Below are 56,147 nucleotides of genomic sequence, written 5' to 3'. Positions count from 1 at the left end.
ACTGGACACCGATCCGCTACATGACGCGCGGCTTTACCCGGCGCGCGCTTGCCGGCATCTATCGCGCCAGCCGCATCGCTCTGATCACCCCCTTGCGCGACGGCATGAACCTTGTCGCCAAGGAATATGTGGCCGCCCAACGGGCGGAAGATCCGGGCGTGGTGGTGCTGTCGCGCTTCGCCGGGGCGGCGGAAGGCATGCCGGAGGCGGTGATCGTCAATCCCTATTCCGCGGAAGGCGTGGCCGGCGCATTGCAGACCGCGCTCAACATGCCGCTCGATGAACGTCGTGACCGTTGGCAGGCGATCTTCGACCGCATCCAGCAAAACGATGCGGCCGCCTGGGCGAAATCCTTCCTCGACACGCTGAAGGCCTTTGGGCGTTCAAACGGCTGAACGCGTTCGCAATCGAGTTCAAACGACAAAGGGCGCAGCTATGGCCGCGCCGTGGGGATGATGGCAAGGCCCCGGAAGAGGCGTCCTCCCGGACGCAGCGTGAGCTGCGATCCGGGATCGGGGAGGCACGGTGTCGCGGCTGGCAACTTCTTAAAACGGATAGGTTTTTGGCTCTCCGATACCGGGTCGCCCCCTGTCACCAGTCTGCGGGCGCGGCGATGGCCGCGCCCTTTTTTGTTCGAGACGGCGGAGAGGGCCGGTTATTCGGCCGCGTCCGCGCCGATCACGCCACGGCGGATCTGGTCTTCCTCGATGGACTCGAACAGGGCGCGGAAGTTGCCCTCGCCAAAGCCCTCGTCGCCCTTGCGCTGGATGAATTCGAAGAAGATCGGCCCGATGACGGTCTTGGAAAAGATCTGCAACAGGATCTTGGTCGTGCCGCCGTCGACCACGCCCTCGCCGTCGATGAGGATGCCGTGGGTCTTCATGCGGTCGATCGGTTCGTCGTGGCCCTGCACGCGCTCGTGCGAGCGCTCGTAGTAGGTTTCGGGCGGGCCGGGCATGAACTTCAGCTCATTGTCCGCAAGCCGGTCGGTGGAACCGTAGATGTCGTCCGTGCCGACGGCGATGTGCTGGATGCCCTCGCCCTTGTACTTCTTCAGGTATTCCTCGATCTGGCTGGTGTCGTCCTTGGACTCGTTCAGCGGGATGCGGATTTTGCCGCAGGGCGAGGTGATCGCGCGGCTGACGAGGCCGGTGATGCGCCCGTCGATGTCGAAGAAGTGGATCTGGCTGAAGTTGAACAGGTCGCGGTAGAAGTCCCACCACTTGTCCATGTTGCCGCGGTAGACGTTGTGCGTCAGGTGGTCGAGGTAATAGAAGCCGACGCCTTCCGGCTTGGGATCGCGTTCGCCCAGCCACTCGAAATCCGCGTCATAGGCGCTGCCGCTCGTGCCGTAGGTGTCGACGAAATACAAGAGCGACCCGCCAATGCCGACGATCGCCGGGACGTCGAGCGTCTTGTCGTCGCCCTCATAGGGCGTCGCGCCTTTCGCCACCGCGTGGTCGAAGGCGTGTTTCGCATCGACCGTGCGCCAGGCCATCGCCGGAGCGCAGGGGCCGTGCTCGTCGACGAAGCGCATGCCGAAGGAGCCGGGTTCGGCGTTCAGCACATAGGTGATGTCGCCCTGGCGGTAGAGCGTGATCGCCTTTGTCTTGTGCCGGGCGACCGGGACATAGCCCATGCGGCGGAACAGCGCGTCGAGCTTTTCCGGCTCGGGGTGCGCGAATTCGACGAACTCGAAGCCGTCGGTGCCGGCCGGGTTGTCGTCGGTGATCTTCGCCGGGGGCGCGTCGTGCGGAAAGGGTCCCATGGTGTCCTCCTCAGTCTCGTTCGCAATCTCGAACTGCCTAAAGGGAAGTCTGACAGATCAAGGGCGCAAGATGTGTGCAAAGGGGCTTGCGTCATGAGGTGTGATGCACAGAATGTGCATGGATACCAATAAGGGTGCACTAAATGATCGATATTGACGGGTTCGATACGAGGATCCTCGCGTTTCTTCAGGACGATGCGGCCGTGACGAACCAGCAGCTCGGCGAGCGCATCGGCCTGTCGGCCTCGCAGGTTTCGCGTCGCCGACAGCGGCTGGAGGAGACCGGCGTGCTGCGCCGCTACCGGGCCGACATCGACCCCGCGTCGGTGGGCTTCACGGTGGTGGCTTTCGTCGGCGTGGCGCTCGATGCGCACAGCCGGCAGAATGCGCGGCGGTTCAAGGATCTGGTGCGGGGCTTGCCGGAGGTGCAGGAAGCGCATGTGATGACGGGCGACATGGACTATCTGCTCAAGGTTGTCGTGCGCGATCTCGCGGCGCTCGCCGATTTCATCAACGAGGATCTGTTGCCGCATGATTCGGTGCGCAATGTGCGCTCCTCCATCGCCATGGAAACGCTGAAGGACGACAATCTCCTGCCTTTCGCAGCGGGACTGTGAGCCATCCGCTTGCGCCTTGCGCGATGCGTCCCCATTTGTTGTGCGGTGAAACCCGCTAGACCGGAGAGACGCGGATATGTTCGACGCGAAACGTTTGCTGGATGAGTTCCTTGGTTCAGGCGCAGGCGCAGGCGGAGGCCAGCAAGGCGGTGGCCAGCAAGGCGGAAGCGGTGGCGGCGACTATCTGGCGCGCGGGCAGGACTATGTGCGTGGAAACGCCGGCGGGCTTGCCGGCGGCGCGCTCGCTGGCGGTCTCGCGGGACTTTTGCTCGGTACGAAGAGCGGGCGCAAGATCGGCAAGAAGGCCGTGACCTATGGCGGCATGGCGCTGGTCGCGGGCCTTGCCTACAAGGCCTATCAGGGCTACCGCGCCAACCAGCAGGGCACCCAGCCGCCGCCGCGCGACGAACCGATCCCGCTGGAAGCACCGCGCGGCACCGCATTCGATCCGGCGCAACAGCCGGGCGGCGAGAACGCCTTTGCCGTCACGCTCCTCACCGCGATGATTTCGGCCGCCAAGGCGGACGGACATATCGACCGCGAGGAGCAGGACCGGATCTTCGACAAGATCGACGAAGCCGGTCTCGACAGCGAGGCCAAGGCCTTCCTGATGGATGAGTTGCGGTCCCCGCTCGATCTCGACAAGGTCGTCGCCGGGGCGAGCAGCCCGGAGACGGCCGCGGAGATCTATGCCGCGTCGCGGCTTGCCATCGACCCCGATCACGCAGCGGAAAAAGCCTATCTGCAGATGCTGGCCGCGCGGCTCGGTCTCGAGGCGGGTCTGGTCGACGAGATCGAACACGCCGTGCGTGACGCCGAGCGTCTGGAGGCGCGGGCGTAGCCGTTCCCGGGGCGGGGCGCCCGCCGCCGGAGCGTTTGCGCGTCGGCCTTGACCGGACCGGCGCGGCCGTGCCTCCTATAGCCGACTGTCTGGCGGGAGGCATGATGCAGGATCTTGGACACTGGGACTATGTGATCGTCGGCGCGGGGTCGGCCGGCTGTGTGCTGGCCAATCGCCTCTCCGCCGATCCGGGCGTGCGCGTGCTCCTTCTGGAGGCGGGCGGCAAGGACGATTACATCTGGATCCATATTCCCGTCGGCTATCTCTACTGCATGGGCAATCCCCGCACCGACTGGGGTTACAAGACCGCGCCCGATCCGGGGCTGAACGGGCGCACGCTCTCCTATCCGCGCGGGCGGGTGCTTGGCGGATGTTCCTCGATCAACGGCATGATCTACATGCGCGGGCAGGCGCGGGACTATGACGGCTGGCGCCAGATGGGCCTGACCGGCTGGGGCTGGGACGACCTGCTGCCGCTGTTCCGGCGCGGCGAAGATCATTACGAATGCGCCGACGACATCCACGGCCAGGGCGGGGAAACCCGCATCGAGCAGCAGCGGCTGTCGTGGGAGATCCTCGATGCGGTGCGCGACGCCTGCGAGGAAACCGGAATTCCCAAGGTCGACGACTTTAACCGGGGCGACAATTTCGGCTCGTCCTATTTTCAGGTCACGCAGCGCGGCGGCGTGCGCTGGACGGCGGCCAAGGGATTTCTGCGCCCCGCTGCCGCGCGCCCCAATCTGCGGGTTCTCAGCAAGGCGCAGGTCGCCCGGCTCGAGGTCGAGCAGGGGCGCGTCACGGGCGTTGCGCTGTCGCTCGACGGCGCGCCGGCGCGCGCGCGGGTCGACGGAGAGCTCGTCCTGTCCGCCGGCGCGATCGGCTCGCCGCAGCTCCTGGAGCTTTCCGGCATCGGCGATCCCGCGATCCTCGCCCGGCACGGCATCGCGCCGGTATGCGCGCGCCCGGCCGTTGGCGCCAATCTTCAGGACCACCTGCAGATCCGCACGATCTTCAAGGTCCGTAACGCAACGACGCTCAACCAGCTTGCCGCCACCTGGGCCGGCAAGGCGAGGATCGCCGCCGAATACGCGCTGAAGCGCTCCGGCCCGATGTCGATGGCGCCGAGCCAGCTCGGCGTCTTCGCCAGGTCCGACCCGGCCTTCGAGACCGCCAACATCGAGTATCACGTGCAGCCCCTGTCGCTCGACCGGTTCGGCGAGCCACTGCACTCCTTCCCGGCGATTACCGCGAGCGTGTGCAACCTGCGCCCGGAAAGCCGGGGCCATGTGCATATCACCTCGCCCGATCCGCACGCACATCCGGAAATCCGCCCGAACTATCTCGCGACGGAGGGCGACCGGAAGGTCGCTGCCGACAGCATCCGCCTGACCCGCAAGATCATGCAGGCCAGCGCGCTGGAGCGCTATCAGCCGGTGGAGCATCTGCCGGGGTCTGCGGTCAACAGCGACGCGGATCTGGCGCGCGCGGCGGGCGATATCGGGACCACGATCTTTCATCCCGTCGGAACCTGCCGGATGGGCGCGGACGAAGGGGCCGTCGTCGACGAGCGGCTGCGGCTGCGCGGGCTCGACGGCCTGCGCGTCGCCGATGCCTCGGTGATGCCGGCCATCACCTCCGGAAACACGGCCGCTCCCACCATGGTGATTGCCGAAAAGGCCGCCGACATGATCCGCGCGGATCGGCGTGGCTAACCCGGGTGCGCCTCGCCGCCAGGCGAGGCGGCGCGACCCCGCAGCTTGGAGGGTATCGATGAAAAGCTTGGCCGGGGCCATTGTGACGGCCGCCTGTTTCGCCTTTGCCGCGCCGGCGATTGCCGAGGAGTGCCAGAGCGGCGAGACGGTCATCAAGTTCAGCCATGTGGTTTCCGCAAGCGGACATCCCAAGGGGGATGCCGCCGCGCATCTCGCCAGGCGGGTCAATGCGGAAATGGACGGCAAGGCCTGCATGCAGGTGTTCGCGAATTCCGAGCTCTTCGACGACGACCAGGTGATGGAGGCCCTGTTGCTCGGCGACGTCCATCTCGCCGCGCCGTCGCTGTCGAAGTTCGAGCCCTATACGCTCAAGTTCCGCCTCTTCGATCTGCCGTTCCTGTTTCAGGATCTGGCGGCCGTCGACCGCTTCACCGCAAGTTCGGCCGGCCAGGAGCTGCTCTCGGTCATGACCGATGTCGGCTTTCTGGGGCTTGGCTACTGGACGTCCGGCCTGAAGCAGTTTTCCGCGAACAAGCCGCTGCTGCTGCCGAGTGACGCCAAGGGGCTGACGTTTCGCGTGCAGACCTCCAGCGTCGCGATGGCGATGATCGAGGCGCTCGGTGCGACCGGCCGCCAGCTTGCCTTCAAGGATGTCTACGGTGCACTTGAGAGCGGCGATGTCGACGGGCAGGAAAACACCTGGTCGAACATCTATACTCAGAAGTTCTACGAGGTGCAGGACGGCGTGACGGCGACCAATCACCAGCTTCTCGCTTATCTTGTGGTGACGTCCGCCGAATGGCTGAAGAGCCTCGACCCGGATGTGCGCGACCAGCTGCTGCAAATCGTGCGGGAGGTGAGCGCGCGCTCCAATGCCGCCGTGGCGCGCAAGGAGGCGGAAAACCGCCAACGCCTCCTCGAGGCGGGGGCGGAAATCCGCGTCCTCACCGCAGATCAGCGCGAGGTCTGGATCGGTGCGATGAAACCGGTCTGGGAGATGTTCGAGGAGGTCGTGGGCGCCGATCTCATCGAAGCCGCCCAGGCCGCGAACAGCGCGGACTGAGGACAAGGCCTGCCACAGCCCTTCAGCGGCGAAGCCCTTCCAGGATCAGGATGACCAGATCCTCCGCCTCCTCGCCGGACGGCGGGGGCGCCGCCGCATGGACAAGTCCGGGATGGCGCAGGCACAGCGTTGCGTTGTCGATGGCACGTGCGACTGCCGTCGCATCGCCATGAGCGAAGACGCCCTGTGTCATCCCGTCGGCGAGGATCGCGGCGATCCTGCTCCGGCACGCGGCCGCATGCGCGGTCATCGCCGCCTGCGCGCGTTCCGACAGGACGGCATAGGCGGCAAAGCCCGGCGGATCGGCGCTGGCGCGCTCGCGCAAGGCATCGCTCAGCGTCAGGACGTAGGCGGCAAGCCGGTCGTCCGGCGCGGACACCGCGGCGATGGCGTCGTCAAGCGACGTCTCGAGGTCGCCGAGCCATCGGGCCATGACGGCGTCGAGCAGGGCGGCCTTGCTGGGGTAGAAGCGGTAGATGTTGGAATGCGACATGCCGAGACGCCGGGCGATTTCCGTCACCGTCACATGGTCCGGCCCGCTGGCGCGCAACAGTTCGCCGGCTGTCGCCAACGCCCGTTCCGGCGTGTCCGACGCCCCGCCCGGTTGCGGTCGCGCGGAAGGCTCCTGCGTGTCGTGTCTCATGGCACCATATTGCGCGGCCCGGTGCCATGCGATCAATGCCCAAAGGGCAGGTTGGCCGCTGTTAAACGCCCGACGGTGCCGTCACGACCGAATCCGAGCCGATTCCGGCGTCTTCCATATAGGCGCGCACCACCGTGTCGAAATCGGGATCGCGCTGAAAACCGAGCGCCTCGGCCCGGCTGGCATCGAAGCTGCGCGGCCATCCGGCGACGATGCGCGCAATCACCGGGTCCGGTTCGCGCCGGATCAGTTCCGTGCGGGTCGGACCGGCGATGCGGGCCAGGGTCTCGATCTCCTTGGCAACCGTGATGCGCAGGCCCGGCATCGTCAGGCTGCGCTGGGCGCCGAGGGCCTTTGTGTCGAGGGCGGCGGAATGCATGAGATAACCGATTGCCGCGCGGGGACTGGCGACCCAGTGAGCGGTGTCGTCGTCGACGGGCAGGATTGCTTCCTCGCCGTTCAGCGGTTCGCGAATGATGCCTGAGAAGAAACCTGAAGCGGCCTTGTTTGGTCGCCCCGGGCGCACCACGATGGTCGGCAGGCGAATGCCGATGCCGTCGACCAGGCCGCGGCGGCTGTAGTCGGCGAGAAGCAGCTCGCAGATCGCCTTTTGCGTGCCGTAGGAGGTCAGCGGTGTCAGGTGGTGGGTGTCGGGAATGGGATCGGGCAGCGGTGCGCCGAAGACCGCCAGCGACGAGGCGAAGACGAAGCGCGGACAATAGCCGCCGCCGATCTCGCGCACCGCGTCGAGCAGGCGACGGGTGCCGTCGAGGTTGATCTCGTAGCCTTTCTCCATCTCGGCTTCCGCTTCGCCGGAGACGACGGCCGCCAGATGAAAGATCACGTCCGGCTTGTGTGCGACGAGGGTCTCGGCGGCTCCCGGGCGGGAGAAATCGCCGGCGATGCTGGTCACCGGCATGGCGAGCGTGTCGGGCGGCTGCGGTGCCACCCTGTCCGACAGCGTCATGCGGGTGACCTCGCGACCGCCGAGCAGGCCGCCGCGGGCGAGGGTCTCGACGAGCTTGCGGCCGAGCATGCCGGCCGCGCCCGTCACCAGCACATGTACCATTCGCGTTTCTCCTGCCAGTCTTGTCCGCCCATACGAAGGGCACCCGTTGCGTGCCGTCAAGGGGAGATGGCAGGGCAAAGGCCGGCGCGCTCGATCCGCGCGGGCGCCGGCTTGCACATTACACGATGCTGCCGAGCTTCATCGCGACGCTCATGTCGCCGTCGACCTTGATCTTGCCGGTCATGAAGGCGGTGGTCGGGTTGAGATCGCCGGCCAGCAGGCTTTCCAGATTGTCTTCCGAAATCCGGACGGTGCAATCGGCTTCCTTGTCTTCGTTGGAAACCTCCGATCCCTCGACGAAGATCACGCCGGCCTCGCCGCAGTCGAATTTCACCCTGTCGGAGATGCCGCCGTTCGCGACCTTGCCCCGGATCGTTTCGGTGAGTTGGTTCAATGCCATGTCTGGTCTCCCGGTTGATGGCCGCTGCGGCCTGTATGAGTGTGGCAACCAAGCATGACGCTTACGTAATCGTCAACAAAAATGCGCCGTCACCGGCCTCTTGTTGCAGGCGGCGGCGCGGGGCTCAATGGTTGTGGCGCGGAATGCCCCTGGTGTGGGCGATGTCGCGGTAGTCGGTCGCTCCCTTCAGCACCATTCCCTTGTCGAACTGCTCGACGAGGGCGCGCTGGATTTCCTGCCAGGGCGTCTGGTGATCCGGATATTCGAACCCGCCGGCGGCGGCGAGCGCCTTGCGGCGGTCTCCCAGCTCCGCGTCCGAAATCAGGATGTCCGCGGATCCCTTGCGCAGGTCGATGCGCACGCGGTCTCCGCTCTTCAGCAGCGCCAGGCCGCCGCCGGCGGCGGCCTCGGGAGCGGCGTTCAGGATCGAGGCGGAGCCGGAGGTGCCCGACTGGCGCCCGTCTCCGATACAGGGCATGGCGTGGATGCCGCGTTTGATCAGGGCGGCGGGGGGCTGCATGTTCACCACCTCCGCGCCGCCTGGATAGCCGATCGGACCGGAGCCGCGAATGAACAAGAGGCAGTATTCGTCGATCTCGAGCGCGGGGTCCTCGATGCGGGCGTGATAGTCCTCCGGTCCCTCGAAAACGACGGCGCGGCCCTCGAAGGCGTCCGGATCGTCCGGGTTCGACAGGTAGCGGTCGCGGAACTCCTTCGAGATCACGCTGGTCTTCATGATCGCGCTGTCGAAGAGGTTGCCCTTGAGGTTCAGGAAGCCGGCCTTGTCGACCAGCGGGTCCGACATCGGGTGGATCACGCGCGGGTCGAGGTTTTCCGCCGGGCGGCAATTGTCGCCGAGGCTCGCACCATTGACGGTCACCGCGTCCGGATGGGGCAGGGCGTTCGCCTTCATCAGCTCCGCGATCACCGCCGGCACGCCGCCGGCGTGGTGGTAGTCCTCGCCGAGGTATTCGCCAGCCGGTTGCATGTTCACCAGAAGCGGAACGTCGTGGCCGAGCGCCTGCCAGTCGTCGTTGTCGAGCGGCACGCCCAGATGGCTGGCGATGGCATTGAGGTGGATCGGCGCATTGGTCGAGCCGCCGATCGCGGAGTTGACCACGATGGCGTTTTCGAAGGCTTCGCGGGTCATGATGTCGGAGGGTTTGAGGTCCTCCCAGACCATGTCGACGATGCGCTTGCCGCTCTCGTAGGAGACTTGCGCGCGCTCGCGGTAGGTCGCGGGAATGGCGGCGGCGCCGGGCAACTGCATGCCGAGCGCCTCGGCGAGCGAGTTCATCGTCGTCGCCGTGCCCATCGTGTTGCAATAACCGACCGAGGGGGCGGCCGACGCCACCCGGTCCATGAAGCCGGCGTAGTCGATCTCGCCGGCGGCGAGCATTTCGCGTGCTTTCCACACGATGGTGCCCGAGCCGGTGCGCTCGCCCCGATGCCAGCCGTTCAGCATCGGCCCGACGGAGAGCGCGATGGCGGGGATGTTCACCGTCGCCGCCGCCATCAGGCAGGCCGGCGTGGTCTTGTCGCAACCGATGGTCAGCACCACGCCGTCGATCGGGTAGCCGTGCAGCAGTTCCACCAGTCCCAGATAGGCGAGATTGCGGTCGAGCGAGGCGGTCGGGCGCTTGCCGGTTTCCTGGATCGGATGGACGGGAAACTCGAAACAGATGCCGCCGGCCTCGCGAATGCCTTCGCGCACGCGTTTGGCAAGTTCGATGTGATGGCGGTTGCAGGGCGAGAGATCCGAGCCGGTCTGGGCGATGCCGATGATCGGCTTGCCCGACTGCAGCTCCTCGCGGGTCAGCCCGTAGTTCAGATAGCGCTCGATGTAGAGCGCGGTCATGCCGGGGTCGGCCGGGTCGTCGAACCAGGCACGCGAACGCAAGTGTTTGGGATCTTTCGCGGACATTGAAGGGTCTCCGGCAGGAAAAGGAAAATGCGGCTCCCCATTTGTATGACAAAAAGGAAGCCGCACTGGCAAGGGCGAAGACCACTACTCCGCGCGCAAAAGCGTTGCGCTTACACGCTGCGCGGCTTCCAGCGCCGCAAGAGCGCGGCATTGGTGACGACGGAGACCGACGAGAGCGCCATCGCCGCCCCGGCGAAGGCTGGCGTCAGCAGGCCGAAGGCGGCCAGCGGCAGGCCGACGACGTTGTAGATGAAGGCCCAGAACAGGTTCTGGCGGATCTTGCGCACGGTGGCGCGCGAGACCAGAAGCGCATCCGCGACCAGGTCGAGCCGCGCGCGCATCAAGGTGATGCCGGCGGTTTCCATGGCGACCTGCGCGCCCGAGCCCATGGCGATGCCGATATTGGCGGCGGCAAGCGCCGGGGCATCGTTGATGCCGTCGCCGATCATGGCGACGGTCTTTCCCTCCGCGACAAGGGCCGCCACCGTTTCCGCCTTGCCGTCCGGCGCAACGCCGGCGATCACCCGGTCGATGCCGAGCTGGGCGGCGACGGCGCGCGCCACCGTCTCCGTGTCTCCGGTCAGCATGACGGTTTCCACGCCGGCGTTCGCCAGCCGCTCCAGTGTGCGCGGGGTTTCCTCGCGCACGGTGTCGGCCATGGCGATGACGCCGATGGCGCGACCGGCGACCGCGATCGTCGCGCAGGTCTTGCCCTGCGCCTCGAACTCGCGCGACATTTGCTGTGTCAGGAAGGGGTCTATTCCCTGCGCTTCCATCAGCCGCCGATTGCCGATGGCGACCGTCTCGCCGGCGATCTCCGCGACGATGCCCTGCCCGGGCACGGCACGAAACTGCGCCGGCTGGGTGAGCGACAGGCCGCGCGCCTCCGCCGCATCGATCATCGCCCGGGCGAGCGGGTGCTCGCTCGGCACCTGCGCGCTGGCGGCGATCAGCAGCAGCCGGTCCTCGTTGCGGTCGAAGGAGCGGATGTCGGTGACCTGCGGCTCGCCGCGCGTCAGCGTGCCCGTCTTGTCGAAAATGGCGGTGTCGACATTATGCGCCACTTCCAGCGCTTCGATATCGCGGATGAGGATACCGGCGCGGGCCGCCGCGCCCGTTCCCGCGACAAGCGCCGTCGGGGTTGCCAGTCCGAGCGCGCAAGGGCAGGCGATGACGAGCACGGCGACCGCCGCGCCGATGGTTGCATCGAGGCTCGCGCCGGCAAACCACCAGGCGGCGAAGGTGACAAGGGCAATCCCCACAACGACGGGCACGAAGACGGCCGACACACGGTCGACCAGCTTCTGCACCGGAGCCTTGGCACTTTGCGCGTGTTCCACCAGGCGTATGATCGCGGACAGCTTGCTGTCGGCGCCAAGCGCGGTCGCTTCCACGGTGAGCGCGCCGGAGCCGTTGATCGTGCCGCCGATCACCTCGTCGCCGGGCGCCTTGGCCACGGGAAGGCTTTCGCCGGTGACCAGCGATTCGTCGAGCTCGCTCTCGCCATTGACGACGCGTCCGTCGACCGGCATGCGCTCGCCCGGCTTGACCATCACATGGTCGCCATGGAACAGCGCCTCGACGGACACGGTCTCGAGTTGGCCGTCGCGCAGGCGATGCGCGGTCGCCGGTCGAAGCTGCGTCAAGGCGCGCACGGCCGCCGTCGTCGTGCGCTTGGCGCGCGTTTCCAGAAGCTTGCCGAAGAGGATGAGCGTCAGGATGACGGCAGAGGCCTCGAAATAGAGGTGCCCCGGGTCGCCCGGCCAGGCCTGCACCGTCAGCACCAGACTGTAGGCCCAGGCGGCGGTCGTCCCGAGCACGACCAGCACGTCCATGTTGGCGCCGCCGCTCCTGAGCGCCTTGAAGGCGCCGACATAGAAGCGTTTGCCCACCAGAACCTGGACGAAGGTCGCAAGAATTGCCTGTGCCCAGGCCGGCGGCATGATCGCCAGGTCGAAGGTTGCGCCGACCATGCCGGCGACCATCGGTGCGGTCGCGATCGCGGAAACGACAAGCAGGGCAAGCGTCGCTCTTTCCTCGCGTCGGGTCCGGGCATCCTTCTCGTCCTGTCGGCGGCTTTCTTCCTCGAAGCTGCTTGCACGCCGTTCGGCGGAAAACCCGGTCGCCTCCACCGCGGCGATCAGGGACTGCGGATCGAGGGCGGCGTCCGCCTCCACCTGCGCCGTTTCCAGCGGCAGGTTGACCGCGGCACGGACGACGCCGGGCGTCCGGGTCAGGACCTTTTCGATGCGCGCGGCGCAGGCCGCACAGGTCATGCCGCCGATGGCGAGCTGCACGGTGGCGGTCGGTGCGGGGTCCGCGGGCTGCGGAACGGCGGCGGTGGCATGGGCCATGGGGGTCTCCGGCCCCGTCGCGAGGCGGGGCGTCTGTCATCTGGGGCGGTTCCCGGCCGGGCTCGCGCGCGGGCCCACCGAAACGCCGGTGTCAATCACACATGAGGCTTCCAGTCACGGTAAGGTCAAGGGGCAGAACGGCCCGATCTCAGACCGTGGTTCTGCCTTCCTCCACCGCATGACAGGCAACGCCGGTGTCGCCGACCTGGCGGAATTGGGGAAATTCGCGCGAACAGCGGTCGTTGGCAAGCGGGCAGCGCGGATGAAACGCGCAACCGGATGGCGGATTGATCGGATTGGGGATCTCGCCTTCCACCGGACGGCGGGGCTTGCCGGTCATCTCCAGGTCCGGGATCGCCTCCAGCAGCATGCGCGTATAGGGATGTTTGGGGGTCTTGAAGAGCGTGCGGCTTTCCGCCACCTCCACCAGACGGCCAAGATACATCACGCCGATGCGTTTGGCCATGTGGCGCACGACCGCGAGATCGTGGCTGATGAAAAGATAGGTCAGGCCGAACTCGTCCTGCAGGTCGCGCATCAGGTTCAGGATCTGCGCCTGCACCGAGACGTCGAGCGCGGAGGTCGGCTCGTCGCACACCAGGAACTCCGGCTTGGAGGCAAGCGCGCGGGCGATGCAGATGCGCTGGCGCTGGCCGCCGGAAAATTCGTGCGGGTACTTGCCGCCGTCGCGCGGATGCAGGCGCACCAGCTCCAGCAGTTCGCCGACGCGTTTGGAGATCGCCGCCTCGGAGCTTTCCATCCTGAAGGCGCGGATCGGCTCGGAAATGATCCGGTCGACACGCCAGCGTGGATTGAGGCTGGCATAGGGGTCCTGGAAGATCATCTGGATGCGGCGGCGCAACTCGCGCATCTCGACGCCCGCCTGCTGGCGCGAACGCATGTCGACGCCGTCGATGCGGATTTCGCCGGCGCTGGCTTCCAAAAGACCGACGACCATCTTGGCGACCGTCGACTTGCCCGATCCGGATTCGCCGACGAGCGCAAACGTCTCGCCCTTGGAAATCGAGAAGGAAATGTCCTTGGCGGCGCGAAGCAGCGCACGCGGCGAGCGTTCCAGCACCCGGTTGAGCCAGGGCTTGGAGACGTCGAAGGTGCGCGACAGGCCGGTCACCTCGACGACGGGCTCTGTCGCGGGTTGATGAGTGGGTGTCGTCATCCGGCGGCCTCTTCTGTTTCGGACACTTTCCAGCAGGCGGCCCGGCTTTCGCCCGCCGTTACCAGATCGGGGCGTTCCCGGTAGCATTTGTCCATCACCAGCGAACAACGCGGATTGAAGGCGCAGCCCTGGGGGATCGAATCGAGCCGCGGCATCGTTCCGGGAATTTGCGTCAGCCGGTCGTGGTCGCCGGTCAGCGAGGGGATCGCCCCCATCAGGCCGACGGTATAGGGATGGCGCGGCGCCTTGATCACGTTGCGCACCGGGCCGATCTCCGCGATCCGCCCCGAATACATCACCGCGACGCGGTCGGCGGTTTCGGCGATTACGCCCATGTCGTGGGTGATCAGCATTACCGCCGTGCCATGGTCGCGGCACACACGCTGCAGCAGGCGGATGATCTGGGCCTGCACCGACACGTCGAGCGCGGTGGTCGGCTCGTCGGCGATCACCAGTTCCGGCTCGGCGCAGAGCGCGAGCGCGATCACCACGCGCTGGCGCATGCCGCCGGAAAACTGATGCGGATAGGCGTTGAGCCGGTCGGCTGCGGCCGGGATGCCGACCTCCTCCAGAAGCGCCACGGCGCGCTCGCGCGCCTCGCGTTCCGACACCGGTAGGTGGGTCAGGATCGTCTCGATGATCTGCTCGCCGATGGTGAAAAGCGGATTGAGGCTCGTCAGCGGGTCCTGAAAGATCATGCCGATCCGCTTGCCGCGGATCTTGCGCATGGCCTGTTGCGACAGGTTGTCGATGCGCTCGCCCTTGAGCAGGACCTCGCCGCCGGCGATGCGTCCGGGAGGTTCCAGCAGGCCGATGACGGCGGTGCCGGTGATCGACTTGCCGGCACCCGATTCGCCGACGACGCCGAGCACCTCGCCCTCCTTGAGGTCGAAGGAAATGCCGTCGATCGCCTTCAGGATGCCGCGCCGGGTGGGAAACTCGACCCGAAGGTCGCGAACGGAAAGAAGCGGAGTTTGGGTCATCGTGTTTGTGATCCCGTCACATGTGTCCTTAGCGAAGCTTCGGGTTCAGCGCGTCGCGCAGCCAGTCGCCCAGCAGGTTGACGGCGAGCACGAGCACGGCCAGCGCGAACCCGGGGAACATCGCGATCCACCATTCGCCGGAGAACAGGAAGTCATTGCCGATCCGCACCAATGTGCCGAGCGAGGGCTGCGTCGGCGGAATGCCCACGCCGAGGAACGACAGCGTCGCCTCGGTGATGATCGCAAGCCCCAGGTTGATCGTGGCGATGACAAGCACCGGGCCGATCACATTGGGCAGCACATGGCGGATCATGATGAGAAAGCGGGGAATGCCGATCAGGCGCGCCGCCTGGACGTATTCCTTGTTGCGCTCCACCAGCGTCGAGCCGCGCACGGTACGGGCGAATTGTACCCAGAACGAAAGTGCGATGGAAAACACCAGGATCCAGAAGGCGAAGCGCTCGCGGTCGAGATTGCCGAAGACGGCGCGCGCGACGCCGTCGACCAGAAGCGCGATCAGGATTGCCGGAAAGGTGAGCTGCACCTCGGCGATGCGCATGATGACGGCGTCGACCTTGCCGCCGACATAACCGGCGATCAGGCCGAGCAGCACGCCGACAATGGCGGCGAAGAACACCGAGAGGAAGCCGACGGCGAGCGAGATCCGCGCGCCGTAGAGAATGCCGGAGAAGACGTCGCGGCCCTGGTCATCGGTTCCCAGAAGGAAGCGCGGGTCGGAATCCTCCATGCCGAGCGGGGGAAGCCGTGCGTCGAGGATGGAGATCGTGGCGAGATCGAAGGGATTGTGCGGCGCGACCCAGGGCGCAAGGGCCGCGCCTGCGAAGAACACCAGCGTCACGATCGCCGACAGGATCGTGATCTTGGAGCGCAGGAACGAGTGGAGGATGTCGCTGTCAAGCGCCCGGGCGATGCGCCCGCGCGGTGCGGCGGGCGGCACGCCGGCCGCCGCGTCGGCGGTGACTTCGGTTGCGGCGTCTTTTACGGTGTTTTCGGTCATGCCGGCCTCACAATGCTGCGCGGTCGGCCCGCAGACGCGGGTCGACGACGAAATAGAGCAGGTCGACGATCAGGTTGATCACCACGAAGAGGAAGGCGATCAGCATCAGGTAGGCGGCCATGATCGGAATGTCGACGTTTTGCACCGACTGCAGGAACAACAGTCCCATGCCGGGCCACTGGAACACGGTCTCGGTGATGATCGCGAAGGCGATGATCGAGCCGACCTGGAGACCGGTGATGGTGATCACCGGCACCAGTGTGTTCTTCAGTGCGTGGCGGAAGTTGATGCTGCGCTGGCGCAATCCGCGGGCGCGGGCGAACTTGATGTAGTCGGTGCGGATCACCTCCAGCATTTCGGAGCGCACCAGGCGCATGATCAGCGTCATCTGGAACAGGCCGAGCGTGATGGAGGGCAGCACGAGCGCCTTGAGCCCGCTGACCGTCAGTAGTCCCGTCGTCCACCAGCCGATTGCGACCGTGTCGCCGCGCCCGAAACTCGGCAACCATTGCAGCGTCACGGAAAACAGGAAGATCAGCAGGATGCCGATGAAGAAGGTTGGCAGCGATATGCCGATCAGCGAGATCGACAGAAAGAGCTTCGACAGGACGCTGTCGCGGTGCAGCCCGGTGTAGACGCCCATCGGAATGCCGACAAGAAGCGCGAAGATCGCCGACACCAGCGACAATTCGAGCGTTGCCGGCAGGCGCTTGCCGATCAGGTCGGCGACCGGCTGGCGAAACTGGTAGGAGGTGCCGAAGTCGAACTGTGCCGCCTTGACGATGAAGCGGCCGAACTGGGTCATGATCGGGTCGTTGAGCCCGAGCCGTTCGCGCAGCGCCTCGCGCTGTTCGGGCGTGGTGTCGACACCGACCATCTGGTTGACGGGATCGCCGACGAAGCGGAAGAGCGTGAAAGAGATCAGCGCCACCACCAGCATGACCAGAATGGCCTGCAGCAGACGCCGTATGGAGAAGGCGAGCATGATGCCTCGATGATGCGAGAGCGAAACTGCCCGGCCCGACGGAGGCTCCGTCGGGCCGGTTGCGGTGTCGTGCGACCGCTTATTTCTTGGTGACCCAGCGGAAGTGGAACTGGTTGTCCGCCCGCTGCTTCAGCTCGATGTCCGAGGACACACCCCAGGCGAGACCCTGCTGGTGAAGCGGGATGTGCGAGACCTCGTCATGCAGGATGGTGAAGGCCTCGGCAATCAGCTCGTCGCGTTTCGCCGGGTCGTTCTCCTCAAGCACCTTGGCGGCGATCTCGTCGACCTTCGGGCTGCAATAGCCGCCGAGGTTGAAGGGCCCGCCCGCGCCCTTGTCGTCGCGGCAGCCGGTGATGTTGTGCAGCACGTTCCAGCTGTCGAAGGAGCTCGGCGTCCAGCCGAGCAGGTAGAACGACGTGTCATAGCCGTTGGAGGCCAGGACCTTGGCGAAATACTGTGCCTTGGGCTGTGCATTGAGGTCGACCTTGACGCCAATGCGCGCCAGGAAGGCGGCAATCGTCTGGCAGATCGCCTCGTCGTTGACGTAGCGGTCGTTCGGGCAGTCCATGCCGACGGAAAAACCGTCCGCATAACCGGCTTCCGCCATCAGCGCCTTGGCTGCTTCCGGATCATAAGGATAGCGCTCGAACTCGTCGGAGCGCGAATAAAGGAACGGCGAGATCAGGAGCGCCGCGGGCGATGACAGGCCGCGCATCACCTTGTCGCTGATCGCGTCCATGTCGATGGCCTGGTAGAAGGCCTTGCGCACGCGCACGTCCTGGAAGGGATTCTTGCCCTTGACGTCGGAATAGAGAAGCTCGTCGCGCTTCTGGTCCATGCCGAGAAAGATCGTGCGCAATTCCGGACCGGTCAGCGCGCGCGTGCCCTCGTTGTCGTTGACGCGCTTGATGTCCTGCACGGGCACCGGATAAACCATGTCCAGCTCGCCGCTGAGCAGTGCGGCGATGCGCGTCGCATCCGAGCCGATCGGGGTGAACTCGACCGTGTCGATGTTGCCGTCCGGCGTGTCCCACCAGTTTTCGTTGCGCTCGTAGACCGTCCTCACGCCGGCTTCGTGGCTCGCCACCTTGTAAGGGCCGGTGCCATTGGCATTCAGCGCCGCATAATTCGGCGTGGTGTCGGACGCGGAGGTCACGGCGACGGCATCATTTGCCTCCGTCCACTCCTTGTCCATGATGTACCAGGTGTCCCATTCGTAGTGCAGGATGGGATTGGGCGCGGGCAGAATGAAATCGACGGTGTGGTCGTCGACCTTGACCACCTTCACATCGGCATTGATGCGCGTTGTCAGGTCGGAGCCTTCCGAGCGCACGCGGTCGGCGGAGAAGACCACGTCGTCGGCGGTGAAGTCGTTGCCGTTGTGGAATTTCACGCCCTGACGCAGATGGAACCGCCAGCGATTTGGTTCCACCACCTCCCAGCGTTCCGCGAGCGCCGGCTCGATCGTGAGATCGGCGGTGCGCCGCGTCAGGCCTTCATAGACATTGCCGTGCGATCCGAGCGTGAACGTCTCGTTCAGCGTGTAGGGGTCGAGCTGGTTCAGCGTTCCCTGAAACGCGTAGCGCAGCGTTTCGGCCGAGGCGGCCGTTCCCATCAGCGACGCGACGAGCGCGGCCGTGGCCAGTGGTTTGAAATATCGCATAGTCCCCTCTTGACGTCTTTTGCGTTTCAGCACTCCCGACGCTGCCTTCGGCGCGGCTTTTTCGCGCGTTCGCCGAGGCAGATAGTCGCCGGGAAAGATCTCAAGCCAGCCATTGCTGTCTCTGGAAGCTGCATCTAAGCAAGCTGGCGGGTGTCCGTCCAGCGTGCTCTGGATTATCCTTCGCTCATTGTGTCGATCAGACGTGCGACGAAAGCTTCGCCGGCCCGCAATTGGCCGAGGTCGATGAATTCATCCGGCTGGTGCGCCTGGTCGATGGAGCCGGGCCCGCAGACAACGGCGGACAGGCCGCGCGCCTGAAACTGTCCGGCCTCGGTTCCGTAAACGACCATATGTTCGCCGTTGTCCCCGGTCAGGCGCCGGGCCATGGTCTCAGCCGCGCCGTTTTCCTCGGGCATGAGGGGGGGAACATGCGCCAGGCGCTCGATGGTCACGTCGGCCTGCGGATTTACCCGCTTCATTTCCGGCACGATCTGCTGTGCGACGTAGGTTTCCAGCCGTTCCTGCCACATGTCGATGGTCTCGTCGGGCAGGCTGCGGATATCCGTCACGAATTCGCAGTGCTTCGAGACGATGTTGGCCGCCGTACCGCCCTCGATCATGCCGCAATGAAGCGTGGTGAAGGGCGGGTCGAACGGCAGGTCGCGGTCCGCATTGTCACGGTTTTCGCGGGTGCGATCGTCGAGCCATGTCACGATCCGTGCGGCGTTGGCGACCGCCGAGACCCCCCGCTCCCATTGGCTCGAATGCACCGAATGGCCGCGCACGGTGACCTTGAGGAGGCTCGTCCCCTTGTGGCCGGTGATCACCTTCATCATGCTGGGTTCGCCGACGATCACGCAGTCGGGCCGGGGGCCGTCGGACATCATGTCCTCGATCATCGGAGGTGCGCCGAGACAGCCGACCTCCTCGTCATAGGAGAGCGCCAGGTGGATCGGGCGCTTCAGGTCCGCCTTCACCATGTCGGGAACGCCGGCCAGCATCAGGGCGGCGAACCCCTTCATGTCGCAGGTCCCGCGTCCGTAGAGGCGCCCGCCCTCCTCGCTGAGGGCAAAAGGATCGCGTGTCCATGCCTGTCCCTCCACCGGGACGACATCCGTATGGGCGGACAGGACCACCCCGCCATCGACCCGCGGTCCGATACAGGCGTGAAGCGCCGCCTTTGTGCCGGTTTCGTCATAGACCCTGGTCGAGGCGACGCCATGCCCCGACAGAAAGTCTTCGGCAAAGGAAATCAGGTCGAGATTGCTGGCGCTGGAAACGGTGGGAAAGGCAACCAGGCGAGCGAGCATTTCTTGGGCGGAGTAGCGAGTTGGCATGGTCTTGTCCGTGTTTTCAGGAAACTTGTCTGGCAGGGAAGAGCCGGTCGTTCAGCGCTGCCGGCGGATCGAGCGCATAGACCCGCAAGAGGTCCTTTCTGCCACGGATCGAGAGCTCGTGCTCCCGGGTGGCGTCGCAGGCGTATCCGGCCGAATCGACGACCTCCTTGGACACGACCAGCGCATGGCCAAGCTCCTTGGAGCTCGATTCAAGCCGGCTTGCCGTGTTGACCACATCGCCGAGTGCGGTGATGCGGGCATTTGCGCCGTTGGTGTCCAGCGCGCCGATACGTCCGAGAATAACGGGGCCGGCATGAAGCCCCATGCCGACCCGCAAGGGCACGTCGAGCTGCCCGGCGAGTTCGGCGTTGAGATGCTCCATGCGTTCGGCAATGGCGTTGGTGGCGGCAAGCGCGTTGCGGCAGCCCGCCTGCAGGCCGTCGCTCATGCCGAAGATCGCCATCACGCCGTCGCCGATGAACTTGTCCACATATCCTCCACAGGCCTCGATCGCATGGGCGGTTTCGCCGAGATAGCGGTTGAGCAGGAACACCACATCGTAGGACAGGCGGTGTTCGGACAGGCCGGTGAAATCGCGCAGGTCGACGAAGAGGATCGCGGCCGGCTGTTCCACGCCCCACTGGTAGGCGTCGCCGGCCAGGCCCGAAACCCGTGCGCCTCCGCGCGCCGGGACCAGCGGTTGCACCTGCAGGGCCGATTGCGGACGGATCTGGCAGGCAAGGCGGATATTCTCGTCGCTGCCGATGCGCGCCAGGATTTTCTGTTCGTTGGCGGCCGGTGGCGGCAGGGTCTCGGCTCCGACGAGAATGCGCGTGCGGCAGGTCGAGCAGCGTGCGCGTCCTCCGCAGACGTCGGCGTGGGGAATGCCGTGCATCCGGCTGATTTCCAGAAGCGTCGGCCCGGCAGGCGAACGCACCTTGCGGTCGCCGGGATAGGTGATCTCGATGGTTTCGACGAACCGCCGGCGCAGCATGCGCAGCGCGACGATGGCGAACGCCAGCGCGACAAGGCCGTAGAACCCCCACTTGAGCCACGCGATCAAAGGATCGGACCAGGCGCTCATCTCGCCCGAGAGCGGAAAGGGCACGTCCTGCGTCAGGTTCAAGCGGCGCGCCGCATCGATCCAGCCCCAGGACGCCAGCACCGGCACGACGAAGGCAAAGGCCAGGAGAACCGGGAACCAGCGGCGGTAGCCCTGTTTGACCCTGAGCCAGAAGTGCAGGCCGATCATCCCGTGCGTCCACACCAGCAGCATCAGGACGGTCTGGTTCACGATGAGGCCCGGCCACAGGATCGAAAGCACGTTGCGATAGGTGTCGTCATAGCCGAAGCGGGCGGCGAGACCGCCGGTGCCGATGGCGTGGGGAATCAGCAGGACGGGGATCGACAGGCCGAGCAGGAGTTGCACCCATTGCCAAAGAGACAGGCGCAGCGTCCGGCGCCGGCCGGTTTTCCACAGCGTGAGGGAGACATGGGTGAGAAGGCTCGCGAGCAGCAGGGCCTCGCCGGGTGCGCTGCGCCACACGGCCAGGAACACCAGTCGCCCCGCTTCCATGGCGTCGAGCGACCAGATGCCCAGCATGTGGTTGAGGAAATGGGTGAAGGCGAAGGTAACAAGCACCAGCCCGCTCGCCAGCCGCAGGTTCTGCCGCACTCCGGCGCCGCTGTCGGCCTTGCGCTGTTTTTCTGCTGCCATTGCCAAATGCCCTCGTGTGGTGTCCCATCGCACGACGTTTGCCGTGCCTGAGCAACGATCCTGCCGGGCAGTGCGGCCGCAGCTGATGTCGACGTCAAGAACCCGGAACCCTGCAATGACTGTCACGCTCTACGGTATAGCGAATTGCGACAAGGTGAAGAGCGCCCGTCGCTTTCTCGATGAAAATGGCATCGCCTATGTCTTTCACGACTACCGCAAGAACGGCGTGGATGCCGCCCTGCTCGAGCGGTTTCTCGGAGCCTTCGACTGGCAGTCGCTGGTGAACACGCGCGGCACCACCTGGCGCAAGCTCGATCCGGCGACGCGCGAGCGCGTCACCGATGGGGCGTCGGCCATCGCGGTGCTGGTCGACAACCCGTCCGCGATCAAGCGCCCCATCCTGGAAGCCGACAAGCGGTGGCTGATCGGGTTCGACGAGACCTCCTGGCGCACGCTGACCTGAGTGGTTAGCTCTCCGGCGTCCACAGTCGGGTCATGTCGAAGGCGTGAATGTCCTTCAGGAGCTCGAGAAAGCCACGTGCGGCATGATCGAGCGAGGCCTCGCCCTTGGCGCTGGTGGCGGCGGCCGCATTGCCGACGGCACCGAGCGGGTTGAGGTCCTGCGCCTTCCAGCCGAACTGCGCCGGGCCATGCCCGCGCAGGTGCTTGAACTCCTCGAGAAAATCGAGCTGCGTGGATCGGAAGTCGCTCGCCTTGTCCATCTTCACGAGATCGGGGCGCAGATAGAGCATGATCGAGGTTTCGATGTCGCCGCCGTGGATGCCATAGGTGAATTCCTCCGGCGGGAAGACGCCATGCGGTTGCCCGAAGCGCGCCCAGCCTGTCGCCGTGACCAGCATGTCGTATTTCACCCGCAACTCGCGGGCGACAATGTCGATGATCGGCACGTTGCCGCCATGCGAGGTGACCAGCACCAGCTTGCGGATGCCGGCGCGGTGCACGCTTTCCCCGATTTCCTCCCAGGCGCGGGTGACGGTCTCCCAGGATTGCGTCAGCGTACCCGGAGAGGAAATGTGCTCGTTCGACTTGCCGACCGCCTGGACCGGCAGGAAGGTTGCCGGAAGGTCGGGCGGGAGCAGCTCCAGGACGCGCGAGATCTGCCCCTCAGCGATGCAGGTGTCGGTGAAGACGGGCAGATGCGGGCCATGCTGCTCGATGGCGGCGACCGGCAGGACCGCGATCCACGACGACGTGTCGTTTTCCGAAAAATCATATGCGGTCATCTCGTGCCAGAAGCGGCGGGGAAGTTCGGTCATGACGGCCTCTCGGGATTGGATGCGGTGCGGACGTTGCGGTCCGGTGTCGTTGCCCAACCATAACGCGCGGGCGCGGCAGCGTCATTGCCGGCGGTGCGGGGGACTTCACAAAAAACTGAAGGGTGGAGGCGGGGCGGATTAACGCTTCGCTTACCTGCCGCAGGGGAAACTCGTTTCATGTTCGCGGGTCTTCACTCTTCCGGCTCCGCCGTGGCGCAGGCCGCGACGCGCGCAGCGCGCGCGGAGCCATCGGCAGGCGCGGCCTCCGGCGCGGAGGCGGCGGAACGGACGCGTGCGCCGTCATCGGCCCTGGCCGGCGGGGGCGGTGACGCGGTGACGGCTGTCGCCACCTTGCGAAGCGATGCGGTCGCCGCGCTGCAGGCGGGCGATGCGAGCGCACGGGCGCGCAAGGACGAGCGCGATCCGGCAGCGCCGCAGACCTCCGCGCTTGAGGCACAGCCGGCCCTTGAAGACGACGAAGACGAAGACGACGGCGCGGGCGCGGGCGAGGATCTGTCGCCGGAAGAGGAAACCCAGGTCCGCGATCTCAAGAAGCGCGATGCGGAAGTGAAGCAGCACGAGCAGGCGCATGCCAGCGTCGGCGGCCCCTATGCCGGTTCGCCGAGCTATGAATACACGCGCGGGCCCGACGGCAAGCGCTATGCCGTCTCCGGCGAGGTGCCGATCGATGCCTCGGCCGAGCGCGAGCCGGAACAGACGATCCGCAAGATGGAGATCGTGATTCGGGCCGCCCTTGCGCCAGCCGAGCCCTCGCCGCAGGACCGCCAGGTCGCCGCGCAGGCGAGCCAGCAGCGCAGCGAGGCGCAGGCGGAGCTCCAGAAGCAGCGCGCAGAGGAACAAGACGGCGGGGATGATGCCGCCGCAACGGGGCTCGGTGCAAAGCCGGCGTCGGCGCGCGCCGAAGAGGCACCGGGCGCGCAAGCGGCCGAGGCACGCCGGCAGGCAGGGGCCGCCGTTGCCGCCTACAGGGCATCCGAGGCCGCAACGGCGGATCTGTTTGCGCGCGGGGCGAACGGCGGGCGCGTTGCCTGACCGTTGCTAGAGCGCTTCCAGGAAGCGTTTGGCGGCGGCGCCATGTTCGGCGCGCAGGCGTTCCACGTCGATGTTCACCGGATCGCCGTCGACGACGGTCCATTCGCCGCCCACCATCACCCGGTCGGCGGCGTGGGCGCCGCACAGGATGAGGGCGGCCAGCGGATCGCCGGAGCCGGAAAAGCGCAGCTCGTCCAGCGTGTACATCGCCAGATCCGCCTGCTTGCCGACCGCGATGGCGCCGAGATCGTCGCGCCCGAGGCAACGGGCGGAGCCTTCGGTCGCCCAGCGGTAAGTGTCGTGATGCGTCACGCTGGCCGCATCGTAGGTGAGGCGGTTGATCATCAGCGCGTGGCGCAGGCCTTCCATCAGGTTGGAATTGTCGTTTGAGGCGGAACCGTCGACGCCAAGCCCGACCGGACAGCCCGCGGCCTCCAGTTCCTTGGTGCGGCACTGGCCGGAGGCGAGCACCATGTTGGAGGTCGGGCAGTGGCACACGCCGACGCAGGCATGGCCGAGCCGCTTGATCTCGTCGTCGTTGAAATGGATGCCATGGGCCAGCCAGACGCGGTCGTTGAGCCAGCCGCAGTCTTCCAGATAGTCGACCGGTCGGCACTGGAAGTGGTGCAGGCAGTAGTCGTCCTCGTCGATGGTCTCGCCGAGATGGGTGTGCAGCCGGCAGTCGAAGCGTTCGGCCAGTGCCACGCTCTCGCGCATCAGCCGCTTGGTCACGGTGAAGGGCGCGCAGGGCGCCAGCGCCACCTGGATGCGCGCGCCCTCGCGCGTGTCATGGTAGCGCGACAGCACGCGTTCGCAGTCGGCGAGGATCGTGTCCTCGTCCTGCACGACGCTGTCGGGCGGCAGTCCGCCGTCCTTCTGGCTGAGGTTCATGGAGCCGCGCGTCACCGTCATGCGGATGCCGAGGCGGGTGGCTTCCTCGACCTGGATGTCGATGGCGTTTTCCAGCCCGTCGGGGAAGAGGTAGTGGTGATCGGAGGCGGCCGTGCAGCCCGACATCATCAGTTCGGTCAGGGCCAGCCGCGTTCCCATCCGGAAGGTCTCCGGCGTCACGTTCCTCGCCCAGATCGGATAGAGCGACTGGAGCCAGGGAAACAGCTCCTTGTTGATCGCGCCCGGATGCGCGCGCGTCAGCGTCTGGAAGAAATGATGGTGGGTGTTGATCAGTCCCGGGATAACCACGTGGGCGGAGGCATCGAATGTGGCATCGACCGGGGAGGCGGGCTGGCCGCCGGCGGGGATGCATTCAACGATTTTGCCGCCCTCGACGACGATGCCGTCGTCCGCGTTGTCCGCGAGAATTGCGAGCGGGGTCTTGATCCATTTGCGCATGCCGGTTCGTCCTGTCGTCTTGTCGACCTGCAGGCTTGGCTAGCGATCCCGACGACCGCCCGAGTTCCAGACAGGGAAGTGGAGCCTTGCGGCACGTCGCCATGCCGCAAGGCCTGAAATTAAACCGCCCGACGCGGCGCGGCAACGGGGTCGCTCTTTGGGCCTGCGGGTCGTGGCATCAGGCGCGCGCCGCGATCACCTCGATCTCGACGACGAATTCGGGCCGGGCGAAACCGGACACGATCATCAAGGTGGAGGCCGGCGGCGGGGAGCCGGTGAAGCGGTCGCGGGCCGCCATGTAGCCGGCCAGATGGGCGCGATCGGTGACAAAGGCGTTGATGCGCACGATGTCGGCGTAGTCCATGCCGGCCTCGCGCAGGATGGCGCCGATGTTTTCGAAACACAGTGCGGTTTGGGCTTCCGCGCCCTCCGGCACCTCCATGTCCGCCGAAATGCCGAGCTGGCCGGAACACACCAGCGTGCGCGCGCCCGGCGGGATTTCCACGGCATGGCTGTAGCGGGCGAAGGGCGGGGCGATCCCTGCTGGCGTGATCGTTTTCATCGTCTGTATCTCCATCCACGGTGCAGCTTGCAGCCTATGCAATCGCGGCCGGGAAGAAATCCCTTCTTTCGGGAAGGGGCATGTTTTCAGGGATGTTTTCGCGCCAGCGCATGACGCTTTTTTGTGCGACGAACCTGAGCTAGTGTGAAGCGTCGCGGGTTTTGCGATGCGCCGGGATCGCCGAAAAGCGGACCGGCGGGAGGAGGATCGCCGGTCGGCCGGATGAGGAAAAGCCGGCCCGGCGCTTGGCATGCCGCTTGCAGTATTTTTGCCTGAGCGGCGCCGGTTTTGGGAGGGGAAGATCCCCGAGCGTTGTCGCCACGCCCCTTGCGGGTGCGGCCAATCATAAGGCAGCGGCCGGTCAACGGCGGCTTACATCGATTGCAACACGGACTGGAGGCGGAAAGCGCGATGGGGAATTTCATGACCAAGAGTGCCGCACGGACGATGTGCGGAGCGGCTGCGACCGCGGTTGCGGCGGTCCTTGCGGGAACGGCGGGGGCAAGCGCACAGGAAAGCGTGACCTTCGGCACCAACTGGCTGGCCCAGGCGGAACATGGCGGCTTCTACCAGTCCATGGTCGACGGAACCTATGAAGCCTGCGGTCTCAGCGTGTCGATCGTGCCGGGCGGGCCGCAGGTCAACAACCGCGCCCTCTTGCTTGCCGGCAAGATGGATTTCCACATGGGCGGCAACATGCTGCAGGCCTTTTATGCAAGGCGCGAGGGCATTCCGGTCGTGGTGGTCGCCTCCGCGTTCCAGAAGGAGCCGCAGGTGATCCTGACGCATCCGGGCAAATACGACAGCTGGGAGAGCCTGGCCGGCACCGCGCCGCTTCTGATCGGCGACAACGGCTTTGCCTCCTACTATCAGTGGATGATCTCCGAGTACGGTTTCACGGTCGAGCAGCGCCGCCCCTACACGTTCAATCCGGCTCCCTTCCTTGCGGATGAAACCGCCGGTCAGCAGGGGTACGTAACGTCGGAGCCCTATTCGATCGACCGCGCGGGCGGCTTCATGCCGGACGTTTTCCTGATCGCCGACTACGGGTTCAACAGCTATTCGACGACAATCGAGGTCATGGCGGACACGATTGCCAACCGGCCCGAGGCGGTGCAATGCTTCGTCGACGGCACGGCAATCGGCTGGACAAATTACCTTTATGGCGACAACAGCGCGGCCAACGAGCTGATCATGAAGGACAATCCGGAAATGACGGCCGAGCAGATCGCCTTCTCCATCGCGCAGATGAAGAAATACGGCATTGTCGATTCCGGTGATGCGGAAACCCTGGGCATCAATGCCATGACGGATGAGCGAAACGCCGACTTCTACGCCAAGATGGTCAAGGCCGGCGTCATCGAGGACGGCATCGACATCAAGGAAAGCTATACACTCGACTTCATCAACAAGGGTGTTGGCGTCGACCTCAAGAAGCAACTGACCGGAAACTGATCGGCGTGTGCATCCAGTTGAAATCCGGTGCGGGACGGCGCGACGCGGCGGAGGTTGCGTCGTGAAATCCGTGTCCCTGCAGAGCACCAGCGAGACGGCCGGGCCGGTCGTCTCGCTTCACAATGTCACCAAGACGTTTTCCAACGCCACCGTCGCACTCAAGGACATGTCGCTGAGCATCCGGCAGGGCGAATTCGTCAGCCTGCTCGGCCCCTCCGGCTGCGGCAAGTCGACGGCGCTCAGGATCGTGGCCGGCCTGTCCAGTCCAAGCGCCGGACGCCTTGTCTGGCCGGGCGAGCGTCCGGGTGAGAGTGACCACGACATCAGTTTTGTCTTCCAGGAGCCGACGCTGATGCCCTGGGCGACGGTTTTCGCCAATGTGCATCTGCCGCTCAAGCTGAAGGGTGAGAGCGCCCGTGCGGCCCGCCCCCGCGTCATGGAAGCGCTGGAGATGGTCGGTCTGGAGGGCTTTGCCGAAAGCTATCCGCGCGAGTTGTCCGGCGGCATGAAAATGCGGGTCTCGATTGCCCGGGCGCTGGTGACCAAGCCGAAACTCCTGTTGATGGACGAGCCCTTCGCGGCGCTGGACGAGATCACCCGATTCCGGCTCAACAACGATCTCCTGCGGCTGTGGGAAGAGTTCGGCTGGACGGTGGTCTTCGTCACGCATTCGGTGTTCGAGAGCGTCTATCTGTCGAACCGGATCGTGATCATGGCCGCACGTCCCGGGCGTGTCGTCGCCGACCTGGCCGTCGACGCGCCCTATCCGCGCGGCGAGGAATTCCGCACCTCGCATTTGTACTCCGACCACTGCCGGCTGGCCTCGGACGCGCTGCAGGCTGCAATGGGCGACGAGGCGGCAAACACATGAGGCGCGCCCCGCAGATGGCGAACGGCACCTGCGACGAAACGACGGGAACAACGCGATGACCGCTGAAACCGAACCGGCCCGCCTGGCTGCGGCGGCACTTCCCCCGCTCGATGCGGTGGAGGCCGCCAAGCTGCGCCGCGCGAAGATCGACCGCGTCGCGCGCTGGGCGCTGCCGGCCGCGGTGATGATTGCCACCATCGCCGGCTGGCAATGGTACGTGGATGCCTATCAGGTGCCGCATTACATCCTGCCCGGTCCGGATCGCGTGGCCGAGGCGCTGGTCCGGGACTGGCCGATGTTGTGGCCGGCGCTCCTGGTGACATTGCAGATCACGCTCGGAGCGCTCGTCATCGCCACCATCGGCGGGGTCGGCCTGGCGGTGCTCTTTGCGCAGTCGAAATGGGTGGAGATGTCTTTCTTCCCCTATGCCGTCATCCTTCAGGTGACGCCGGTGATCGTGATCGCGCCGCTGATCTTCATCTATGTGCCTTCCAAGATCGTCGGGCTGTTGATCTGCGCATGGATCGTCGCCTTTTTCCCGATCCTGTCGAACACGACGATGGGGCTGAATTCCGCCGATCACAACCTGCGCAACCTGTTCCAGCTTTATGGCGCGAGCCGCTGGCAGACCCTGTGGCATCTGCGGCTTCCCTCCGCGCTGCCGTATTTCCTGGGCGGCTTGAAGATCGCCGGCGGCCTGTCGCTGATCGGCGCCATCGTCGCCGAATTCGTGGCCGGCACCGGGGGGCTCGGGTCGGGGCTGGCGTTCAAGATTCTGGAAGCAAGCTACCGGCTCAACATTCCGCGCATGTTCGCGGCCATCGTCCTGATCTCGCTGACCGGGATCGTGATCTTCGCGAGCCTGAGCATCCTGTCGCATTTGATGTTGCGGCGCTGGCACGAAAGCGCGATCAAACGGGATGGCTGAGGCAATCGACACAAATCACCTTCCCCGCGGCGACGGCGCGGTGCTGCTCGCAAACGCGACGCTCCCCAGTGCGGTCACCGCCGGCATCCTCAATCATATCGGCGACGGGCTGGGGCGTGCGGACATCCTGATCGACAAGGGAGAGATCGCGGCGATCGCCTCTTGCGGCGAGCTGATCGTTCACGACGGCGCGGTGCGGATCGATCTCGACGGCGGGCTGGTCCTGCCGGGGATGGTCGACATGCACACCCATCTCGACAAGGGGCACATCTGGGCGCGTCGGCCCAATCCCGACGGCACGTTTCCAGGCGCGCTCGACGCGGTGACGGCAGACCGCGAGGCGCGTTGGTCGGCGGAGGACGTGCGCCGGCGCATGTCCTTCGCGCTTCAATGTGCCCATGCGCATGGCACCGTCTTGATGCGCACGCATCTGGACAGCATCCCCCCGCAAGATGCGATCAGCTGGGACGTCTTCAAGGACGTGCGGCGCGAGTGGGCGGACCGGATCGACCTGCAGGCCTCCGCCCTTTTCGGGGTCGACAGTCTGGAGGATCCCGCCTTCCTGCCCTCGATCGCCGACCGGGCGCTCGAGGCCGGCGGCGTGCTCGGCGCCGTGACCTTCATGATCGACGGGCTGGAGACCCATGTCGAGGCGATGTTCCGCGCCGCTGAAAGCCGCGGTCTGGCGCTCGACTTCCATGTGGACGAGACCGCCGACCCGGACGCGGATTCCTTGAGGATCATCGCCGAGACCGCCATCCGGACGCGGTTTTCCGGCCAGGTGGTCTGCGGCCATTGTTGCTCGCTGGCGCGTCAGACCGATGCGGCGGTCGACGAGACGCTCGATCTGGTCGCCCGCGCCGGGATCGGCGTCGTCAGCCTGCCGCTTTGCAACATGTATCTGATGGACCGCGCGCACGGGCGCACACCGCGCTGGCGCGGAGTCACGCTGCTGCACGAAATGAAGGCGCGCGGCATTCCGGTGGCGGTTGCCTCCGACAACACGCGCGACCCCTTCTACGCCTATGGCGATCTCGACATGGTCGATGTCTATGCGCAGGCGGTGCGCATCCTGCATCTCGATCATCCCTCTGGCGACTGGATCCGCACCGCGACCACGACGCCGGCGGGGCTTTTGGGAGACAGCGCGCGCGGGCGGCTCGACATCGGCTCGCCGGCCGACATGATCGTCTTCAAGGCGAGAAACTGGAACGAACTGATTGCACGTCCCGGCGGAGCGCGTACCGTCTTGCGCGGGGGACATGCGATCTCGCGAACGCTTCCCGACTACCGCGAACTCGACGATCTCATGACACAGGATCTGGGGATTTAGGATTATGAGCGACATTGCCGCGTTGAAGGCCGACCTCGAGGGCCTGGCCATTGAAGACAACCCGCAGATCGTGCGGCAGAAAAGCCGCGATTTCTTCTGGTACTCGCCGGTGCTCAAGCGCCAGCTCGACGAGGTGACGGCGGACTTCGTGGTCAATGCGACAAGCGAGGCGGACGTGATTCGCGTGCTCAAGGCCTGCTACGCGCATGACGTGCCTGTGACCACCCGCGGCGCGGGGACCGGCAACTACGGTCAGGCGATGCCGCTGTCGGGCGGGGTGGTGCTCAATCTCGCTGAAATGAACAAGGTGCTGGAGGTCTCGCTCGGAAGCGTGCGCGCCGAGGCCGGCGCCATCATGTCGGTCATCGACGACGCCACCCGCGAGAGCGGCCAGGAACTGAGGATGCATCCCTCAACCCATCGCACGGCAACGATCGGCGGTTTCGTCGCCGGCGGATCGGGCGGGGTCGGCTCGATCAACTGGGGCGGCTTGCGGGATTTCGGCAACATCCTCGCCTTGCGCGTCGTGACGATGGAGGAAGAGCCGCGCGTCCTGACGCTGTCCGGCTCCGATCTGCACAAGGTCAGCCACGCCTATGGCACCAACGGCATCATCACCGAAGTGACCATGCCGCTCACCGCAAGTTACGACTGGGTCGATGTGCTCGTCGGCTTCGACAGTTTCGCGCAGGCCGCCGGTTTCGCCGATGCGCTCGCCAATCAGGACGGCATCCTGACCAAGGAGATCGCACCGATTTCCGCGCCGGTCCCGCATGAGTATTTCCTGCGCCACAAGAAGTTCCTGCGCTCCAACCAATCGGTCTGCGCGATCATGGTCGCCCCCTTCGCAATGGATGCCTTCGCCGCATTTCTCGCCCGGCGAGAGGACGCGGAGCTCGTGTATCGCTCCGACGAGGCGCAGGAAAGCGACCGCAAGAGCCTGCCGCCGGTGCCGGAACTGACCTGGAACCACACCACGTTGCGCGGGCTCAGGGTCGATCCGGCGATTACCTATCTGCAGGTGCTCTATCCCTTCCCCGATCACGTCAAGAAGGCGGTGCAGCTTGCCGAGCTCTTCGGCGACGAGGTGCTCGGCCACCTGGAGTTCGTGCGCTTCGACGGCAGGATCACCTGCTTCGGCCTGCCCATCGTGCGCTATACGACCGAGGAACGGCTCGAGGAGATCATCAGGATCCACGAGGAGCACGGCTGCCCGATCTTCAATCCGCACCGCTACACGCTGGAGGAAGGCGGGATGAAGCAGACGGACGCGGTGCAACTCGCCTTCAAGAAGGAGGCCGATCCCAAGGGGCTGCTCAATCCGGGCAAGATGATCGCCTGGGAGAACCCCGATTTCGATTTCACGTCCGACCAGACGTATCTCTTCCCCGGCCTGTCCTGAGGAGATCGCGATGCGGGTTCTGATGGTCTATGCCCATCCGGTCGAGACGAGCTTTTGCGCGGCCCTCAAGGAGCGCGCGCTCAAGGCGCTGGTCGCGCGCGGCCACGAGGTCGAGGTGCTTGATCTCTACGAACAGGGCTTCGATCCGGTGCTGACGCGCGCGGAGCGGCTTGCCTATCACGATGTGCCGGAAAACCGCGCCGGCGTTGCACCGGAGGTTGAGCAGTTGCAGCGGGCGGAGGCGCTGGTGCTCGTCTATCCGGTGTGGAATTTCGGGTTTCCGGCGATCCTGAAGGGGTATCTCGACCGGGTGTTCCTGCCGGGCGTTTCCTTTCGCATGGAAAAGGGGCGCGCCAAGCCGAACCTGCAACACATTCGCCGTCTTGTCGCGATCACCACCTATGGCGGGGCGCGCTGGCGCGCCTTCGTGCTCGGCGACCCGCCGCGCCGGATCGTACGGCGGGTGCTCAGATCGCTGGTCGCGCCGACCGCGCGCCTCGCCTATCTCGCCCAATACGACCTCAACAGCGCCGATGCTGCCACCCGCACCGCATTTCTCGAGCGGGTCGAGGCGGAGATGGCCCGGGTCTAGAAAGTTCCAGGATGCGCATTTTGCTGGTTCACTGTCATCCAAGCGCGGACAGCTATGGCGCGGCCCTTGCCGGAACCGTGCGCAAGGCGCTGGAAACGCGCGGGCACGAGCTGCGCGTCACGGATCTCTATGCCGGCGGCTTCGATCCGGTGATGCGCGAGGCGGAGTGGCTTCGCTACAACGATGCGGAGTTGAACCGCGCGCCGGTCGAAAGCCACGTCGAGGACATCCTGTGGGCCGAGGCGCTGGTCTTCGTCTATCCGACCTGGTGGTTCGGCCTGCCGGCCATGCTGAAGGGGTATCTCGACCGGGTCTGGGTGCCGCATGTCACCTTCGAGATCCCGACGGCGACAGGCCCGATGCGTCCGCGCATGCAGCACATTGGCCGCATTGGCGTGGTCACGACCTGCGGCGCGTCCTGGCTGGTGTCGAAGCTGATGGGCGAACCCGGTCGCAAGACGGTCCTGCGCGGCATTCGCGCGCTCTGCGCGCCGCGCTGCAAGACGAAATATCTGGCGCATTACGACATGGACAGTTCGACGCCGGAGACCCGCGCCCGTTTCATGAGCCGCGTCGAGACCGTCTTTTCCAGATGGTGAGCCGGACCTGAAATCCGGCGGTACAGACGTGAAAAGACTTTGATCGGACCCGCATGCCCATGCATTCTGCCCGGGAACGCACCTGAACCTGGCGGCGCAGCCGGCGCGCTCTTTGCGTCGGGGCGGGTGTCATCCTGAGGTCATTTGCCGGCGTTAGAAGGTGTGTCATGGCGTTCAATTTCAAGAAAAGCGTGACGTTCCGCCTGGCGCAGGCTGCCAAGGCTCATCGCGCGCGTGCCGGCAGTCATCTTTCCCGGATCGGCTTGCATCCGGGACAGGAAACCGTCCTGAAGATCCTCGCCGACAGCGACGGGCAGACGATGACCCAGCTGGCCGCGACGCTTGCGGTTCAGCCGCCGACAGTCACCAAGATGGTCACGCGCCTGTCGGCACAAGGGTTCTTGCGCCGACAGGCATCGGAGGCCGACGGGCGGCTCGCCCGCGTGTTTTTGACCGATGAAGGTCGGGCGCTGGTGGCAACCGTCGATACGTCCTGGAAGCGCCTCGAGCGCGAGGCCTTGGTCGGGCTGGACGAAAAGGACCGCAAGAAGCTCCGCAAGCTCCTGCGCCAGGTGGAGAAGAACCTCGGCTCGCGGCGGGTGGACGATCTGGATGTCGAGGATGGCGAAACCGGTGCCTAGCCGGCCCGGCTTCAGGGCGAAAGCCCGCTCATCCTGACGGCGAGGCCGGCGAGGCTCGCCGCAAGCACCACCTCCGCCACGCCGCGCTTCAGGGCAAACAGCATCACGCCCGCCCCCGCCGCGATCGCCAGGCTCCAGGGCTGGAGACTTTCAAGAACCGGCAAGGGGGCGGAGATCCATCCTTCGTCCAGAACTGCCACGTCGTCGAAGACGACGTTGATCGCGAACCACAGCGACAGGTTGAGGATCGTGCCGACGACCGCGGCCGTGATTGCGGACAGGACGTTGGACAGCCATGCAATCTTGCGGATGTGGTCGACATAGGGCGCGCCGGCGAGCACGAAGATGAAGCTCGGGGCGAAGGTGACCCAGGTGGTCAGGCCCGCCGCCAGAAGCCCCGCCACGGCGGGATCAAACGGGGAGGGCGCGCGGTAGCCGCCCAGATAGCCGACGAACTGGGTGACGAGAATCAGCGGCCCGGGTGTCGTCTCGGCAAGCCCGAGACCATCGAGCATTTCGCCGGCTGTCAGCCAGCCGTTGGTTTCGACCGCCACCTGGGCCATGTAGCTCAACAGCGCATAGGCGCCGCCGAAGCTGACCAGCGCCATCGTCGAGAAGAACGCGGCGATATCGGCCAGCACATGTTGCGGCGACAGCCAGGTCACGATGGCCGCCACCGGCAGGGCCCACAGGGCGACCCCGGCAAGCAGGATACGGAATGCCCGCGCGTGCAGGGGGCGGCCGGTCGCTTGTGGTGCCGGGCTGTCCTCCCGTGCGGCGGAGGGATCGCCCGCGGGACGCGGCAACAGCAGGCCGCACAGGCCGGCGGCGACGATCACCAGCGGAAACGGAAGATCGAGGAAAAACAGCGCACAGAAAGAGGCGGCCGCGATGGCGAAGGCGGCGCCGGAGGTCATTGCCCGCGCAGCCAGCCGGATCAGCGCCTGCAGCACGATGGCCAGCACGCCCGCCTTGATACCGAAGAACAGGCTGGCGACAAGCGGCGAGGCTCCGAAGCTCACATAGACGAGGGAGAGCGCCAGCATCGCCAGAGCGCCGGGCGCGATGAACAAGAGGCCCGATACGATGCCGCCGCGCGTTCCGGCGACGATCCAGCCGCAATAGGTCGCCAGTTGCTGTGCTTCGGGGCCGGGCAGAAGCATGCAATAGTTCAGCGCATTGAGGAAACGGCCTTCGGAAATCCGCTTGCCGTCGGCGACGAATTCCTTGTGCAGCAGGGCGATTTGGGCCGCCGGACCGCCGAAGGACAGCAGCCCGATGCGCAGCGAACGGCGCGCCAGCCAGCCGAGCTCCGCCGTCTCACGCGCCGGGGAGGCGGTGGCGTTGGACGGGTGGTGCGGATCTGTCATTGCGGGTGCCTTGCAAAAACGGGAGGGTCGGGTTGCCGTGAGCGCATAGCCGATGTGCGTTTCCGTATCATGACATTGCGCTCGATCCCTTCCACACTCCGATTTATCGTACAAATGGACGGGCGGGAACGAACCATCCCCGTCAGACGAAGGACAGAGAATGCGACTTGGCGGACTTCTGCGCTCTCCCGTTGGCACCGCGCTGGCCGTGCCTGAGCGGTTCATGGGGATTGCCCTGATTTCCTTCGCCTTCTTTTCCTTCTCGGGGCTCGATGCGACGGCAAAATATCTCGGACAGACGCTGCCGGCCGAGCAGATCGTGTGGATGCGGTTCCTGACACATGTGATCTTCGCCGTCCTGCTTTTCCGGATCTGGCGGATACCAGGCGTGCTTCGCAGCAAGCGCTGGCCGCTGCAGATCCTGCGTTCGATGTTCCTGCTCGGCTCCACGGTGTTCAACTTTTTCGCCGTGCGTCACCTGCAGCTTGCCGAAACCGTATCGATCATGTTCGCCGCGCCCTTCGTTGTGACCGCGCTTGCCGGTCCGCTTCTCAACGAGTGGGCGGGTTTCCGCCGCTGGATGGCGATCATCGTCGGTTTTCTCGGGGTGCTGGTGGTCACGCGGCCCGGGCTTGGCGGGTTGAACTGGGCCGCGCTTCTCTCGGTCTGTTCGATGACCTGCTACGCGCTTTACGCGCTGACGACGCGCATGCTTGCCCAATCGGATTCGCCCGTGGGCATGCTGGTCATTTCGGCCGCCGTCGCCACGCTTGCGATCACGCCCTTCGGTCTCGCCGCCTGGACCGCACCCGGCGATGCGTGGACATGGGCGCTGCTGTTGTCGACCGGCGCCTGGGGCTGTATCGGTCATTTCGCGCTGATTCGCGCGCATGTGCTTGCGCCCGCGCCCGTGCTTGCGCCTTTCATGTATATCCAGATCCTGTGGATGAGCGGCCTCGGGTATCTGGTGTTCGATGACGTGCCGGGACCGTTCACGGTGCTCGGTGCCGCAATTGTCGTCAGTTCGGGCCTTTACATTCTTTACCGGGAACGCAAGATCTCGCGCGGCGAAGCCCGCGCCGACGGCGAGGCGGAACGGATCCTGTCCTGACGCGGCCGGCATTCGCGCTTGCCAGCGCGGTCGCGATTGGCAACACTTTAATCGATTGAATCGAAAGCTGAGCGGTGACCATGAAGACGCCGAAAGGGCCGCCGGCGCACCAGGCGGGGCCGGGAGACCGGCTTCCGGCAAAAGCGCCGGCGGGGACATCCGGCAAGCCGCGTGGCGCGCGGCGCCTCACGCTCGGCGACATGGCGGATGCGCTTGGCGTCTCCACCGCCACTGTCTCGCTTGCCTTGCGCGATTCGCCGCTTGTCGCGCCGGCGACGCGCGCGCGCATCAAGGCTCATGCGCTGGCTGCAGGCTATGTCTACAACCGCTCTGCCGCCGCCTTGCGCACCGCGCGTTCCAACATGATCGGCGTCGCGGTTCACGATATTCTCAACCCGTATTTCGCGGAAGTGTTTCGCGCGCTGGAGGATGAGCTCGGCCGGGAGAACCAGGTGGTGCTGATCTGCAATCACCGCGACGATGTGACCCGGCAGACGCGCTTCGTCGAGACCCTCATGCAGCACCGCGTCGACGGTCTGGTGATCTGCGCCTCCGTGGGCACGCAGGCGAAGGACATCAACGCGCTGGCCGACAGCGGCCTGCCGGTGACCCTGATCTGCCGCGATGTCGCCGGTGCCCGGGTTCCGGTGGTCCGCAGCGACGATGTGGCCGGCGCGCGGATGGTCGTCGCGCATCTGGTCGCCCAGGGACACCGCAACATCGCGATGATTGGCGGACGCCGGCAAAGCTCGTCCGGCCACGACCGCAATCTGGGCTGGAAACAGGCGCTTGAGGCGGCCGGGATCGATGCCGCCGGGCAACTCGACATCCCCGAACTGATGACGGCGGCGGACGGGCGCGATGCGGTCGCGCGGCTGCTGCGCGCGACGCCCCGTCCGACGGCGGTCTTCGCCTTCAACGATCTCATCGCGCACGGACTGCTCTCGGCCCTGCGCCGGGCGGGCGTGGAGCCGGGCAAAGACATCGCCGTCGCCGGGTATGACGACACCGACGGTGCGGCGAGCCGGACGCCTGCGCTCACTTCGGTCTGGAACAAGCCCGACGAGATCGGCAGGATCGCCGCCGCCTTGATGTTGCGCCAGATTTCCGGCGCGCCGGTGGGGCCGGCGCCCGCTCCCATCCTGCCTGAACTGCGGGTGCGCGAATCGACGCCGTCGCCGCGCCCGCAGAGTGACGCGCCCGCGCCGGGGCCCACGACGCAACACTGACCATCCCGCCCGCGGCCCGTCATGGCGCGGGCCGACCTTCTGGAGGACGCACATGGCCTTGGCCGACATCCTGATGCTGGGGCGAACGCCCGCAATCGTCGGTGAACAGCTTTCCCGGCAGTTCACGGTCCACCGCGCCGGACCCGGCGAGGTCGAGACGCTTTCGCCGGAACTCCTGGAAAAGGTGCGCGGGATTGCCAGCGGCGCGCATGTTCCGGTCGACCGGGCGCTGATCTCGCGCATGCCGGCACTGGAAATCGTCGCCAATTTCGGGGTCGGCTACGATTCCGTCGATGCGGGTTTTTGCGGCGAGCGGAAAGTCTGTGTCACGAACACGCCGGACGTTCTGACCGAGGAAGTTGCGGATACGGCCTTCGGGCTTTTGCTGATGACGGTGCGCCAGCTCCCGGCGGCCGAGCGTTATCTGCGGGCCGGGCGCTGGGAGGCGGAGGGCCCCTTTCCGCTGACGCCGGCCACCTTGCGCGGGCGCACGCTGGGCATTCTGGGGCTCGGACGCATCGGCCAGGCGATTGCCCGGCGCGCGGAAGCCTTCGGGATGGGGGTGCGCTATCACGGGCGCACGCAGCGCGCGGATGTCGATTATCCCTATCACGACACGCTGGAGGGACTGGCGCGGGCCTGCGACACGCTGATGGTTGTCGCGCCGGGCGGCGCGGCGACGCGCGGCATCGTCGACCGGCGGGTGCTGGAGGCTCTGGGACCTGACGGCATCGTCGTCAATGTCGGGCGCGGAACGGTGATCGACGAGCCGGCGCTGGTCGCCGCCCTTCAAGTCGGAACCATCCTGTCGGCCGGCCTCGATGTGTTCGAAAGCGAGCCGAAGGTGCCACAGGCCCTGAAGGACATGGAGCATGTCGTGCTGCTTCCGCATGTGGGCTCTGCCTCCCGGCACACGCGCGACGCGATGGGGCAGCTGGTCGTCGACAATCTGACGTCCTGGTTCCGTGACGGCCGTCCGCTCACGCCCGTCGCCGAAACCCCTTTTGCAAAGGCCGGATAAGCTTTCTTAACCGCCCCTTAACGAAACCGGTTGCATTTTAGGAAAGGAAGCGGCCGGGGAGGCCGTGCGAGCGGTTGCGCGGGCGTTTGTTGCCCACGCCGCTCTGCTCCGGGGGAAAGCCCATGAATATTCACATGAGCCGGATCGGAACCGTCCTGTCCTGGGCGCTGTTTTCGCTGTTGTTTTTCGGAACCGGCATCACCGGCGCCTGACTGCGGAAATGCGTCAGGCCGGGTTTTCCGCGAGAAACTCCGCCATGCGCGTGAGCGCGCGGGAAATGTTTTCCGCCGAATTGGCATAGGACAGGCGAAGGTAGCCCTCGCCAAGAATACCGAAATCGGGTCCGCCGATCACGGCGACGCCGGCCTTTTCCAAAAGGGCGCCGGCCAGCGGCTTGGCCTTCCATCCCGTCTCCTTGATGTTGGGAAAGGCGTAGAAGGCGCCGGCCGGGGTGCGCGCCGAAACGCCGGGCAGGGCGGTCAGCCCCTCCACCACAAGTTTGCGGCGGATGTCGAACGCGCGCATCATGTCGGCGACCGCGTCCTGCGGGCCTTCCAGCGCGGCGAGGCCGGCGTATTGCGCCGGCGCATTGACGCAGGACCAGGCGTTGACCGCCAGCTTGCGCGCCTTGTCGATCAGCTGGTCCGGCCACACCGCATAGCCCATGCGCCAGCCCGTCATGGCGTAGGTCTTCGACCAGCCGTCGAGCAGGATCAGCCTGTCGCGCACCGCCTCGAATTCCAGCAGCGAGCAATGCGGCGTGCCGTCGTAGGTCATCTGCCCGTAGATCTCGTCGGAAAGGATCGCGATGTCGGGCCGGCTCTCTAGTCCCTTGACCAGCGCCTCGATCTCGGCGCGCGGCGTGACGCCGCCGGTCGGGTTGGCGGGCGAGTTCAGGATGACCAGCCGGGTTTCGGGCGTCAGCAGCGACAGCGTTTCTTCGGCGGAGAAGGCAAACCCGTTTTCCTCGCGGATCGGCACGGGCACGGGGCGCGCGCCGGTAAACTCGATCATCGAGCGGTAGATGGGAAAGCCCGGATCGGGATAGAGAATGTTGACGCCCGGTTCCCCGAACATCAGGATCGCCATGAACATGGTGACCTTGCCGCCGGGCACGATCACCACATTGTCGGGCGAGACATCGACCGACAGGCGGGTGTGCAGGTCGCTTGCCACCGCCTCGCGCAGCGGCAGGATGCCGGTCGCCGGCGTGTAGCCGTGGTGACCGTCGCGCAACGCCCTGACCGCGGCCTCGACGACATGCTCGGGCGTGCGGAAATCCGGCTGGCCGATGCCGAGATTGACGATGTCGCGACCTTGAGCCGCGAGGGCGGTCGCGCGGGCAAGCACGGCGAAGGCGTTCTCCTCGCCGATCCGGTTGAAGCCCTCGATGGTTTTCAGCATTGTTCCTCCCGCGCGGATCGTTCCGGCCCGCTTTCGGCCTTGTCCCGGCCCCGATGTCCTGCTCATCTTGTAGCCTCCGCAACCGGTTTGCGAAACCGCCCGCATCGCGGCGGCGCGGGCGTCGAAGGCGAAAAGGCCGACCCATGACGATTGCCCATCTCAGCAGCCCGGTCGGCGATCTGGAACTGGAAGAGCGCGACGGCGCGCTGGTGCGCCTGTCCTGGGCGTCCGGGGCACGCGCGCCCTCCTCGGCGCTCCTTCACGAGGCTGCCCGCCAGATCGCGGCCTATTTCGCCGGCGATCTGGCGACATTCGACCTGCCGCTGGCACCGGCCGGCAATGCCTTCCGGCAAGGCGTCTATCGGGCGATGCTCGCCATCCCCCGGGGCGAGACCGCGACCTATGGCGAGATCGCCGCTGCCCTTGGCTCCTCCGCCCAGCCGGTCGGCCAGGCCTGTGGCGGCAATCCGATTCCCATTGTCATCCCCTGTCACCGCGTTGTGTCCGCGACCGGACTGGGCGGCTTTTCCGGTGCGGGGGGCGTGGAGACCAAGATCGCGCTGCTGAAGCTCGAAGGCGGCTTTCGTTTCCTGTTGTGAGGGGCGTCATTCGCCGGAGCCCTCCCATGTCGGCGCGTCGTGCATCGCGCGTCCCAGCGCCGCGCGGCGCGTTTGAAGATCCGGCTCGAGCGGATCGGGCGGGCGCGCGTCGGCCCCGTCGGGATGCCGGTAGAGCACGCCGGTCACGACCGGGAAGGCCGGTCGCGGCAGGCCGGCCAGGAGCAGCGCCCGGCCCGCATCGCGTTCGTCATGCACGGCGATCTGCGTTGCAACATCGTCGACGTTCCTCAGGTCCACCACCTCGAAACCGCAGGTCGTCGCTGCGGTCCGGCGCAGTCCCTTGCGACGATCGTCGCCGAAAATCATCGGCGCGCCGTGTTCCAGCGTCAGGGTCTCTTCGTTCCCGGCATGCGGTTCGTCCCGGCGGGCGAGGCATTCTTGCAGGATCTCGACGACGCCCGTGCCGGGGTGGGCCTGCGCGGCCGCAAGGACCATGTCCAGCAGCTTGCTTTCGCCTTCATGGGTGCGGGCGAGGAAGCGCGCGCCCGCGCCGAGCGCGAGGCGGGCGGCACGCGCCCCGGGGACAAGGGGGCCGCCGGGCACCTCGAGCGTCGTTGCCGGCGTTTTTCGGGGGCGGTCGTTTCTGCCGGCGCCAATATCGCGAAACAGCAGGCAGGTCACATCGGGGTCGGCGCGCAGCAGCTGCGCCAGTGCTTCGCCGCCGTGTGCAAGCGCATCGCCGTCGGCGTCGAGGGTCCACACGTCGAGTGCCGGATTGGCGCGCGCCACGCCAAGCGCGAGCGTTGCCGCGCATCCCGACGCGCCCTGAAAGACGAAATTGCGAAGCGGGTCGGGCAGAAGCGACGGGCATCCCGCGCCGCAGACGAAGACGCTGTCTTCCGGACCGCGCGCAGTGCGCCGCAGGAGGGCCTGAATGGCGGCGAACACGCCGTGATAGCCGCAGCCGGGACACCAGCTCGCGGCCGGCGTCGGGCACGGCGGGACCGACCGTCCGCTCATGCCGCGTCCCCCTTCACCTGCGACCAGACCGCCATTTCGATGTCCTGTGCGCAAAACGGCCGCCCGTCCGTGCGCGTGACGGGGTGTGCGTCGACGAGCGTTGCGGCGCGCAAGACATGCAGCATCTGGCCGGCGTTCATCTCCGCCACGAGGACATGGCGAAAGGACGCCACGAGGGCCGTCAGGCCGCGCGGCAGCGGAACGAGGAGATCGAGGTGGAGATGCGCAACGTCGAGCCCGGCGGCCCGCAAGCCCGCGGCGGCATCGGCGATTGCCGCAAAGGACGCCCCCCAGCCGACGAGAAGGATCTCGCCGTCGCCGGTTCCGCTGACGAGGTCGGCCTCCGGTTCCCGTTCGCCGATCAGCGTCAGCTTGTCTTGGCGCAGCGCGGTCACGCGCGCGTGGTTGTCGGGATCGTTTAAGAGCGTCCCGTCGGCGTCCTGCTGCTCCAGTCCGCCGGTGCGATGCGCGGCGCCGGGCGTTCCCGGCACCGCCCAGGGGCGCGCCAGCGTGCGTGGATCGCGCGCAAACGGTTGGACGGCACCGGAAAGGGTCTGTGCCGGCGTGCGCGGCGAGGCCGGCGGCAGATCGGGAATGCGGAAGGCCTCGGTGCCCTCGAAGGCCAGCGCGTCGCACAGCAGGATCACCGGCGTCATATGCGCGACCGCGAGGCGCACGGCCTCGCGCGCCGCCGAAAACGCATGGGCTGGCGAACGTACCGCGATCACCGGACAGGGGCAATCGCCGGTGCGTCCGTGAAGCGCCCAGAAGAGATCCGCCTGCGCCGTGCCGGCCGGAAGACCGCTGGCGGGGCCGGGGCGTTGAACGCAGACGGAAACGAGCGGCAATTCGCAGGCGACGGCCAGGCCAAGCGCGCCACCGGCCCGCACGGTGTCCGCCCCGAATGTCGCGGCGATCCCGATGGCTCCGGCAAAGGAGGCCCCAAGGGCGGCCGCCATCGCGGCGCCCGCGTCGTCTGCGTCGAGACAGCGCACGCCTGCCGCTGGTCCAAGGTCGTTCATCGCCGCAAGCAGATCGCCGCCGGGGCCGCTGGCGCACGCGGCAAGAAGCGGGTCCAGTCCGAGGTCCTGCGCGCCGGCGGCAAGCCCGAAGGCCAGGGCCCGGGCGCCGTCGACCTTGCGCCATGTGCCGGGTGAAAACGGTTCGGCGTCGCGCGACCGGTCGTGCCAGACAGGCGCGAGACGGGCCGTTCCGGCAAACGCGTGGCCGGCGCGAAGCGCGTCGAGGGCCGCCTGTTCGCCGCCAATGCGGGCCGCGACCCAGGCTTCGCTTGCCGCGGTATCGTGTTCGTGCAGCGCGAGCAGGAGGCCAAGGGTCCAGAGAGTGCGATGCAACCCCGCGCTTCCCGGTCCCGCGTGGCAAACGCCTTCGGCAAGGGCGCTGACATTGATTGATATCAGGCGAAATCCGGCGCGGCGAAGCGCGTTGCGCGGGTCCCGCTCGTACCCGGCTGCGCTGAGCGCGGCGGGCGTGAAGCCGGCGCTGTCGAGGATCAGGGTTCCGCCCGGTGACAGATCGCTGCCGTAGCGGCGCAGCGCCATGGGGGAGAAGACGGCGAGCGCGTCGAGCGGCGCGCCGGTCGTTTTCGGCATGCCGTCGTCGAGTGCAACCCGGAAGGGCGCCGCCGTGCCGGGCCCCCCCAGTTTCCCGCGGATGACCTCCGGCGTGTCGCCCGCCTCCCCGGCCACAAGGATCGTTGCCCCGTCGCTGCGGGATCGCTCATGCATCACTTTTGCCCGTGCTCCCGACCTGCACCACTGGAAGGCAAGGCTGCCATGGATGGACGGACGGGGAATTGACATGCCGCAAGCCCGTTGCGCGCGTGCTTTGCCAAATCGCGAGAAAGGCTATAGTCGGGAAGGTGAGAGACCCCATATGCGGGGCGAGAGGCCGGGACACGCCAACAGCGGCCGATCCGTCCACCGCAAGACGACCAGGCAGGCACATGACCCTCACCCAGGACACAAAGACCCCCGTTACCGTGCTCACCGGATATCTCGGGGCCGGCAAGACGACGCTGCTCAATCGCATCCTCAGCGAAAATCATGGCGTGCGCTATGCGGTGATCGTCAACGAGTTCGGCGAAATCGGCATCGACAACGACCTGCTGGTGGAGTCGGACGAAGAAATCTTCGAGATGAACAATGGCTGCATCTGCTGCACCGTGCGCGGCGACCTGATCCGCACGGTGGAGAACCTGATGAAGCGTCAGGGCAGCTTCGATGCGATTGTCGTTGAGACCACCGGCGTTGCCGACCCGGCGCCCGTCGCCCAGACCTTCTTCATGGATGACGATGTACGCGACAAGGCCCGGCTCGATGCCGTGGTCGCCGTCGTCGATTGCCGGCATGTGCTGCAGCGCCTTGCCGACACGCGCGAGGCGGAAGACCAGATCGCCTTTGCCGACGTCGTGCTCTTGAACAAGACCGACCTTGTCACGGCGGAGGAACTGAAGGCGGTGGAGGCCCGGATCCAGGCGATCAACCCCTATGCCCGCCTGACCCGCAGCGAGCGCTGCAACGTGCCGCTGGACACGGTTCTCAACCGCGGCGCCTTCGACCTCAATCGCATCCTGACGCTCGATCCGCATTTTCTGGAGGAGCACGAGCACACCCATGAGTGCGGGCCGGACTGCGATCACGATCACGACCATCACGATCACGGACATGATCACCATCATGGGCACCACCACGGGCATGATCACGCGCATGAGGACCCGCATTCGGTCAAGAGCGTCTCGATGACCGCCGGAGAGCTGGACCCGGATGTGTTCTTCCAGTGGATCGGCAATGTCAGCCAGATCCAGGGTCCGGGCATCTTGCGGCTCAAGGGCATCATGGCGTTCAAGAACGATCCGCAGCGCTATGTGGTTCAGGGCGTTCACATGATCATGGAAGGCGATCACCAGCGTGACTGGAAGGATGGAGAGGCGCGCGAAAGCCGCCTCGTCGTCATCGGCCGCGAACTCGATTTCGACGCGCTGAAGACCGGCTTCAAGGCCTGCGAGGCGTGAGCGGGATGGTGTCTGTTGCTCCCTACGATGCCGGAAGCTTCGTCGTCGCGGCGTTCTTTCTCGATACCGACCCCGTCTTCGCGCTGGGCGACGGCTCGTTGTTGATGCTGACGGCGGATGGCGAGCGCCGGATCGAGGTCCATGGCGGGGGGCTGCTTGCCGCCTGCAAGACGCTGGACGGGTCGGCGATCCTGACCGGCGGCGGCGATGGGCGCGTCATGCAAACGGATGCGGAGGGCGAGGCGACGCCGATGGCGGAGCTTCCGCGCAAGTGGATCGATCTGCTTGCCGCCGGCCCGCAGGGGGCGATTGCCTTTGCGTCGGGCCGCACCGCCATGGTGCGCCTGCCCAATGGAGATCTGCGCGATGTCTCGCCGACACGCGCGGTCGGCGGGCTTGCCTTCGCGCCCAAGGGGTTGCGGCTTGCGGTGGCGCGCTACGACGGTGCGACATTGCATTGGGTCAACACCGAGGCGCCGCCCCAGGAGCTTGTCTGGAAGGGCGCGCATGCGACCGCTGCCTTCTCGCCGGACGGAAAGTATCTCGTCACGACGATGCAGGAGAACGCGCTTCACGGCTGGCGCCTGTCCGACGGGCAGGACATGCGCATGACCGGGTATCCGGGAAAGGTGAAATCGACGCACTGGTCGGCGAAGGGCCGCTATCTGGCAACCTCCGGCGCCAATGCCGCGATCCTTTGGCCGTTCTTCGGCAAGACCGGCCCGATGGGACAACAGCCCCTGCAACTGGGCGCAAGGGGCGATCAGCTCGTCAGCCATGTTGCCTGCCATCCGGCCGAGGAGGTGGTCGCCATCGGCTATCAGGACGGCATGGTGCTGGTCGCGCGCTTCGCCGACAGCCAGGAGGTGCTGCTGCGCCGTCCGGGCGGTTCGCCGGTCTCCGCGCTATGCTGGGACCACGGCGGCACCCGGCTCCTGTTCGGCACGGAAGCGGGCGAGGCCGGGGTGATTTCGCTCTAGGGTGTGGACTGCGAGAGGGAAGGGGTCCTGGCATGATCTTCCGCACCTTGGTGCTCGGCGTGGCCGTCGTCAGCGGCGCGACGACCTCGCAGCTCCCCGAGTTCGCGCAGCAGTACCGCCAGCGCATGGGCGGGGCAATCGACGCGCTGTCGCAGGTCGTGTCCGATTTTCGCGAGGACGCCGCGCGCAACGGGTTGAGCGCGCAGGAGGCGATCGAGCGGCTTTCCAGCGCGCAAGACCCGCTGGTGGCGCTGCGCGGGCAGCGGATGGAACAGTCCATCGACAGGCTTGCCGTGCTCACCCGCCAGCGCGCGGCCCTGCAGCAGGCCGGACCGTTCGCGCGGCTCGGCATTCTGGCCTCGGACATCGACCCGCAGCTTGCCAGCGCGACCTATGACGATTTCGAGCCGGCCGTGCCCGTCACCATGGAGGGGGCGGTCGCCGCCGGCGGCGGGTTTCTGGCCGCCGTTCTCGGTCTGGGGATCGCGGGGCGGGTGTCGGGTCGGCTGACAAGGCGTATGCGCCGGCGCGGGTCGGCGAAAGCCTGACGGCGAAACGTAGGGCCGGGACCGCATCCTGACGTGCGGATCCATGAGCGCAGGGGATCGAGATGGACACGTTGAGCCGGATGCGGTGCTTTTTGAAGGTCGTGGACGAAGGCGGGTTTTCCGCCGCCGCGCGTGCGCTCGGGCGCTCCAAGGCGCTGGTCTCCAAATATGTCGGCGAGCTTGAGGACGAACTGGGTGCCAGGCTCCTCAACCGCACCACCCGGCAGATTTCCATGACCGAGGTCGGTCATGCCTTCTACAAGGAGGCGACCGAGATCCTGACCCGGATCGACGACCTCAAGGCGTCGGTGCAAAATACCCATCAGGCCGCGCGCGGCACGCTCAGGGTTTCCGCGCCACGCTCCATGGGCGACGATTTCATCAATCCGGCGATCATGGCCTTTCTGGTGGCCGAGCCGGACATCTGCGTCGACCTCAGGCTGGAGGACCGTTTCGTCGATCTGGTCGAGGAAGGCTTCGACGCCGCGATCCGGGTAACGGAACTCACCGATTCAAGCCTGATCGCGCGGAAGCTGGCGCCATTTCGCGCCACCGTGTGTGCTTCGCCGGCCGCCATCGAGCGCTTCGGAACGCCCCGCCATCCGCAGGATCTGGCGGGCCTGCCCTGCATCATCGACAACAACTACCGGTTCCGCAACAACTGGCAGTTCGAGGTCGACGGATCAAAGCTCGGCGTGGCGGTGAAGGGGCGTGTCGAGGTCAACAGCGCGCAGGCGGCGCGGGTGGCCGCGTGCGAGGGCCTCGGTTTCCTGCGCACGCCGCATCTCTTTGTCCACCGCGACATCGTGGAGGGGCGGCTGGTCGAGGTGCTGGCGGATTTTCAGCCCGACGGGCAGGCGATTCACGTGGTCTATCCCCACCGCCGGCACCTGTCGGGGAAGGTGCGCGCCTTCGTCGACTTCCTGTCGAACTGGTTTGCCGAAAAGCGCCGGCGCGGGGAAATCTGCTGAACCGTCCTCGGACCGTTCTCAGGCGCCGGCGAGACGTTCTTCCGCGATCTGGTCTGCGACGGTCTGGGTGGACCGGCCGAGCGTGTCCGCGCGCTGGAAGATATGCGTCAGCGTCTGTGCGATCTTGAGCACCTTGTCGCGCACGGCCCGGTCGTCGCCGCCCGGACGGGCGAGCGCAATGGAAATCGCGCCGCCGGCGTTGATCGCATAGTCGGGTGCGTAGAGGATATCGCGCTCGCGCAAGGCGTCGCCGTGGCGCGGTTCCGCAAGCTGGTTGTTGGCCGCGCCCGCCACGATATGCGCGCCGAGCTCCGGGATGCTACCATCGTTCAGCACCGCGCCGAGCGCGCAGGGGGCGAAGACGTCGGCTTCCTGCGCGTGCGCGGCGTCGGCGGGAACGGCGGTCGCGCCGAAGGCCTTGACCGCCCGCTCGGCGGAGGGCGCGTGAATGTCGGCGACGATGAGCCGCGCGCCGGCCTGGTGCAGCAGTTCGGCGACGGAATATCCGACATGGCCGAGACCCTGGACGCAAACGGTGCGGCCCGAAAGGTCGTCGCTGCCGAACCTGTGGCGCAGGGCCGCCTTGATGCCGACGAAGATGCCAAGCGCGGTATAGGGCGAGGGATCGCCGAGGCCGGTGGCGCTTGTGCCGCGCACATGCGCGGTTTCCTCTGCCACGATCTCCATGTCGTCCGCCGAGATCCCGACGTCCTCGGCGGTGAGATAGGTGCCCGAGAGGCGCTCCACCTGCCGACCGAAGGCGCGCAGCAGCTCCGGTGTCTTTTCGTTGCGCGGGTCGGCGATGATCACCGACTTGCCGCCGCCGAGGTCGAGACCGGCGAGCGCGTTCTTGTAGGTCATGCCGCGCGACAGGCGCAGCGCGTCGGTGAGCGCCTCGCCGCTTGTGGCATAGGACCACATCCGACAGCCGCCGAGGGCCGGACCCAGGCGCGTGTCGTGAACCGCGATGATGGTCTTCAGGCCGGTTGCTGTATCATGGCCTTGCACGACCTGCTCGTGGTTTGCGAATTCCGGATGGTCGAAGACGGCGGGCGTGTCCGCCGTGGCATCGCGGCGTGTCATCGGGGCGTTCATGAGTGTCTCCACGGTACAGCCCGGTGGTCGAAGCGATTCGGGCGCAAGGTGCGGGCGGACTTCCCCGCTCGTGCGGGAAAAGACGGGCCGCGCTGTCATTATGAAAAATATGAGTGAATTTGAGTGCAATATCGCTCTTTTTTCGCGCAATAATTGGCTTGATTGTTCAAAAATTCGCAGAAATTGATCGAAGCGGGGATAATTCTTCCCTGATTTTTGTTGCGGTGCAGCGTCATCCGGAGAACGCCTTGCTGTTGCCGCGAAGCGCGCCAATATGAGCGGCGCGGGTCAATCCGGCTGGCTGGAAGGAGACAGGACGATGGGGATACGTGCGGCGATTGTGGCGTTGGCCATGGGGCTGGTCGCAACAGCGGCGCAGGCGCATCCGCATGTCTTCGTCGAGGCACGCGCCGAGGTGGTGTTCGATGCCGACGGTCGGGTCAAGGCCGTGCGGCATGTCTGGCGGTTCGACGAGGCGTTCACCGCCTTCGCCATTCAGGGACTGGATGCCGACGGCGACGGTGCGCTCACCCGCGAGGAGCTTCAGCCGCTGGCGCAGATCAACGTCGAATCGCTTGCCGAGTTCGACTTCTTCACCTTCCTCTATCAGGGCGGGGCCGAAGTTGCCTTCGCCGAACCGCAGGAATACTGGCTCGATTTCTACGGCGGCCGACTCACGCTGTTCTACACGCTGCCGCTGAAGGAGGCGGTGATCACGGATGCGTCGTCGCTGACGCTCGATGTGTTCGATCCGAGCTATTTCGTCGCCTTCGAAATGGCCAGGGAGCATCCCTTCGCGCTGGTCGATGCGCCGGACAGCTGCACGCTGAGCTTCACGCCGCCGCCGGAGCTCGATGCGCAGACGGCGACGACCCTTGCCCAGATCCCGGCAACCGAGCGCCAGCTTTCGTCGGACCTTCTGGAAGTCACGGAAACCCTGTCGAATTCCGCGACCATCGGGTGTTCTTAGGAGACTGAAACGTGGTTGAAACCGTCTCCCGCCGCTGCGCAGTCGCAGGGCCCGTCGCCATTTTCGCCGCCCTTGTAATCCTGGCCGTCCTGTCGACGGGCGCCCTTGCCGCGCCCTCGCCCTTCGGTGTCGGCCTGCCGGAACAGACCATGACGCCGGGCGGTCCGCTGTCTGGGGTCTTCGCCTGGGTCGCGGCGCAGCAGACGGCCTTCTATTCCGCGCTCACGGCCGCGATCAAGGAGATCAAGGCGGATGGCACGGCCGTCTGGTGGCTGATGGGCCTGTCCTTCGGCTATGGCGTGTTCCATGCCGCCGGTCCCGGTCACGGGAAGGCGGTGATCTCCTCCTATGTGCTGGCCAATGGCGAGACGCTGAAGCGCGGCATCGTGCTCTCCTTCGCGTCCGCGCTGGCGCAGGCGGTGACGGCGGTCGTGCTGATCGGCGTCGCCACCATGATCCTGCGCATGACCTCCATCGCCATCACCGAGACGACACGCTGGTTCGAGCTTGGATCCTATCTCGCGGTGATGCTGCTCGGTGTCTATCTGGTCTGGCAGAAGATCCTGCGTCCGCTTCTGCCGGTCCGCCGGCCGGCCGCGCTTGGCGCCCAGGCCGTGGCGGCGGGCGGTTGCGGTCATGCTCACGATGGCCATACCCACGCTCACGCTCACGACCATGATCATGGCCACGCGCATGACACGCACCACACAGAGGCGTGTTCAAGCTGCGGCCATGTGCATGCCCCGCCGCCGGAGATGCTGAACGAGCCTGTATCGCTGGCGCGGGCCTGGTCGGTGATCCTCGCCGTTGGCCTCAGGCCCTGCACGGGTGCGCTCGTCGTGCTGGTCTTCGCGATCTCGCAGGGGCTGGCCCTGGCCGGCGTTGCAGCCACTTTCGCCATGGCGATCGGCACGGGCCTGACGGTCTCCGTGCTGGCGACACTGGCGGTCACGGCAAAGGATGTGGCGTTGAAGCTCACCGGCGCGGGCGGCGCGGTCGCGGTTCACAGGATCGCCGAAGGCGCGGGCGCGCTGCTCGTCTTCCTGCTCGGGGCGACGCTCTTCGTTGCGGCGGCCGGCTGGGGCGGGGCCTGAACCTCAGGCTTCCCGGGTCGCGCGCCGCGCGGCAAGCTGCTCGCGGTGGATGACATAGAGCCCCGCAGCGACCGTCAGCGCGATGCCGGCCGAGGCCATGGCGTCCGGGAGATCGCGGAAGATCATCCAGCCGATCAGCGTCGCGAAGGGAATTTCCAGATATTGCATCGGCGCCAGCGTCGCCGAGGGCGCCAGCCGCAGCGACCATGTCATCAACAGATGCGCCACCGTGCCGAGCACGCCGATGGCCGCCAAAAGCGCGGTGTCGCGCGGCGACGGCATCTCGAGCGGAAAGGCGGCGCCGCTGGTTTCCGGCGCGAGCAGCATCATCGCGCCGATCAGGACGGTCGCGATCACGCCGCTGACACCTTGAAGCGCGATCGGGTCGGCTGCCTTGGCGACCTGGCGCGTGACCAGCATGAACAGCGCGAAGGCGACGGCCACGATAAGCGGCAGAAGCGCCGGGGCGCCGACCTCCGCGTAATTCGGGCGTATCACCAGCAACGTGCCGATGAAGCCGACCAGGCAGGCGCCGAGCCGGTAGGGCCCGACCTGTTCGCCGAGCACGAATTTTCCAAGCAGCAGCATGAGGAACGGCATCACGAAGGCAATGGCGATGGCATCGGCCAGCGGCAGATAGCGCAGCGAGGCGAACATCGCGCCGATGCCGACGATGTGCAGCAGGGTGCGCAGGAGCGTCAGCCGCAGCACCCTCGGGGGCAGGCGCAGGTCGATGCGGCTGGCCACCGCGAGAGGCACCAGGATCATGGCCTGCATGGCGAAGCGCACGAACAGCAGCTGCGCCAGCGGGATGGTGTCGCCCAGGATCTTGGCAATGGAATCGCCAAGCGGCGCAAGCACGCAAAAGCCCGTCATCAGGAGCATTCCAAGCATCGGGCGGTCGTCGACAGGCATGCGCGTCATCCAGGTGGTCTCAAGCGGTCACGGGAGAAAAACCGGAAGTTGCGTTGGGTTGTAGTTCCTCGCGCTTCGGTTTTCCAGACGGTCTTATGACGCGGGCACCGTGCCGCGACCACCAACCAGGGCGGGCATGGACGCAATGCCGCCCGTGGCCAGGGCAGGTCCGGGGAAAGTGCCGTCCCTTGCGCGGGCGAGAAGGCGTGACGTCAGGCCGGGGAAACCGGCTTCCCGTCGCGGCCGAGCTCGATCGGCTCGCCATGCGGGGTTGCGGCCGCCGCGCGCTCCCAGGCGTCGCGGCGGGCCGCCAGGCGTGCGTGTGTCGTGACGTTGCGCTCGGTGACCAGCCGTTCCAGTGCCGCCAGCCAGTGGCGGTAGTAGCTGTCGCCGCAGTCCGGATCGCCAGCGGCTTGCGCCGCGCGAATGGTGGCCGATAACGTCTCGGCCCATTCGCTCCAGGTGAAAAGCCCCTGCGCGTGCAGCGACACCGCGAGCGCGAAGGCCCGCGCTTCCCAGGGCGCGCGGAACACCGGCTCGTCCTGCGCGCGCGGCAGGTCGGCGAAGAGGTCTTGCGGCGGATGGGGCGGTGCGTCGGCGGGCGGGGTCTCAGGCAGGGTCAAGATAGGGCTCCCACAGGTCGATGCGCAGGCTGACGTCCGCCGCGGCCTCCTCGCCCCAGATCTCGCGGCCCTCGAAGGCAACGCCGTAAAGCCAGTCGGGGTTCTCGCCGGTCCCGGCCGCATTGGTATCGGGAAAGACATGCACGCCATGGACCGCCTCGATCGTGCCGACATGGCCCCGGCAATAGCGCGGAATGCGGGTGTGACCGGTGGGGTTCATGGTTTTCGCGCGCACCCGGTCGCCCACGTTGAAGCGCGCGGGCGCGACCGCTTCGCGTTCGCTCGGTCCGCCGCGCGCAAGCGTGTCCGCGACCGCGTCGGCTGCGAGAACGCGCTTGACCGGGCGGCTGTCGACAAGGCTTTTTCCGGCCGCGATCTCATCGGGCGAGACCAGGTCGCGCTCCGCCAGCAGGCGTTCCAGTCCGGCGAGCCAGATCTGATAGTAACTGGAGGTCAGATAAACCGGCGGCGGCAGGCTTTCACGGGCAAAGCGGGCCATGTCGATGGTCCATTCGCCGGTGGCGCCCATGGCCAGCGTCAGCGCGAAGGCGCGCGGTTCCCAGGCCGCGTGAAACAGCGGCTTCACCGGTTCGGGCACGACGGGACCGAAGCCCATCATGCCACCGAGATCCTGGGCGCCGTTCATGACGCGGCTCTTTCCTCGGCCGCCGGCGACAGGGCAAGGCCGGTGCCGATCATGCTGTCGCGGGTGACGAGGCGGGCGAGCGCCGCCTCGCTCCAGCCCTCGGTGCCGGCGGGACGCATGGGGACGACAAGATAGCGGATTTCAGCCGTGGAATCCCAGACCCGGATGCGGGTCTCGTCCGGCAGTGTGACGCCGAAATCGGCAAGCACGCCGCGCGGATCGCGCACGGCCTTGGCGCGATAGGGCGCGGACTTGTACCAGACCGGCGGCAATCCCAGAACCGGCCACGGATAGCAGGAGCACAGGGTGCAGACCACCATGTTGTGCTGTTCGGGCGTGTTTTCGACCGCGACCATATGCTCGCCCTGACGGCCGATGTAACCGAGCGAATGGATGGCGGCGGTCGCATCCTCGCGCAGCCAGTCGCGATACGCCGGATCGCTCCAGGCCCGGGCGACGACCCTGGCTCCGTTGTGCGGGCCGACCTTCGTTTCATAGGTTTCGATCAGAACATCGAGGGCGGCCGGGTCGACATAGCCCTTTTCCACGAGCACGGATTCCAGGGCGCGTACCCGCGCATCGGTCTCGTCGAGATGGGAGCCGTGATCGTGATCGCCATGATCGTGTGTGTGTTCGTGAGCCATCGGGCGAAATCCTGTCTCGTTCGGCAGCGAAAACCTATTCGGCGGCGTCTGCCGCGTTGCATCGTTCCATGCGGGCGCGCAGCGCTTCGCCGAAGGCGGCGAACAGGCGCGCGGACGCGGCATCGCTGCCGACCCAGTATTCGGGATGCCACTGGGTGGCGAAGGCAAAGCCCGGCACGGCATCGAAGGACACGGCCTCCACGGTGCCGTCTTCCGCCGTCGCCTCGACGCTCAGGCCGGGCGCGAGCCGGCCGACGGCCTGGCGGTGCAGCGAGTTGACCTCGATGCGGGCATCGCCGAGCACTTTGGCCAGCCGGCCGCCGGGGGCGATCTCGACATGATGGGCGAGCGCGAAGCGGGCGTCCTGGTCGTCGGCCTCGGGGGCGCGGTGGTCACGCCGGCCCTCCAGCTCCTGCACTTCGCCGACGAGCGTCCCGCCAAGCGCGACATTGATCTCCTGCAAGCCGCGGCAGATCCCGAAGATCGGAATTCGGCGTTCCACGGCGCAGCGGATCAGCGGCAGCGTCGTCGCGTCGCGGCGGGTGTCGTAGGGGCCGTTCGCATCGCTTGTCTCGGCGCCGTAGAGTGAGGGGTGGACATTCGACCGCGATCCGGTGAGCAGAACGCCGTCCACACGGTCCAGAATGCTCTCGAAATCGAGCGCCGGCCCGAGCGAGGGAAGCAGCACCGGCATGGCGTCGGACCCGTGCGCGAGGGCGTCGGAATAGGCGGAAATGGCAGCATTCCACTCGAAACCGTCGAGCGATTTCATGTCGGTGCTGACAAGGACGACAGGCTTTCTCATTGAGGCTCCAAAGGGATTGCGGGACCGGTAGACGGGGGCTGGATGGAACATGCGAGTGGTAAAAAAAATTCCCCACTTGCAAATGGATGCACTTGTCTCGGGCATCGACATGGGCTTTATATCATAGACACGGTGCCGATAACCAAAGAAGGCACTTTCAAGGTCGCGCAGCGGAATGCGTTGCCGACAGGGTTTTGTTCTTTCTCTGTGGGAGGAGAAGTATGGATCGCCGTTCATTCCTTAAAAACGCCGGACTCGGCGCCGGTGCCGCTGCTGCGGCCACCACGCTTGCCGCCCCGGCCATTGCGCAGTCCACCACCGACATGGTCATCGTGTCGACATGGCCGCGGGACTTTCCGGGTCTGGGCACCAGTGCGCAGCGGCTCGCCGCACGTATCGGGAATCTGACCGAAGGCCGGATCAACGTCCAGTACTTTGCTGCGGGCGAACGCGTCGGTGCGTTCGATTCCTTCGACGAAGTCGCATCCGGCAACGCGCAGGCCTATATCGGCGCCGACTACTACTGGAAGGGCAAGCACCCGGCCTGGGCCTATTTCACCTCCGTGCCGTTCGGCCTGACCTATGCGGAGATCGACGCCTGGATCAAATACGGCGGCGGGCAGGAGCTCTGGGACGAGCTCGCTGGCGATTTCGGCCTCAAGAACTTCGCTGCTGGCAACACCGGCGTGCAGATGGGTGGCTGGTTCAACAAGGAAATCGAAACCGCGGACGACCTCAAGGGTCTGAAGATGCGCATCCCGGGCCTCGGCGGCGACGTCATGGCGAAGCTGGGTGCCTCTCCGGTGTCCCTGCCGGGCGGCCAGATCTACGAGAACCTCGTGTCCGGCGCCGTCGATGCCACCGAGTGGGTCGGCCCGTGGAACGACTACTTCATGAAGTTCTACGAAGCCGCGAAGTACTACTACCATCCGGGCATGCACGAGCCGGGCTCCCAGCTCGCGCTTGGCATGAACAAGGCATGGTTCGACGGGCTGTCGGCGACCGACCAGGCGATCATCGAGGCCGCCTGCATGGAAGAAAACGCGCTCCAGATGGCCGAGAGCAACGCCAACAACGGTGTCTATCTCGACCGGCTGATCAACGAGCACGGCGTCGAGCTGAAGCGCTTCAACGACGAAGTCTACGACGCCTTCGGCGAAGCGGCCGAGGAAGTGTTCGAGGAAACCCGCGAGCACAGCGATCTCGCGGCGCGGACGCATGACAGCTTCCTGAAGGCGCGCTCGGAAATCGGCCGCTGGATGCTGCTTGCCGACACGGGCTACACGGTTCAGCGCAACCGCGTGCTGGGCATCTCGATCTGATCGATCGACGTGCCGGTGTGACTTGCGGGACGGGGCCGAGCGCTCCGTCCCGTTTCCGCACCCCCATGTTCCTCATTGCAAGAGGCTAATCCGACATGTCGTCCTTCGCAGGGACTTCGGACATCGCCGACGGGTCTTCCCGCCCGGCGCGAGGGTCCGATCGGAGCGCGCTGATCGTTCGCTGGTTCGGATGGACCATGCTGGCCATGATGACGGCGTTCATTCTCAACAACTACCTGACATATTGGCACGACCTGCCCGGCGTCGCGCCGATCTTCGGAGGTGTGGCGAACGGCGCCGGCGGGCTGGCCCTGTCGTGGGCGCAACTGCTGCTCTACGCGGCGGCCATCGCGGTGGCGAGCGGATATGTGCTGCGCTTCCCGGGGGTGGCGCTGCGCAGCGACAGCCGCAAGATGGTCGCGATCAACAGTTTCTTCATCCGGGCCGCCTTTTTCGCCGTTCTCATCGTGGGATGCGTCGATGCCGCGATCTCCTTTCTGCGGGTCGAGGGCATGCTCGACGGCCTCGTCGGCGAAGCGCTCGCCAGCGACCTCGGGCGGTCGCAGTTCCGCGGTCCCTATCTGCACATGCCCCTGATTGCGCTGTCGGTGGTCATCGCGGCCTTCACCCGAACGCTCGGCTTCACGTGGCTTGCCCTTCTGGTGGTGGCCGCCGAACTGCTGATCGTGATCGGGCGGTTCATCTTTTCCTACGAACAGGCGTTCATGGCCGATCTCGTGCGCTTCTGGTACGCGGCGCTGTTCCTCTTCGCCAGCGCCTACACGATGTGGGACGAGGGTCACGTGCGCGTCGATGTCTTCTACGCCGCCTTCAAGTCGCGCACCAAGGGCTTCGTGAACGCCTTCGGCTCGATCTTTCTCGGCATGAGCCTGTGCTGGACGATCCTGATCATCGGGATGGGCGGCAAGCAGAACATCATCAACGCGCCGATCCTGTCCTACGAGACGACGCAGGCCGGCTTCGGCCTTTACGTCAAATACCTGATGGCTGGGTTCCTGGGCGTTTTCGCCGTGTCGATGCTCATCATCTTCACCGCCTATCTGCTGGAAGCGGCCGCCGACATTCGCGAGGATCCGGGCGAACGCGAAAAGTCCGGCGCGGCCGCGCATTGAACTCTGCACTCGAGGGACGGCCAACAGGCCGTTCCTGAAACCTTCTAGCCGGTGCGGGCGGTGTCGCATGCGACATCTTTCCGTTGCCTCATGCCGACGGGTCTCGGACGATGGAACTCTTTTTTCTCGCTCTGCTGGTTGTCCTGATGGCCAGCGCACTCGGATCCGGGTTTCCGGTTGCCTTTGCGCTGCCCGGGTCTGCGATCCTGACGATCGGCATCGCCGCGTTGAGCGGCTATCTCTTCGCCGGCGAAACGGACGCCTTCTTCTCGCACGGCGGGCCGTCGCAATGGCTCAGCGCCGGCGTGACGAACTTTC

General features: G+C 66.2%; 54 protein-coding genes (2 of these 54 running past the window's edge). 28 read left to right on the top strand and 26 right to left on the bottom strand.

Annotation, left to right across the window (positions count from 1 at the left end):
• Positions 1–395: the final stretch of an alpha,alpha-trehalose-phosphate synthase (UDP-forming) gene (locus tag G572_RS0117110; protein ID WP_029059526.1), read on the top strand. It extends 991 nt beyond the left edge of the window; the window shows 395 of its 1,386 coding nt (coding positions 992–1,386); its start codon lies beyond the left edge, outside the window; its stop codon occupies positions 393–395.
• Between the two features lie 260 nt (positions 396–655).
• Here the strand turns inward: G572_RS0117110 and hppD are convergent, their stop codons facing one another.
• A complete protein-coding gene (gene hppD / locus G572_RS0117105; protein ID WP_029059525.1) occupies positions 656–1,768 on the bottom strand; it encodes a 4-hydroxyphenylpyruvate dioxygenase in 1,113 nt (370 codons plus the stop codon).
• Between the two features lie 143 nt (positions 1,769–1,911).
• Here hppD and G572_RS0117100 point away from each other — a divergent pair, with 143 nt between their 5' ends.
• The 4 genes from G572_RS0117100 (at position 1,912) to G572_RS0117085 (ending at position 6,001) form a co-directional block, all read left to right on the top strand.
• Entirely contained in the window at positions 1,912–2,385 is a 474-nt protein-coding gene (locus tag G572_RS0117100) for an Lrp/AsnC family transcriptional regulator (RefSeq protein ID WP_029059524.1), read from the top strand.
• A 76-nt stretch (positions 2,386–2,461) separates the two neighbouring features.
• A complete protein-coding gene (locus G572_RS0117095; protein ID WP_029059523.1) occupies positions 2,462–3,226 on the top strand; it encodes a tellurite resistance TerB family protein in 765 nt (254 codons plus the stop codon).
• 104 nt (positions 3,227–3,330) lie between these two features.
• Positions 3,331–4,938: a GMC family oxidoreductase gene (locus tag G572_RS0117090; RefSeq protein ID WP_029059522.1), complete on the top strand. Its 1,608-nt coding sequence runs from the start codon at positions 3,331–3,333 to the stop codon at positions 4,936–4,938.
• A gap of 58 nt (positions 4,939–4,996) precedes the next feature.
• The gene (locus G572_RS0117085) at positions 4,997–6,001 is read left to right on the top strand and encodes a DctP family TRAP transporter solute-binding subunit (protein ID WP_029059521.1); all 1,005 of its coding nucleotides are present in this window, start codon (positions 4,997–4,999) and stop codon (positions 5,999–6,001) included.
• A 22-nt stretch (positions 6,002–6,023) separates the two neighbouring features.
• Here G572_RS0117085 and G572_RS24430 read toward each other — a convergent pair whose 3' ends face one another.
• The 12 genes from G572_RS24430 to G572_RS24420 all read right to left on the bottom strand — a co-directional run bounded on the left by G572_RS24430 (position 6,024) and on the right by G572_RS24420 (position 21,271).
• A complete protein-coding gene (locus tag G572_RS24430; RefSeq protein WP_051242581.1) occupies positions 6,024–6,644 on the bottom strand; it encodes a TetR/AcrR family transcriptional regulator in 621 nt (206 codons plus the stop codon).
• Positions 6,645–6,705: 61 nt separating this feature from the next.
• Entirely contained in the window at positions 6,706–7,713 is a 1,008-nt protein-coding gene (gene denD / locus G572_RS24425) for a D-erythronate dehydrogenase (protein WP_037547014.1), read from the bottom strand.
• A gap of 118 nt (positions 7,714–7,831) precedes the next feature.
• Positions 7,832–8,113 carry an SCP2 sterol-binding domain-containing protein gene (locus G572_RS0117070; protein ID WP_029059520.1) on the bottom strand — a complete coding sequence of 94 codons (282 nt, stop codon included), beginning with the start codon at positions 8,111–8,113 and terminating at the stop codon, positions 7,832–7,834.
• Positions 8,114–8,237: 124 nt separating this feature from the next.
• Positions 8,238–10,037, bottom strand: a complete 1,800-nt coding sequence (locus tag G572_RS0117065; protein WP_029059519.1) for an IlvD/Edd family dehydratase — start codon at positions 10,035–10,037, stop codon at positions 8,238–8,240.
• A 110-nt stretch (positions 10,038–10,147) separates the two neighbouring features.
• Complete coding sequence (locus G572_RS0117060) at positions 10,148–12,391, bottom strand: heavy metal translocating P-type ATPase (protein ID WP_051242579.1); 2,244 nt, start codon at positions 12,389–12,391, stop codon at positions 10,148–10,150.
• Between the two features lie 148 nt (positions 12,392–12,539).
• Positions 12,540–13,568 carry an ABC transporter ATP-binding protein gene (locus G572_RS0117055; protein WP_051242576.1) on the bottom strand — a complete coding sequence of 343 codons (1,029 nt, stop codon included), beginning with the start codon at positions 13,566–13,568 and terminating at the stop codon, positions 12,540–12,542.
• A complete protein-coding gene (locus G572_RS0117050; RefSeq protein WP_029059516.1) occupies positions 13,565–14,551 on the bottom strand; it encodes an ABC transporter ATP-binding protein in 987 nt (328 codons plus the stop codon). Before G572_RS0117050 ends, G572_RS0117055 begins: the two co-directional genes overlap by 4 nt.
• A gap of 28 nt (positions 14,552–14,579) precedes the next feature.
• Entirely contained in the window at positions 14,580–15,569 is a 990-nt protein-coding gene (locus G572_RS0117045) for an ABC transporter permease (RefSeq protein WP_029059515.1), read from the bottom strand.
• A gap of 7 nt (positions 15,570–15,576) precedes the next feature.
• Positions 15,577–16,554 carry an ABC transporter permease gene (locus G572_RS0117040; RefSeq protein ID WP_029059514.1) on the bottom strand — a complete coding sequence of 326 codons (978 nt, stop codon included), beginning with the start codon at positions 16,552–16,554 and terminating at the stop codon, positions 15,577–15,579.
• Positions 16,555–16,633: 79 nt separating this feature from the next.
• Positions 16,634–18,217, bottom strand: a complete 1,584-nt coding sequence (locus G572_RS0117035) for an ABC transporter substrate-binding protein (RefSeq protein WP_029059513.1) — start codon at positions 18,215–18,217, stop codon at positions 16,634–16,636.
• 173 nt (positions 18,218–18,390) lie between these two features.
• Positions 18,391–19,554, bottom strand: a complete 1,164-nt coding sequence (argE, locus tag G572_RS0117030) for an acetylornithine deacetylase (RefSeq protein WP_029059512.1) — start codon at positions 19,552–19,554, stop codon at positions 18,391–18,393.
• 16 nt (positions 19,555–19,570) lie between these two features.
• Positions 19,571–21,271, bottom strand: a complete 1,701-nt coding sequence (locus G572_RS24420; RefSeq protein WP_037547011.1) for an adenylate/guanylate cyclase domain-containing protein — start codon at positions 21,269–21,271, stop codon at positions 19,571–19,573.
• A gap of 115 nt (positions 21,272–21,386) precedes the next feature.
• On the opposite strand from G572_RS24420, the gene G572_RS0117020 reads away from it, so the two are divergent.
• Positions 21,387–21,734 carry an ArsC family reductase gene (locus G572_RS0117020; RefSeq protein WP_029059511.1) on the top strand — a complete coding sequence of 116 codons (348 nt, stop codon included), beginning with the start codon at positions 21,387–21,389 and terminating at the stop codon, positions 21,732–21,734.
• A gap of 4 nt (positions 21,735–21,738) precedes the next feature.
• Here G572_RS0117020 and G572_RS0117015 read toward each other — a convergent pair whose 3' ends face one another.
• On the bottom strand, positions 21,739–22,548 hold the full coding sequence (locus tag G572_RS0117015) for a creatininase family protein (RefSeq protein WP_037547009.1): 810 nt from the start codon (positions 22,546–22,548) through the stop codon (positions 21,739–21,741).
• A gap of 177 nt (positions 22,549–22,725) precedes the next feature.
• Here G572_RS0117015 and G572_RS25610 point away from each other — a divergent pair, with 177 nt between their 5' ends.
• Positions 22,726–23,601, top strand: a complete 876-nt coding sequence (locus G572_RS25610; RefSeq protein ID WP_051242574.1) for a putative metalloprotease CJM1_0395 family protein — start codon at positions 22,726–22,728, stop codon at positions 23,599–23,601.
• Positions 23,602–23,607: 6 nt separating this feature from the next.
• Here G572_RS25610 and G572_RS0117005 read toward each other — a convergent pair whose 3' ends face one another.
• Both G572_RS0117005 and G572_RS0117000 read right to left on the bottom strand, forming a co-directional pair.
• Positions 23,608–24,951: an 8-oxoguanine deaminase gene (locus G572_RS0117005; RefSeq protein WP_029059509.1), complete on the bottom strand. Its 1,344-nt coding sequence runs from the start codon at positions 24,949–24,951 to the stop codon at positions 23,608–23,610.
• A gap of 178 nt (positions 24,952–25,129) precedes the next feature.
• A complete protein-coding gene (locus G572_RS0117000) occupies positions 25,130–25,513 on the bottom strand; it encodes a RidA family protein (protein ID WP_037547332.1) in 384 nt (127 codons plus the stop codon).
• A gap of 423 nt (positions 25,514–25,936) precedes the next feature.
• Here G572_RS0117000 and G572_RS0116995 point away from each other — a divergent pair, with 423 nt between their 5' ends.
• The 8 genes from G572_RS0116995 (at position 25,937) to G572_RS0116960 (ending at position 33,334) form a co-directional block, all read left to right on the top strand.
• Positions 25,937–26,968, top strand: a complete 1,032-nt coding sequence (locus tag G572_RS0116995) for an ABC transporter substrate-binding protein (protein WP_208979127.1) — start codon at positions 25,937–25,939, stop codon at positions 26,966–26,968.
• Between the two features lie 70 nt (positions 26,969–27,038).
• The gene (locus G572_RS0116990) at positions 27,039–27,839 is read left to right on the top strand and encodes an ABC transporter ATP-binding protein (RefSeq protein ID WP_425423446.1); all 801 of its coding nucleotides are present in this window, start codon (positions 27,039–27,041) and stop codon (positions 27,837–27,839) included.
• Between the two features lie 55 nt (positions 27,840–27,894).
• Positions 27,895–28,767, top strand: coding sequence for an ABC transporter permease (locus G572_RS0116985; protein ID WP_051242572.1), 873 nt, complete (start codon positions 27,895–27,897; stop codon positions 28,765–28,767).
• On the top strand, positions 28,760–30,100 hold the full coding sequence (locus tag G572_RS0116980; protein WP_051242570.1) for a cytosine deaminase: 1,341 nt from the start codon (positions 28,760–28,762) through the stop codon (positions 30,098–30,100). Before G572_RS0116985 ends, G572_RS0116980 begins: the two co-directional genes overlap by 8 nt.
• 4 nt (positions 30,101–30,104) lie before the next feature.
• Complete coding sequence (locus G572_RS0116975; protein ID WP_029059503.1) at positions 30,105–31,502, top strand: FAD-binding oxidoreductase; 1,398 nt, start codon at positions 30,105–30,107, stop codon at positions 31,500–31,502.
• Between the two features lie 10 nt (positions 31,503–31,512).
• The gene (locus G572_RS0116970) at positions 31,513–32,094 is read left to right on the top strand and encodes an NAD(P)H-dependent oxidoreductase (protein ID WP_029059502.1); all 582 of its coding nucleotides are present in this window, start codon (positions 31,513–31,515) and stop codon (positions 32,092–32,094) included.
• Between the two features lie 11 nt (positions 32,095–32,105).
• The gene (locus G572_RS0116965; protein ID WP_029059501.1) at positions 32,106–32,693 is read left to right on the top strand and encodes an NAD(P)H-dependent oxidoreductase; all 588 of its coding nucleotides are present in this window, start codon (positions 32,106–32,108) and stop codon (positions 32,691–32,693) included.
• 167 nt (positions 32,694–32,860) lie between these two features.
• The gene (locus G572_RS0116960; protein WP_029059500.1) at positions 32,861–33,334 is read left to right on the top strand and encodes a MarR family winged helix-turn-helix transcriptional regulator; all 474 of its coding nucleotides are present in this window, start codon (positions 32,861–32,863) and stop codon (positions 33,332–33,334) included.
• A gap of 11 nt (positions 33,335–33,345) precedes the next feature.
• On the opposite strand, the gene chrA is transcribed toward G572_RS0116960, so the two are convergent.
• Positions 33,346–34,704, bottom strand: coding sequence for a chromate efflux transporter (gene chrA, locus G572_RS0116955; RefSeq protein ID WP_029059499.1), 1,359 nt, complete (start codon positions 34,702–34,704; stop codon positions 33,346–33,348).
• A 160-nt stretch (positions 34,705–34,864) separates the two neighbouring features.
• On the opposite strand from chrA, the gene G572_RS0116950 reads away from it, so the two are divergent.
• From G572_RS0116950 to G572_RS0116940, 3 genes are all read left to right on the top strand, one after another.
• Positions 34,865–35,815, top strand: a complete 951-nt coding sequence (locus tag G572_RS0116950) for a DMT family transporter (RefSeq protein WP_051242568.1) — start codon at positions 34,865–34,867, stop codon at positions 35,813–35,815.
• 80 nt (positions 35,816–35,895) lie between these two features.
• Positions 35,896–37,044: a LacI family DNA-binding transcriptional regulator gene (locus G572_RS24410; RefSeq protein ID WP_084650241.1), complete on the top strand. Its 1,149-nt coding sequence runs from the start codon at positions 35,896–35,898 to the stop codon at positions 37,042–37,044.
• A gap of 52 nt (positions 37,045–37,096) precedes the next feature.
• Positions 37,097–38,065 (top strand): 2-hydroxyacid dehydrogenase, encoded by a 969-nt coding sequence (locus tag G572_RS0116940; RefSeq protein ID WP_029059497.1) that lies wholly within the window; start codon positions 37,097–37,099, stop codon positions 38,063–38,065.
• A 225-nt stretch (positions 38,066–38,290) separates the two neighbouring features.
• Here the strand turns inward: G572_RS0116940 and G572_RS0116925 are convergent, their stop codons facing one another.
• Entirely contained in the window at positions 38,291–39,469 is a 1,179-nt protein-coding gene (locus G572_RS0116925) for a pyridoxal phosphate-dependent aminotransferase (protein ID WP_029059496.1), read from the bottom strand.
• A 143-nt stretch (positions 39,470–39,612) separates the two neighbouring features.
• Between G572_RS0116925 and G572_RS0116920 the strand changes: the two genes are divergently transcribed.
• Positions 39,613–40,068 (top strand): methylated-DNA--[protein]-cysteine S-methyltransferase, encoded by a 456-nt coding sequence (locus G572_RS0116920; RefSeq protein WP_029059495.1) that lies wholly within the window; start codon positions 39,613–39,615, stop codon positions 40,066–40,068.
• A gap of 6 nt (positions 40,069–40,074) precedes the next feature.
• Here the strand turns inward: G572_RS0116920 and G572_RS24405 are convergent, their stop codons facing one another.
• Entirely contained in the window at positions 40,075–41,049 is a 975-nt protein-coding gene (locus G572_RS24405) for a thiamine pyrophosphate-dependent enzyme (RefSeq protein WP_051242566.1), read from the bottom strand.
• Positions 41,046–42,797 (bottom strand): 2-oxoacid:acceptor oxidoreductase family protein, encoded by a 1,752-nt coding sequence (locus G572_RS24400; protein ID WP_051242564.1) that lies wholly within the window; start codon positions 42,795–42,797, stop codon positions 41,046–41,048. The genes G572_RS24405 and G572_RS24400 overlap by 4 nt, the downstream gene beginning before the upstream one ends.
• A gap of 218 nt (positions 42,798–43,015) precedes the next feature.
• Here G572_RS24400 and G572_RS0116905 point away from each other — a divergent pair, with 218 nt between their 5' ends.
• From G572_RS0116905 to G572_RS0116890, 4 genes are all read left to right on the top strand, one after another.
• The gene (locus G572_RS0116905; RefSeq protein WP_029059494.1) at positions 43,016–44,083 is read left to right on the top strand and encodes a CobW family GTP-binding protein; all 1,068 of its coding nucleotides are present in this window, start codon (positions 43,016–43,018) and stop codon (positions 44,081–44,083) included.
• A 5-nt stretch (positions 44,084–44,088) separates the two neighbouring features.
• On the top strand, positions 44,089–45,063 hold the full coding sequence (locus tag G572_RS0116900) for a WD40 repeat domain-containing protein (RefSeq protein ID WP_029059493.1): 975 nt from the start codon (positions 44,089–44,091) through the stop codon (positions 45,061–45,063).
• 32 nt (positions 45,064–45,095) lie between these two features.
• A complete protein-coding gene (locus G572_RS0116895) occupies positions 45,096–45,611 on the top strand; it encodes a DUF2937 family protein (protein ID WP_029059492.1) in 516 nt (171 codons plus the stop codon).
• A gap of 62 nt (positions 45,612–45,673) precedes the next feature.
• On the top strand, positions 45,674–46,582 hold the full coding sequence (locus G572_RS0116890; protein ID WP_029059491.1) for a LysR family transcriptional regulator: 909 nt from the start codon (positions 45,674–45,676) through the stop codon (positions 46,580–46,582).
• Between the two features lie 18 nt (positions 46,583–46,600).
• Here the strand turns inward: G572_RS0116890 and G572_RS0116885 are convergent, their stop codons facing one another.
• Complete coding sequence (locus G572_RS0116885) at positions 46,601–47,677, bottom strand: Glu/Leu/Phe/Val family dehydrogenase (RefSeq protein ID WP_037547004.1); 1,077 nt, start codon at positions 47,675–47,677, stop codon at positions 46,601–46,603.
• Positions 47,678–47,996: 319 nt separating this feature from the next.
• On the opposite strand from G572_RS0116885, the gene G572_RS24395 reads away from it, so the two are divergent.
• Both G572_RS24395 and G572_RS0116875 read left to right on the top strand, forming a co-directional pair.
• A complete protein-coding gene (locus G572_RS24395; protein WP_169391331.1) occupies positions 47,997–48,647 on the top strand; it encodes a DUF1007 family protein in 651 nt (216 codons plus the stop codon).
• A gap of 11 nt (positions 48,648–48,658) precedes the next feature.
• Positions 48,659–49,741, top strand: coding sequence for a nickel/cobalt transporter (locus G572_RS0116875; protein WP_029059489.1), 1,083 nt, complete (start codon positions 48,659–48,661; stop codon positions 49,739–49,741).
• A 3-nt stretch (positions 49,742–49,744) separates the two neighbouring features.
• On the opposite strand, the gene G572_RS0116870 is transcribed toward G572_RS0116875, so the two are convergent.
• From G572_RS0116870 to G572_RS0116850, 5 genes are all read right to left on the bottom strand, one after another.
• A complete protein-coding gene (locus G572_RS0116870) occupies positions 49,745–50,656 on the bottom strand; it encodes a DMT family transporter (protein ID WP_037547320.1) in 912 nt (303 codons plus the stop codon).
• Between the two features lie 212 nt (positions 50,657–50,868).
• Positions 50,869–51,213 carry a nitrile hydratase accessory protein gene (locus tag G572_RS24390; protein ID WP_051242651.1) on the bottom strand — a complete coding sequence of 115 codons (345 nt, stop codon included), beginning with the start codon at positions 51,211–51,213 and terminating at the stop codon, positions 50,869–50,871.
• Between the two features lie 52 nt (positions 51,214–51,265).
• A complete protein-coding gene (nthB, locus tag G572_RS0116860) occupies positions 51,266–51,925 on the bottom strand; it encodes a nitrile hydratase subunit beta (RefSeq protein WP_029059487.1) in 660 nt (219 codons plus the stop codon).
• Complete coding sequence (nthA, locus tag G572_RS0116855) at positions 51,922–52,569, bottom strand: nitrile hydratase subunit alpha (protein WP_029059486.1); 648 nt, start codon at positions 52,567–52,569, stop codon at positions 51,922–51,924. Before nthA ends, nthB begins: the two co-directional genes overlap by 4 nt.
• Positions 52,570–52,603: 34 nt before the next feature.
• Complete coding sequence (locus tag G572_RS0116850; RefSeq protein WP_029059485.1) at positions 52,604–53,374, bottom strand: gamma-glutamyl-gamma-aminobutyrate hydrolase family protein; 771 nt, start codon at positions 53,372–53,374, stop codon at positions 52,604–52,606.
• Positions 53,375–53,595: 221 nt separating this feature from the next.
• On the opposite strand from G572_RS0116850, the gene G572_RS0116845 reads away from it, so the two are divergent.
• The 3 genes from G572_RS0116845 to G572_RS0116835 all read left to right on the top strand — a co-directional run.
• Positions 53,596–54,696 (top strand): TRAP transporter substrate-binding protein, encoded by a 1,101-nt coding sequence (locus G572_RS0116845; protein WP_029059484.1) that lies wholly within the window; start codon positions 53,596–53,598, stop codon positions 54,694–54,696.
• A gap of 95 nt (positions 54,697–54,791) precedes the next feature.
• Entirely contained in the window at positions 54,792–55,829 is a 1,038-nt protein-coding gene (locus G572_RS0116840; RefSeq protein ID WP_037546999.1) for a TRAP transporter small permease subunit, read from the top strand.
• Positions 55,830–55,939: 110 nt separating this feature from the next.
• A protein-coding gene (locus G572_RS0116835) for a TRAP transporter large permease (RefSeq protein WP_029059482.1) crosses the window boundary here: on the top strand, positions 55,940–56,147 show its 5' portion. It continues 2,456 nt past the right edge of the window; only the first 208 of its 2,664 coding nucleotides appear in the window; the start codon lies at positions 55,940–55,942; the stop codon falls past the right edge of the window.

Origin of the sequence: Stappia stellulata DSM 5886 (genome assembly GCF_000423705.1) — a bacterium.
Classification (GTDB): Bacteria; Pseudomonadota; Alphaproteobacteria; order Rhizobiales; family Stappiaceae; genus Stappia; species Stappia stellulata.
The sequence above is the reverse complement of the archived record's forward strand: the minus strand, read 5'-3'. Positions and strand labels throughout refer to the sequence as shown.

Coding starts and splice junctions, on each gene's coding strand:
- G572_RS0117035 (WP_029059513.1), bottom strand. CDS start 18,217: ATGCGATATTTCAAACCACTGGCCACGGCCGCGCTCGTCGCGTCGCTG.
- G572_RS0116975 (WP_029059503.1), top strand. CDS start 30,105: ATGAGCGACATTGCCGCGTTGAAGGCCGACCTCGAGGGCCTGGCCATT.
- G572_RS0117005 (WP_029059509.1), bottom strand. CDS start 24,951: ATGCGCAAATGGATCAAGACCCCGCTCGCAATTCTCGCGGACAACGCG.
- G572_RS0116870 (WP_037547320.1), bottom strand. CDS start 50,656: ATGCCTGTCGACGACCGCCCGATGCTTGGAATGCTCCTGATGACGGGC.
- G572_RS25610 (WP_051242574.1), top strand. CDS start 22,726: ATGTTCGCGGGTCTTCACTCTTCCGGCTCCGCCGTGGCGCAGGCCGCG.
- G572_RS0116950 (WP_051242568.1), top strand. CDS start 34,865: ATGCGACTTGGCGGACTTCTGCGCTCTCCCGTTGGCACCGCGCTGGCC.
- G572_RS0116985 (WP_051242572.1), top strand. CDS start 27,895: ATGACCGCTGAAACCGAACCGGCCCGCCTGGCTGCGGCGGCACTTCCC.
- G572_RS0116995 (WP_208979127.1), top strand. CDS start 25,937: ATGACCAAGAGTGCCGCACGGACGATGTGCGGAGCGGCTGCGACCGCG.
- G572_RS0117060 (WP_051242579.1), bottom strand. CDS start 12,391: ATGGCCCATGCCACCGCCGCCGTTCCGCAGCCCGCGGACCCCGCACCG.
- G572_RS0116965 (WP_029059501.1), top strand. CDS start 32,106: ATGCGCATTTTGCTGGTTCACTGTCATCCAAGCGCGGACAGCTATGGC.
- G572_RS24400 (WP_051242564.1), bottom strand. CDS start 42,797: ATGCATGAGCGATCCCGCAGCGACGGGGCAACGATCCTTGTGGCCGGG.
- G572_RS0116920 (WP_029059495.1), top strand. CDS start 39,613: ATGACGATTGCCCATCTCAGCAGCCCGGTCGGCGATCTGGAACTGGAA.
- G572_RS0117020 (WP_029059511.1), top strand. CDS start 21,387: ATGACTGTCACGCTCTACGGTATAGCGAATTGCGACAAGGTGAAGAGC.
- G572_RS0116905 (WP_029059494.1), top strand. CDS start 43,016: ATGACCCTCACCCAGGACACAAAGACCCCCGTTACCGTGCTCACCGGA.
- G572_RS24405 (WP_051242566.1), bottom strand. CDS start 41,049: ATGAGCGGACGGTCGGTCCCGCCGTGCCCGACGCCGGCCGCGAGCTGG.
- G572_RS0116900 (WP_029059493.1), top strand. CDS start 44,089: ATGGTGTCTGTTGCTCCCTACGATGCCGGAAGCTTCGTCGTCGCGGCG.
- G572_RS0117000 (WP_037547332.1), bottom strand. CDS start 25,513: ATGAAAACGATCACGCCAGCAGGGATCGCCCCGCCCTTCGCCCGCTAC.
- G572_RS0117090 (WP_029059522.1), top strand. CDS start 3,331: ATGCAGGATCTTGGACACTGGGACTATGTGATCGTCGGCGCGGGGTCG.
- G572_RS0116890 (WP_029059491.1), top strand. CDS start 45,674: ATGGACACGTTGAGCCGGATGCGGTGCTTTTTGAAGGTCGTGGACGAA.
- G572_RS0116960 (WP_029059500.1), top strand. CDS start 32,861: ATGGCGTTCAATTTCAAGAAAAGCGTGACGTTCCGCCTGGCGCAGGCT.
- G572_RS24420 (WP_037547011.1), bottom strand. CDS start 21,271: ATGGCAGCAGAAAAACAGCGCAAGGCCGACAGCGGCGCCGGAGTGCGG.
- denD (WP_037547014.1), bottom strand. CDS start 7,713: ATGGTACATGTGCTGGTGACGGGCGCGGCCGGCATGCTCGGCCGCAAG.
- G572_RS0116850 (WP_029059485.1), bottom strand. CDS start 53,374: ATGAGAAAGCCTGTCGTCCTTGTCAGCACCGACATGAAATCGCTCGAC.
- hppD (WP_029059525.1), bottom strand. CDS start 1,768: ATGGGACCCTTTCCGCACGACGCGCCCCCGGCGAAGATCACCGACGAC.
- G572_RS0116845 (WP_029059484.1), top strand. CDS start 53,596: ATGGATCGCCGTTCATTCCTTAAAAACGCCGGACTCGGCGCCGGTGCC.
- argE (WP_029059512.1), bottom strand. CDS start 19,554: ATGCCAACTCGCTACTCCGCCCAAGAAATGCTCGCTCGCCTGGTTGCC.
- G572_RS0116925 (WP_029059496.1), bottom strand. CDS start 39,469: ATGCTGAAAACCATCGAGGGCTTCAACCGGATCGGCGAGGAGAACGCC.
- nthA (WP_029059486.1), bottom strand. CDS start 52,569: ATGGCTCACGAACACACACACGATCATGGCGATCACGATCACGGCTCC.
- chrA (WP_029059499.1), bottom strand. CDS start 34,704: ATGACAGATCCGCACCACCCGTCCAACGCCACCGCCTCCCCGGCGCGT.
- G572_RS0117040 (WP_029059514.1), bottom strand. CDS start 16,554: ATGCTCGCCTTCTCCATACGGCGTCTGCTGCAGGCCATTCTGGTCATG.
- nthB (WP_029059487.1), bottom strand. CDS start 51,925: ATGAACGGCGCCCAGGATCTCGGTGGCATGATGGGCTTCGGTCCCGTC.
- G572_RS0117015 (WP_037547009.1), bottom strand. CDS start 22,548: ATGACCGAACTTCCCCGCCGCTTCTGGCACGAGATGACCGCATATGAT.
- G572_RS0117055 (WP_051242576.1), bottom strand. CDS start 13,568: ATGACGACACCCACTCATCAACCCGCGACAGAGCCCGTCGTCGAGGTG.
- G572_RS24430 (WP_051242581.1), bottom strand. CDS start 6,644: ATGAGACACGACACGCAGGAGCCTTCCGCGCGACCGCAACCGGGCGGG.
- G572_RS0117070 (WP_029059520.1), bottom strand. CDS start 8,113: ATGGCATTGAACCAACTCACCGAAACGATCCGGGGCAAGGTCGCGAAC.
- G572_RS0116970 (WP_029059502.1), top strand. CDS start 31,513: ATGCGGGTTCTGATGGTCTATGCCCATCCGGTCGAGACGAGCTTTTGC.
- G572_RS24395 (WP_169391331.1), top strand. CDS start 47,997: ATGGGGATACGTGCGGCGATTGTGGCGTTGGCCATGGGGCTGGTCGCA.
- G572_RS0116885 (WP_037547004.1), bottom strand. CDS start 47,677: ATGAACGCCCCGATGACACGCCGCGATGCCACGGCGGACACGCCCGCC.
- G572_RS0117065 (WP_029059519.1), bottom strand. CDS start 10,037: ATGTCCGCGAAAGATCCCAAACACTTGCGTTCGCGTGCCTGGTTCGAC.
- G572_RS0116940 (WP_029059497.1), top strand. CDS start 37,097: ATGGCCTTGGCCGACATCCTGATGCTGGGGCGAACGCCCGCAATCGTC.
- G572_RS0117100 (WP_029059524.1), top strand. CDS start 1,912: ATGATCGATATTGACGGGTTCGATACGAGGATCCTCGCGTTTCTTCAG.
- G572_RS24410 (WP_084650241.1), top strand. CDS start 35,896: ATGAAGACGCCGAAAGGGCCGCCGGCGCACCAGGCGGGGCCGGGAGAC.
- G572_RS0116980 (WP_051242570.1), top strand. CDS start 28,760: ATGGCTGAGGCAATCGACACAAATCACCTTCCCCGCGGCGACGGCGCG.
- G572_RS0117045 (WP_029059515.1), bottom strand. CDS start 15,569: ATGACCGAAAACACCGTAAAAGACGCCGCAACCGAAGTCACCGCCGAC.
- G572_RS0117095 (WP_029059523.1), top strand. CDS start 2,462: ATGTTCGACGCGAAACGTTTGCTGGATGAGTTCCTTGGTTCAGGCGCA.
- G572_RS0117085 (WP_029059521.1), top strand. CDS start 4,997: ATGAAAAGCTTGGCCGGGGCCATTGTGACGGCCGCCTGTTTCGCCTTT.
- G572_RS0117050 (WP_029059516.1), bottom strand. CDS start 14,551: ATGACCCAAACTCCGCTTCTTTCCGTTCGCGACCTTCGGGTCGAGTTT.
- G572_RS0116895 (WP_029059492.1), top strand. CDS start 45,096: ATGATCTTCCGCACCTTGGTGCTCGGCGTGGCCGTCGTCAGCGGCGCG.
- G572_RS0116840 (WP_037546999.1), top strand. CDS start 54,792: ATGTCGTCCTTCGCAGGGACTTCGGACATCGCCGACGGGTCTTCCCGC.